General features: G+C 72.1%; 51 protein-coding genes and 3 pseudogenes (2 of these 54 only partly in view). 17 read left to right on the forward strand and 37 right to left on the reverse strand.

From position 1 onward, the window contains the following. Positions 1-277: the 5' portion of an ABC transporter permease gene (locus tag BN2279_RS00280; RefSeq protein ID WP_059005651.1), read on the reverse strand. The gene continues 368 nt to the left of window position 1, outside the view; 277 of the gene's 645 nt are visible here — the first part of the coding sequence; the start codon lies at positions 275-277; the stop codon falls past the left edge of the window. 329 nt (positions 278-606) lie between these two features. On the opposite strand from BN2279_RS00280, the gene BN2279_RS00285 reads away from it, so the two are divergent. The 4 genes from BN2279_RS00285 to BN2279_RS00300 all read left to right on the forward strand — a co-directional run bounded on the left by BN2279_RS00285 (position 607) and on the right by BN2279_RS00300 (position 5,674). Continuing rightward, positions 607-1,365 carry a hypothetical protein gene (locus BN2279_RS00285; protein ID WP_059005652.1) on the forward strand — a complete coding sequence of 253 codons (759 nt, stop codon included), beginning with the start codon at positions 607-609 and terminating at the stop codon, positions 1,363-1,365. Positions 1,366-1,495: 130 nt separating this feature from the next. Next, positions 1,496-3,058 (forward strand): alkaline phosphatase D family protein, encoded by a 1,563-nt coding sequence (locus BN2279_RS00290; protein ID WP_059005653.1) that lies wholly within the window; start codon positions 1,496-1,498, stop codon positions 3,056-3,058. Between the two features lie 65 nt (positions 3,059-3,123). Further along, positions 3,124-4,440 (forward strand): DUF2252 domain-containing protein, encoded by a 1,317-nt coding sequence (locus BN2279_RS00295; protein ID WP_059005654.1) that lies wholly within the window; start codon positions 3,124-3,126, stop codon positions 4,438-4,440. A 271-nt stretch (positions 4,441-4,711) separates the two neighbouring features. Then, a complete protein-coding gene (locus BN2279_RS00300; RefSeq protein WP_059005655.1) occupies positions 4,712-5,674 on the forward strand; it encodes a LysR family transcriptional regulator in 963 nt (320 codons plus the stop codon). Here the strand turns inward: BN2279_RS00300 and BN2279_RS00305 are convergent. The 15 genes from BN2279_RS00305 to BN2279_RS00365 all read right to left on the reverse strand — a co-directional run bounded on the left by BN2279_RS00305 (position 5,655) and on the right by BN2279_RS00365 (position 21,245). Then, positions 5,655-6,998: an ABC transporter permease gene (locus BN2279_RS00305; protein WP_059005656.1), complete on the reverse strand. Its 1,344-nt coding sequence runs from the start codon at positions 6,996-6,998 to the stop codon at positions 5,655-5,657. The two genes, BN2279_RS00300 and BN2279_RS00305, sit on opposite strands and share 20 nt — an antisense overlap. Further along, entirely contained in the window at positions 6,986-7,720 is a 735-nt protein-coding gene (locus BN2279_RS00310) for an ABC transporter ATP-binding protein (RefSeq protein ID WP_059005657.1), read from the reverse strand. Before BN2279_RS00310 ends, BN2279_RS00305 begins: the two co-directional genes overlap by 13 nt. After that, complete coding sequence (locus tag BN2279_RS00315) at positions 7,717-8,871, reverse strand: peptidoglycan-binding domain-containing protein (protein WP_059005658.1); 1,155 nt, start codon at positions 8,869-8,871, stop codon at positions 7,717-7,719. The genes BN2279_RS00310 and BN2279_RS00315 overlap by 4 nt, the downstream gene beginning before the upstream one ends. 5 nt (positions 8,872-8,876) lie before the next feature. Next, on the reverse strand, positions 8,877-9,833 hold the full coding sequence (locus tag BN2279_RS00320) for a hypothetical protein (protein ID WP_059005659.1): 957 nt from the start codon (positions 9,831-9,833) through the stop codon (positions 8,877-8,879). A 71-nt stretch (positions 9,834-9,904) separates the two neighbouring features. Continuing rightward, positions 9,905-10,396 (reverse strand): hypothetical protein, encoded by a 492-nt coding sequence (locus tag BN2279_RS00325; RefSeq protein WP_059005660.1) that lies wholly within the window; start codon positions 10,394-10,396, stop codon positions 9,905-9,907. Positions 10,397-10,444: 48 nt separating this feature from the next. Beyond that, entirely contained in the window at positions 10,445-10,864 is a 420-nt protein-coding gene (locus tag BN2279_RS00330; protein ID WP_059005661.1) for a hypothetical protein, read from the reverse strand. Positions 10,865-10,902: 38 nt separating this feature from the next. Further along, the gene (locus tag BN2279_RS00335; RefSeq protein ID WP_059005662.1) at positions 10,903-11,670 is read right to left on the reverse strand and encodes a helix-turn-helix transcriptional regulator; all 768 of its coding nucleotides are present in this window, start codon (positions 11,668-11,670) and stop codon (positions 10,903-10,905) included. 481 nt (positions 11,671-12,151) lie between these two features. Further along, positions 12,152-12,574, reverse strand: coding sequence for a hypothetical protein (locus BN2279_RS00340; protein WP_159037009.1), 423 nt, complete (start codon positions 12,572-12,574; stop codon positions 12,152-12,154). 404 nt (positions 12,575-12,978) lie between these two features. Further along, positions 12,979-13,107 (reverse strand): hypothetical protein, encoded by a 129-nt coding sequence (locus tag BN2279_RS30905; RefSeq protein WP_267887102.1) that lies wholly within the window; start codon positions 13,105-13,107, stop codon positions 12,979-12,981. Position 13,108: 1 nt separating this feature from the next. Next, positions 13,109-13,636, reverse strand: a complete 528-nt coding sequence (locus BN2279_RS00345; RefSeq protein ID WP_059005664.1) for an Imm50 family immunity protein — start codon at positions 13,634-13,636, stop codon at positions 13,109-13,111. 88 nt (positions 13,637-13,724) lie between these two features. Beyond that, positions 13,725-14,282: a hypothetical protein gene (locus tag BN2279_RS00350; RefSeq protein WP_059005665.1), complete on the reverse strand. Its 558-nt coding sequence runs from the start codon at positions 14,280-14,282 to the stop codon at positions 13,725-13,727. 17 nt (positions 14,283-14,299) lie between these two features. Next, the gene (locus BN2279_RS00355; RefSeq protein WP_159037010.1) at positions 14,300-18,811 is read right to left on the reverse strand and encodes an RHS repeat-associated core domain-containing protein; all 4,512 of its coding nucleotides are present in this window, start codon (positions 18,809-18,811) and stop codon (positions 14,300-14,302) included. 392 nt (positions 18,812-19,203) lie between these two features. Beyond that, on the reverse strand, positions 19,204-19,620 hold the full coding sequence (locus tag BN2279_RS31645; protein ID WP_456112187.1) for a DUF7848 domain-containing protein: 417 nt from the start codon (positions 19,618-19,620) through the stop codon (positions 19,204-19,206). Further along, positions 19,617-19,967 carry a hypothetical protein gene (locus BN2279_RS00360; RefSeq protein ID WP_234347221.1) on the reverse strand — a complete coding sequence of 117 codons (351 nt, stop codon included), beginning with the start codon at positions 19,965-19,967 and terminating at the stop codon, positions 19,617-19,619. Before BN2279_RS00360 ends, BN2279_RS31645 begins: the two co-directional genes overlap by 4 nt. A 63-nt stretch (positions 19,968-20,030) precedes the next feature. Then, positions 20,031-21,245, reverse strand: a complete 1,215-nt coding sequence (locus BN2279_RS00365; RefSeq protein ID WP_059005667.1) for a helix-turn-helix domain-containing protein — start codon at positions 21,243-21,245, stop codon at positions 20,031-20,033. Between the two features lie 206 nt (positions 21,246-21,451). Here BN2279_RS00365 and BN2279_RS00370 point away from each other — a divergent pair, with 206 nt between their 5' ends. The 3 genes from BN2279_RS00370 to BN2279_RS29660 all read left to right on the forward strand — a co-directional run bounded on the left by BN2279_RS00370 (position 21,452) and on the right by BN2279_RS29660 (position 22,960). Beyond that, on the forward strand, positions 21,452-22,210 hold the full coding sequence (locus BN2279_RS00370; RefSeq protein ID WP_059005668.1) for a helix-turn-helix domain-containing protein: 759 nt from the start codon (positions 21,452-21,454) through the stop codon (positions 22,208-22,210). A 181-nt stretch (positions 22,211-22,391) separates the two neighbouring features. Then, positions 22,392-22,715, forward strand: a complete 324-nt coding sequence (locus BN2279_RS29655; protein ID WP_199827580.1) for a hypothetical protein — start codon at positions 22,392-22,394, stop codon at positions 22,713-22,715. Beyond that, positions 22,712-22,960 (forward strand): type II toxin-antitoxin system RelE family toxin, encoded by a 249-nt coding sequence (locus BN2279_RS29660; RefSeq protein WP_059005670.1) that lies wholly within the window; start codon positions 22,712-22,714, stop codon positions 22,958-22,960. Before BN2279_RS29655 ends, BN2279_RS29660 begins: the two co-directional genes overlap by 4 nt. A gap of 243 nt (positions 22,961-23,203) precedes the next feature. Here the strand turns inward: BN2279_RS29660 and BN2279_RS28970 are convergent, their stop codons facing one another. The 3 genes and pseudogenes from BN2279_RS28970 to BN2279_RS00390 all read right to left on the reverse strand — a co-directional run. Beyond that, on the reverse strand, positions 23,204-23,371 hold the full coding sequence (locus tag BN2279_RS28970; protein ID WP_159037011.1) for a hypothetical protein: 168 nt from the start codon (positions 23,369-23,371) through the stop codon (positions 23,204-23,206). Next, positions 23,368-24,675: a hypothetical protein gene (locus tag BN2279_RS00385; RefSeq protein WP_059005671.1), complete on the reverse strand. Its 1,308-nt coding sequence runs from the start codon at positions 24,673-24,675 to the stop codon at positions 23,368-23,370. Before BN2279_RS00385 ends, BN2279_RS28970 begins: the two co-directional genes overlap by 4 nt. Positions 24,676-25,148: 473 nt before the next feature. After that, a pseudogene (locus BN2279_RS00390) lies at positions 25,149-25,613 on the reverse strand (DUF4240 domain-containing protein); the annotation flags it as partial. 116 nt (positions 25,614-25,729) lie between these two features. On the opposite strand from BN2279_RS00390, the gene BN2279_RS00395 reads away from it, so the two are divergent. Both BN2279_RS00395 and BN2279_RS00400 read left to right on the forward strand, forming a co-directional pair. Continuing rightward, entirely contained in the window at positions 25,730-26,389 is a 660-nt protein-coding gene (locus BN2279_RS00395; protein ID WP_059005672.1) for a HemK2/MTQ2 family protein methyltransferase, read from the forward strand. Continuing rightward, positions 26,364-26,576 (forward strand): CDGSH iron-sulfur domain-containing protein, encoded by a 213-nt coding sequence (locus BN2279_RS00400; protein ID WP_407702166.1) that lies wholly within the window; start codon positions 26,364-26,366, stop codon positions 26,574-26,576. Before BN2279_RS00395 ends, BN2279_RS00400 begins: the two co-directional genes overlap by 26 nt. 4 nt (positions 26,577-26,580) lie before the next feature. Here the strand turns inward: BN2279_RS00400 and BN2279_RS00405 are convergent, their stop codons facing one another. Further along, the gene (locus BN2279_RS00405) at positions 26,581-27,549 is read right to left on the reverse strand and encodes an iron-containing redox enzyme family protein (RefSeq protein ID WP_059005673.1); all 969 of its coding nucleotides are present in this window, start codon (positions 27,547-27,549) and stop codon (positions 26,581-26,583) included. Between the two features lie 136 nt (positions 27,550-27,685). After that, positions 27,686-29,515 (reverse strand): hypothetical protein, encoded by a 1,830-nt coding sequence (locus tag BN2279_RS00410; RefSeq protein WP_059005674.1) that lies wholly within the window; start codon positions 29,513-29,515, stop codon positions 27,686-27,688. Positions 29,516-29,772: 257 nt separating this feature from the next. Here BN2279_RS00410 and BN2279_RS00415 point away from each other — a divergent pair, with 257 nt between their 5' ends. Beyond that, a complete protein-coding gene (locus BN2279_RS00415) occupies positions 29,773-31,683 on the forward strand; it encodes a phosphatase PAP2 family protein (RefSeq protein ID WP_234347227.1) in 1,911 nt (636 codons plus the stop codon). 52 nt (positions 31,684-31,735) lie between these two features. Here BN2279_RS00415 and vanX read toward each other — a convergent pair whose 3' ends face one another. The 3 genes from vanX to vanH are packed head-to-tail and all read right to left on the reverse strand — an operon-like array spanning position 31,736 to position 34,423. Next, the gene (gene vanX, locus BN2279_RS00420; protein WP_059005738.1) at positions 31,736-32,341 is read right to left on the reverse strand and encodes a D-Ala-D-Ala dipeptidase VanX; all 606 of its coding nucleotides are present in this window, start codon (positions 32,339-32,341) and stop codon (positions 31,736-31,738) included. A gap of 8 nt (positions 32,342-32,349) precedes the next feature. Continuing rightward, positions 32,350-33,390, reverse strand: coding sequence for a D-alanine--(R)-lactate ligase VanA-Sc (vanA-Sc, locus tag BN2279_RS00425; protein ID WP_059005675.1), 1,041 nt, complete (start codon positions 33,388-33,390; stop codon positions 32,350-32,352). Further along, positions 33,383-34,423, reverse strand: coding sequence for a D-lactate dehydrogenase VanH (gene vanH, locus BN2279_RS00430; RefSeq protein WP_079031686.1), 1,041 nt, complete (start codon positions 34,421-34,423; stop codon positions 33,383-33,385). Before vanH ends, vanA-Sc begins: the two co-directional genes overlap by 8 nt. A 219-nt stretch (positions 34,424-34,642) precedes the next feature. Between vanH and BN2279_RS00435 the strand changes: the two genes are divergently transcribed. Then, the gene (locus BN2279_RS00435; protein WP_059005676.1) at positions 34,643-35,986 is read left to right on the forward strand and encodes a UDP-N-acetylmuramoyl-tripeptide--D-alanyl-D-alanine ligase; all 1,344 of its coding nucleotides are present in this window, start codon (positions 34,643-34,645) and stop codon (positions 35,984-35,986) included. A gap of 52 nt (positions 35,987-36,038) precedes the next feature. Here the strand turns inward: BN2279_RS00435 and BN2279_RS00440 are convergent, their stop codons facing one another. After that, positions 36,039-37,151: a lipid II:glycine glycyltransferase FemX gene (locus tag BN2279_RS00440; protein ID WP_079031687.1), complete on the reverse strand. Its 1,113-nt coding sequence runs from the start codon at positions 37,149-37,151 to the stop codon at positions 36,039-36,041. A 295-nt stretch (positions 37,152-37,446) separates the two neighbouring features. Further along, complete coding sequence (locus BN2279_RS00445; protein WP_407702167.1) at positions 37,447-38,499, reverse strand: endonuclease/exonuclease/phosphatase family protein; 1,053 nt, start codon at positions 38,497-38,499, stop codon at positions 37,447-37,449. Positions 38,500-38,670: 171 nt separating this feature from the next. On the opposite strand from BN2279_RS00445, the gene BN2279_RS00450 reads away from it, so the two are divergent. Continuing rightward, complete coding sequence (locus BN2279_RS00450; RefSeq protein ID WP_059005678.1) at positions 38,671-39,366, forward strand: response regulator transcription factor; 696 nt, start codon at positions 38,671-38,673, stop codon at positions 39,364-39,366. After that, positions 39,359-40,453, forward strand: coding sequence for a sensor histidine kinase (locus BN2279_RS00455; RefSeq protein ID WP_059005679.1), 1,095 nt, complete (start codon positions 39,359-39,361; stop codon positions 40,451-40,453). Before BN2279_RS00450 ends, BN2279_RS00455 begins: the two co-directional genes overlap by 8 nt. 32 nt (positions 40,454-40,485) lie before the next feature. Here the strand turns inward: BN2279_RS00455 and BN2279_RS00460 are convergent, their stop codons facing one another. From BN2279_RS00460 to BN2279_RS00510, 10 genes and pseudogenes are all read right to left on the reverse strand, one after another. Further along, a complete protein-coding gene (locus BN2279_RS00460; RefSeq protein WP_059005680.1) occupies positions 40,486-41,361 on the reverse strand; it encodes an HpcH/HpaI aldolase/citrate lyase family protein in 876 nt (291 codons plus the stop codon). Beyond that, positions 41,358-42,557 (reverse strand): CaiB/BaiF CoA transferase family protein, encoded by a 1,200-nt coding sequence (locus tag BN2279_RS00465; RefSeq protein WP_059005681.1) that lies wholly within the window; start codon positions 42,555-42,557, stop codon positions 41,358-41,360. Before BN2279_RS00465 ends, BN2279_RS00460 begins: the two co-directional genes overlap by 4 nt. A gap of 77 nt (positions 42,558-42,634) precedes the next feature. Then, a pseudogene (locus BN2279_RS31300) lies at positions 42,635-43,611 on the reverse strand (ribokinase); the annotation flags it as partial. Next, positions 43,608-44,858, reverse strand: a pseudogene (locus BN2279_RS00480) (ADP-ribosylglycohydrolase family protein); the annotation flags it as partial. The pseudogenes BN2279_RS31300 and BN2279_RS00480, both read right to left, overlap by 4 nt. Positions 44,859-45,316: 458 nt before the next feature. Next, complete coding sequence (locus BN2279_RS00485; RefSeq protein WP_079031692.1) at positions 45,317-46,543, reverse strand: ADP-ribosylglycohydrolase family protein; 1,227 nt, start codon at positions 46,541-46,543, stop codon at positions 45,317-45,319. Next, positions 46,540-47,721, reverse strand: coding sequence for an ADP-ribosylglycohydrolase family protein (locus BN2279_RS00490; RefSeq protein WP_059005682.1), 1,182 nt, complete (start codon positions 47,719-47,721; stop codon positions 46,540-46,542). Before BN2279_RS00490 ends, BN2279_RS00485 begins: the two co-directional genes overlap by 4 nt. Continuing rightward, positions 47,718-48,695, reverse strand: a complete 978-nt coding sequence (locus tag BN2279_RS00495) for an ADP-ribosylglycohydrolase family protein (protein ID WP_059005683.1) — start codon at positions 48,693-48,695, stop codon at positions 47,718-47,720. Before BN2279_RS00495 ends, BN2279_RS00490 begins: the two co-directional genes overlap by 4 nt. A 47-nt stretch (positions 48,696-48,742) precedes the next feature. Beyond that, positions 48,743-49,789, reverse strand: coding sequence for a LacI family DNA-binding transcriptional regulator (locus BN2279_RS00500; protein ID WP_059005684.1), 1,047 nt, complete (start codon positions 49,787-49,789; stop codon positions 48,743-48,745). A gap of 127 nt (positions 49,790-49,916) precedes the next feature. Beyond that, positions 49,917-50,420, reverse strand: coding sequence for a metallophosphoesterase family protein (locus BN2279_RS00505; RefSeq protein WP_059005685.1), 504 nt, complete (start codon positions 50,418-50,420; stop codon positions 49,917-49,919). A gap of 93 nt (positions 50,421-50,513) precedes the next feature. After that, entirely contained in the window at positions 50,514-51,587 is a 1,074-nt protein-coding gene (locus tag BN2279_RS00510) for a DUF6081 family protein (RefSeq protein WP_234347229.1), read from the reverse strand. A gap of 319 nt (positions 51,588-51,906) precedes the next feature. Between BN2279_RS00510 and BN2279_RS00515 the strand changes: the two genes are divergently transcribed. From BN2279_RS00515 to BN2279_RS00525, 3 genes are all read left to right on the forward strand, one after another. Continuing rightward, positions 51,907-52,728, forward strand: coding sequence for an SAM-dependent methyltransferase (locus BN2279_RS00515; RefSeq protein ID WP_059005687.1), 822 nt, complete (start codon positions 51,907-51,909; stop codon positions 52,726-52,728). 106 nt (positions 52,729-52,834) lie between these two features. After that, a complete protein-coding gene (locus BN2279_RS00520; protein ID WP_079031694.1) occupies positions 52,835-54,484 on the forward strand; it encodes a cytochrome P450 in 1,650 nt (549 codons plus the stop codon). A gap of 109 nt (positions 54,485-54,593) precedes the next feature. After that, positions 54,594-55,199 carry a hypothetical protein gene (locus BN2279_RS00525; RefSeq protein ID WP_079031695.1) on the forward strand — a complete coding sequence of 202 codons (606 nt, stop codon included), beginning with the start codon at positions 54,594-54,596 and terminating at the stop codon, positions 55,197-55,199. A 103-nt stretch (positions 55,200-55,302) separates the two neighbouring features. Here BN2279_RS00525 and BN2279_RS00530 read toward each other — a convergent pair whose 3' ends face one another. Beyond that, positions 55,303-55,998 (reverse strand): TetR/AcrR family transcriptional regulator, encoded by a 696-nt coding sequence (locus BN2279_RS00530; RefSeq protein WP_079031696.1) that lies wholly within the window; start codon positions 55,996-55,998, stop codon positions 55,303-55,305. Positions 55,999-56,063: 65 nt separating this feature from the next. On the opposite strand from BN2279_RS00530, the gene BN2279_RS00535 reads away from it, so the two are divergent. Continuing rightward, a protein-coding gene (locus BN2279_RS00535; RefSeq protein WP_059005689.1) for a flavin-containing monooxygenase crosses the window boundary here: on the forward strand, positions 56,064-56,556 show its 5' portion. 1,016 nt of this gene lie beyond the right edge of the window; the window shows 493 of its 1,509 coding nt (coding positions 1-493); it begins with the start codon at positions 56,064-56,066; its stop codon lies beyond the right edge, outside the window.

A 56,556-nucleotide genomic window follows, 5' to 3' on the forward strand; every position in this document is an offset into this window, starting at 1 on the left:
AGACCGCGTAGAGGACCAGGGCCGTGACGGTGGGTCCGGAGCCCAGGCCGAGCAGCGGGATCAGCAGGCCGAAGAGGGCGAAGGAGGGGATGGTGAGCATGGTCCCGGTCACGCCGAGGACCAGCGCCCCGGCCCGGGGGCGCCCGGCGACGGCGATGCCCGCCGCGACCCCGACCACCGACGCGATGGCGATCGCGGTGAGGACGACCTGGGCGTGTTCCGTGGTCAACACGACGATATCGGGCCACCGTTCGGAGATGTACTCGGCGAAACTCATCCGTCTCCCCCTGTTCGCGATCGCATCCCCCCATAGTCGGGTCGCCGTTTCCGATCTTCAATGGCCTGAGCGAACTCCTGTGCGGGAAAGGGGCGGCGGGGGCGGGCCGGCCGCCCGTTCCGCGTGGCACATGTCACAGTGTCAACCGCGCGCGGGCCGGTGAGCTGGTACGTCGCGCGGCGAGAGCGTACGCCGTATGCCTACGACGAAATCAGCCCCCGGAGAGCCTTCCCGGCCGCCTGCCCCGCTGGGACCATCGGAGTCCGTCGACATGACCTGACCTGCACCTGTGGGGGGCGAGACAGATGGACGCGCCGAGACCGACACGCATGCCCGACCGGCGAGAAACCGGCGCCGGGCCGACCTACCAGGCGCTGGACCCCGGGCTGGACGACACGGTCCGCTGGGGAACTTTGGGCGGCCAGTTCCTCAAGGCCCTGCTGGTGGCCCACCTGGTGACGATGTTCCCGCTGACGATCGTCCTGGCCCAGTGGTGGGCCGACACGGAGATCAGCGACTTCCTGGTGATCCTCGCGGTGGTGCTCGGGATGATCTCCTACACGGCCGTGCTGATGTTCGGCCGCGCCACCGAACCGGTCGCGGAATGGCGGGTGTTGCTGAGCGGCCGTCACCACCGCGCGGAGGACGTCCACCGGCGGATCGGCGACGCGCTGCGCGAGCGCGGCGGCCCGCTGTCCGCCGTGCCGCACCGCGTGCCCCTGCCGGCCGGCGCGGGCGCCAACCACCGGCTGCGGGTCGGTGACGGGCAGTACCAGGCGTACGTCTCGGTCTTCCCGCACGGCACCGGGCTGTACGTCGGCTGGACGATGTGGCGTTCGCGGCGCGGCTGGCAACTCGTCCTGCGTTTCCTCCTCGACGTCTGGAGCGGTTTCGCCGCCCAGGACGCCGACGAGCGGCGCACCATCCGCGCCGAACGCCCCCGCGCGATGCTGGAGTCGGTCCACCTCGCCTGCCGCGAAGCGGTCGCGGCCGAAGCGGTCGCGACCGAAGCCGGGACCGGGGCGGGGGAAACGGTCACCTCCCCCGCCGCCCTCGGCAACGGCGCCCGCCCGCCGGTCACCCGCTGAAACCGTGACGAACCCCCGGACGGGCGCAAGTTCACCGGGTCGCGTCGGGAGGTTCACCGGCGCGCCCGGCGCGCGCCCCCGGGTCTCCGTAGACAGTGGTCAACCCCAGCCAATCCCAGGGAGCTTGACCATGCCCATGCACAGACGCACCGTTCTCCGTTCCGGTCTCCTCGCCGGCGCGGTCGCCGCCACACCGGCCCTGCTGCCGTCGGGAACGGCCTTCGCCGCCCCCGCCTTCGTACGACGGGGGCGGCCCGCCGTTTCGCACGGAGTGCAGGCCGGAGACATGAGCGGGCGGAGCGGCGTCGTGTGGACCCGGGCCGACCGGGCGGCGCGGATGTCCGTCGAGATCAGCACCCGTCCCGACTTCCGGCGCTCGATCACCGTGCCGGGCGACCTCCTCACCGCCGACAGCGACTTCACCGGCCGGGTCAGGCTCTCCGGGCTGCCGACCGGGCAGGAACTGCACTACCGGGTCCGCCTCGCGGACCCCGACAACCCGTCCGTCACGGGCGAGCCGGTCGCCGGACGGCTGCGCACCGCGCCCGGCGCCCGCGACGACGTCCGCTTCCTGTGGTCGGCCGACCTCGCCGGGCAGGGCTGGGGCATCAACCCCGACATCGGCGGCTACCGCGTCTTCCGCGCCATGGCCGAACGCGACCCGGACTTCTTCCTGTGCAGCGGCGACCTGTGGTACTCGGACGGGCCGATCACCGAGCGGGTGCCCCTGCCGGACGGCCAGGTGTGGCGGAACCTCGTGACGCCCGAGAAGTCCAAGGTCGCCGAGACGCTCGCCGAGTTCCGCGGGCAGCACAAGTACAACCTCATGGACGACAACCTCCGCGCGTTCACGGCGGCCGTGCCGATGGTCAACCAGTGGGACGACCACGAGGTCCTCAACAACTGGTACCCCGGCGAGGTCCTCACCGACTCCCGCTACACCGAGAAGCGGGTCGACGTCCTCGCCGCGCGGGCCCGGCAGGCGCTGTTCGAGTACCTGCCCATCGACCGCCGCCCCCGCGACGAGGGACGCGTCCACCGCGTCATCCGCTACGGCCCGCACCTCGACGTCTTCGTCCTGGACATGCGCAGCTTCCGCGACCCCAACGGCCCCAACAACGCGCCCGCTCCCGACACCGGCATCCTCGGCGCCGAGCAGACGGCGTGGCTGAAGCGGGAGTTGGCCGCGTCCCGCGCCACCTGGAAGGTGATCGCCAACGACATCCCGCTCGGGCTCGTCGTCCCGGACGGCCAGACCGGCAACGAGGGCGTCGCGCAGGGCGACGGCGGCGCGCCGCTGGGCCGGGAGGCCGAGATCGCCGACGTGCTGTCGTTCATCCGCCACCGCGACATCGCCAACACGGTGTGGCTGACCGCCGACGTCCACTTCACCGCCGCCCACCACTACTCCCCCGACCGGGCGGTCTTCCAGGACTTCAAGCCGTTCTGGGAGTTCGTGTCCGGGCCGCTCAACGCCGTCGTGGCCGTGACGCCCAACCCGCTGGACCCGACGTTCGGGCCCGAGGTGCGCTTCGCGGGGACCGCGGAGAGCCTCGCCAAGAACAGCCCCCTGTACGGGAATCAGTTCTTCGGCGAGGTCGAGATCGACGCCGCCACCACCGTGATGACCGTCCGCCTGCGCGACACGGACGGCGCCGAACTGTGGTCCGTGGAGCTGAACCCCGAACGCTGAGCGGCCCGCCCGCCGCCGGTAGGCTCCGCTCAGCACAGTCCCGGTACTTCAGGAGGCGAGTCACGATGTCGGCCCACGCGGAACAGCGCGGCGAGGAGATACTCGGCGTCCTCGACACCGCCTTCGGGCAGTTGCTGGCGGCCGATCCGGCGGCGTTCCGGGTGAAGTTCCGGAAGATGGCGGGCTCGGCGTTCGCGTTCTACCGGGGCACGGCCTGCCTCTTCTACCACGACCTGGCGGCCGAGCAGAGCGGCGGGCCGTTCCTCGACGAGCGCACGTTGCGGGTGTGGATCCACGGCGACCTGCACGCCGAGAACTTCGGCACGTACATGGACTCCAACGGCCGTCTCGTCTTCAACGTGAACGACTTCGACGAGGCCTACGTCGGGCCGTACACCTGGGACTTGAAGCGCTTCGCCGCCTCGGTCGCCCTGATCGGCTACACCAAGGCGCTCAGCGACGGCATGATCAGCGATCTGGTCCGGACCTACGCCACCGCCTACCGCGAGCGCATCCACGCGCTCGCGGTGGGCGCGCGGGAGGAGGACGTGCCGCCGTTCACCCTCGACACGGCGACCGGCCCGCTGCTGACCGCGCTGCGCGACGCGCGTTCCCGCACCCGTTTCGCGCTGCTGGACGGGATGAGCGAGATCCGCGACTACGAGCGGCGGTTCACGCCCGGCGGCGGCGCCATCGCGCTGGACGCGTCGGTGAGGGACAAGGTGCTGGCCGCGTTCGACGCCTACCTGGAGACCCTGCCGCCGTCCAGCCTGGCCCGGCCTGACACCTACCGCGTCAAGGATGTCGTCGGCCGGCGCGGCATCGGGATCGGCAGCGCGGGCCTGCCGTCGTACAACCTGCTGCTGGAGGGCAACAGCGACGCCCTGGAGAACGACGTCGTCATCTACATCAAGCAGGCGCAGACCCCGGCCGCGTCCCGGCACATCGTGGAGGAGCGCGTCCGGTCGTACTTCCTGCACGAGGGCCACCGCACGGTGATCTCGCAGCGCGCGCTCCAGGCCCACGCCGACCAGTGGCTGGGCTGGACGGAGCTGGACGGCGCGGGCCAGCTCGTCGCCGAGGTGTCGCCGTACGCGGTGGACCTGGACTGGTCCGACATCGACGACCCGGCCGAGATCGCGCACGTCGTCGCGGACCTGGGCCGGGCCACGGCGACCATGCACGCGGCGGCGGACGACTCCAGCGGCCACTCGCTGGTGCCGTTCTCCACCGAGGAGGCGATCGACGCGGCGATCACGCCGGACGAGGCCGGCTTCGCCGACATGCTGGTCGACTTCGCCCACACCTACGGCGCCCGCGCCCGCGCCGACCACCAGACCTTCGTCGACCTGTTCCGCAACGGCCGCATCCCGGGCCTGTAGCCGGGACCCCGACCCGCGCGGTCAGAAGGCGCCGGGACCGGAGCACCACATCGTCCAGCGGCATTCCAAGGGGGGCACTCGTGCCTCTTGATCCGCTCCCGGCACGGCGACCTCGTGGGGACGGCGGTGCGTGCCGTCCTGGCCGGTCCTTCCCCCAGGCGGCCGTACCGGTGCTTCCAGACGGGTCCCAGGTGCCGTCTGTCATCATTGCGGAGCAGGTACGTGAACCGAACAGATCGACTCTGGCCCCTGGCGGGCAGGTGGAAGTGCGATGGGGGCAGCCGTGGGGGCGACGCAGGCTGGGCTCACTCTGCACCAGTTGCGCCTGTTCCTGGCACTCGCCGAGGAACGTCACTTCGGGCGGGCGGCGGTTCGCATGTGCCTGAGCCAATCGGCCCTGAGCCGGCAGATTCAGGCCATGGAGCGGCACCTGGGCGTCGCGCTGCTGGACCGCACCAGCCGCTCCGTCGAACTGGCTCCGGCCGGTGAGCTGTTGCTGCCCGAGGTACGGACGGTGGTGGACGCTGCCGACCGGCTGCTGCGCACGGCCCGGGAGCAGGGCCGGGCGACCGGCGGCCGGGTGATCCTCGGCACGATCGGCGCCGAGGCCGCCATGCCCTACACGCATGCCACGCTGCGCCGGCTCAGGGCGGCCAGCCCGGACCTCCAGGTCGAGATCCGTCTGCTGAGCCTGGCCGAGCACTTCGGCGCCCTGGAGAACGGCGAGGTCGATGTCGTGTTCTGCCGCCCCCCGGCCCCACCCGGAATCCAGCTCCAGCATCTGGCCTCCGAGCCGAGAGTGGTCTGTCTCGCGGCCGACGATCCGCTGGCCGACCGGACGCATCTGACGCTGGCGGACCTGGCGGACCGCCCCGTGGTCTCCTTGCCGCCGGAAACCCCCCGGGTCTGGCGCGAGTTCTGGACCGCCGTCCCCCGGTCCGAGGGTCGTCCGGTGAGACCTGGGCCGGTAGTCATGGATCTGGAGGCGCTGATGTTGGCCGTGGCCACCGGGCAGGCCATCGCCTTCCTCCCGGCGGCGGCCCGCCTCCACTTCCCCCGCCCCGGGGTCGCCTACGCGGAGGTGACCGATCTGTCGCCCTGCACCGCGGCGCTGGCCTGGGCCGAGCGGAACGGTTCCAGTCCGGCCGTGGTGGCGGTCCGCCGCGCGGCTCAGCAGGCGACCGGCCCGGGTGGCGTCGGAGGCCACGGGGCGCTCAACGCTGGAGAGCGCTGACCGGCTCGATGCGCACGGCCCGCACCGCCGGGAGCAGCCCGGCGAGCAGCCCGGCGAGCACCCCCCCGCCCGCGGCGGCCAGTGCCCCGGTCACATCCAGCACCGGCTGCCAGGTGTTGAGCAGCGACACCGTCACCGTGACCACGATGCCCGCCACCGCCCCGAGCAGCCCACCGGCCCCGCCCAGCAGGGTGGTCTCCGCCATGAGCTGGGCGAAGACATGCACCCGCCGGGCGCCCAACGCGCGGCGCAGGCCGATCTCGGACACCCGCGCCGTGATCCCGGCCGTGGCCGCGTTGCCGATCGACACGGCGCCGATGGCCAGTGACACCGCGGAGAGCACCACCGCCATCCGGGTCACGCTGTCCTCCACCTCTCGGCGCATGCTCCGGGGATCGGGCGGCGCGACCGCCCGCAGCGCCTCCGGCTCCCCCGGTGACAGCGCCAGCGGCGCCTGACCGCCGATCAATTGTGCGGCGCCGGGGGCCGTGCGGATGACCACGTCCCGGGTGGCGGGCGGTCCCTGGGCAGCCGCTGCCAACGGCTCGGCAGCGCTGAAGGGCACCACCGCGGCCGGCAGGGTCTCCGGTCTCCGAGCCACATCGTCGAAGATCCCGATCACCGTGAATGCCCGGTCGTTGATGAACACCGAGCCGCCGGGCCGGACGACGCCCAAGGTGTGCGCCATGCCGGCGGGCAGCAGCACCACCGGCGCGCCCGCCCGGTCGTGGTAGGTGTCGAACGTCCGGCCCACCGTGACCCGCGGCTCCACCGCGGCGAACGCCGCCGAATCCATGCCGATCACGGTGCCCTCCAGGGCGGGCGCACCCCGCCCGGTTCCAGCGGCCAGGGTCTGCTGCTCCAGCAGCACCCGGCGGCCGGCCGCCTCCACACCGGCCAGTGGCAGCAGCCGGTCCAGCGCGGCATCGCTCTGCCACTCCGGCGAGCCGCCGGCCGCCGACTGCCCGGCCGGGGACTCCTCCGGCCCGTCGTCCTCGCCCGGCAGCACGGTGACCTCGGTGGCGCGCTTGATGTCGAAGGTGGCGGTGACCTGCTGGGAGAGGGTCGAGGACAGGCCCAACGTGGCCACGAAGGCGGCGGCCCCCAGCACCGTGCCCAGCGCGGTGAGCAGCGACCGCACCGGGTGCCCGCCGACCGAGCGCCCCGCCTCGGTGCACAGATCCCGCAGCCGGAACCGTCCCGGGCGCAGGCCGAGGTGTGCCGGCAGCGGACTGCGGCGTGACGGGCGTCGCCGTCCCCCTTCCGGGGCCGCTGGGGGCCGGGGCGTGGCGGGTGACTCGGCGGGCGTGCTCAGCTCCCCCATGTCGCCTCCTTCGCCGGTACCGGACCGGCGGCACGGGCCGGGCGTTCGGTGACGGTGCCGTCGCGGACCTCGATCCGGCGGTCACCACGGGCGGCGACCTCGGCGTCGTGGGTCACCACCACCAGGGTGATCCCCTCCCGGTGCAGTTCGCCGATCAGCTCCAGCACCCGGACGGAGTTCTCGGTGTCCAGATTGCCGGTCGGCTCGTCGCAGAACAGCACCCGCGGCCGGCCGGCCACCGCGCGGGCGATGGCGACCCGTTGCCGCTCCCCGCCCGAGAGGGTCCGCGGATCCGCTCCGGACCGGGCGGACATCCCCACCCTGTCCAGCGCCTCGGCCGCCAGCCGGCGGCGCTCCCGCACCGGGCGCGGACCGTACACCATGCCCAGCTCCACGTTCTCCAGCGCGGAGCGGCCGGGCAGCAGGTGGAACGCCTGGAACACGAAGCCGAAAAGCTGGCCGCGCAGGGTCACGCGCCGCCGCTCGTCGGCCTTTGAGGTCTCGTCGCCCGCCACCCGGTAGCTGCCGGCGGTGGGGCGGTCCAGCAGGCCCAGAACGTTCAGCAGTGTGGACTTCCCGGCGCCGGAGGGGCCGGTGACGGTCAGGTAGTCGCCGGTCCCGACCAGCAGATCCACCGGGCGCAGCGCGTGCACCGGCACGCCGTCGTCGTAGGTGCGGGCCACACCGGTCAGTTCGAGCACCGGACGGCCGCCGCCGGTCATGGTGTGCTCCCCGTCGGCCCGGACCCGCCGACCAGACCCACCACCACCTCGGTGCCGGGCCGCAATGTGCCCTCGACCGGAGTGACGGCCACCCAGCCGTCGCCGGTCGCCCCGGTGCGGACCGCCGTCTCCGACATGGTGACCGGCCCGCCGTCCGGGTCCGAGCGCCGCGCCACGGTGACATAGGTCTCGCCATCCGGCCGGGCACGGAGACCGGTCACCGGGACCGCGAGCACCGGTTCGGGCGAGGCGGGGCCGCCCCCCGAGATCCGCACCGAGTGGGGCGGGGGGACGGCCAGCGGCTCGCCGTCGAACTCCAGCAGTACCGTGCGGCCGTCCGTGCTCTCGTCCTCCGCGGGCTCCTCCGCCACCGACGCCACCGTGGCCCGGGCGGTCGTGCCCGACACCTCGTCGGTGATCTCGGCCTCGGCGCCCACCGGAATCGCGGGAAGCTGGTCCGGCGCGGCCGTGGCGCTGACCCGGTTCTGCCCGGCGTCCAGCGTCAGCAGGACCGCCCCCGGCCCCTCCAGGATGTCCCCGACGCGCAACGGGGCGCTGGACAGGGTGCGGCCGGAACGGTCGATCCGGGCCAGATGGTGGCGGGGCAGCACCCCGCCCTCCGGCACCCGGTAGCCGCGGTCCTGGTAGAAGCGCTCTACCGCCACCGCCATGGCCGGGGAGAACTCCCCGTCCGTGCCCGCCGGGTAGCCCAGGCGGACCAGCAGATCCTGCACCTGCCGCACGTCGGGGCCGGACAGGCCGGGGGCCAGGTCCCGGTAGAGCGGGAAGTCGATGACGGCGGCGAAGACGGGCTCGCCCGCGATCTCCAGCGCCACGGCTCCTTCGGCGAGTTCGTCGCCGGGCTCCAGTGGAGTCGCCGTGACCACGGGGGGGTCGCCCGGCAGCACGGCCGGGGCCGTCACCGGCACCGAAGGGCCAGGCTCGACCCGGCCGCGCAGCAGCACCGAGGTGTGGATCACCCGTTCCTCGGCCGCCGCCAGCACCGGCGACGCCTCCGGCGGCCGGGCGTCGGCCACCGCCTGCTGCGGGGACTTCAGACCGGAGCCGAGCAGCGTTCCGGCTCCCGTCGCCAGCGCGGCCACCGCGACCGCGGACAGCGCCGCCGCCCGGACCCGGCGGCGCACAGCCATGCCGCTCACCTGTCCAGCACCTCCGCCGCCCGCATCGCCGCCTGCTCGATCTGCGGGTTCAGCTCGGCGAACTCCACCGCGTGATCCTCCACGATGTCCTGTTGCGCGGTCAGATTGACCTCGTCGATCTCCGCGAAGAAACCTGTCTCGGTCCGGCACTGGACCATGGCCACCGCCAGCCGGGATTCCTCCTCGGTGGGCTGATAGGTGCGGTCCGGGTCCGGCGGCCCGACGGCGACCGTGCCGGGCGTGCGGTCCGGCTCCCACTCCGGCGCGGTCGGGTGGTAGTCGCCGAGCGGAATCCCGAAGCGCTCGTGCGGATCCGGGTCCTCCCGGTACGCCTCCCGGCTGTCCGGCTCGAAGCCGTGCCCTGCCAGACAGTCCAGTACCTCGTCGGCGTACTCGGCTTCCACCGCTTCCAGTTCGTTCCACAGTTCCCGATTGATGGTGTTGCCGAGTTGCTCCACATAGCCGGCGATCAAGCCGGGTGACGCGCCGACCGCCTCCTCGGCCTCGGCGAAGCAGGCGTCGTACGCCTGGTCGAAGCCGGCGTCGAAGCTGAGTACCGAGGCGGGCGCGCCGGGCACCGGGCCGTGGAAACCGTTGGCCCTCGCCTCCTCCTCGGTCCGCGGCGGATAGCGCGGTTCTGACATGTCGCCGAACATGTTCTCGCCCAGCCGGTCCCCGGTGTCCAGCAGTTGCGTGAAGCCCGCATCAGCCATGCAACGGGCCCGTACCTGCCGCTGTGCGTAGAGGATGTAGGTGACGTCCTGGCCCAGGTAGAGGTCGAACGGCATGGTGGCGCCCTCTGGTAGGTCGAGCCCGGTGGTGTCGGCGCCGTCCCCGCCGCCGGAGTCGTCCGCCATGCAGCCGGTGAGGCCGGCGGTGAGGGCGACGGCGAGCAGTACCGCGCCCGTGAGAGCCGGCCGTGATCGTGGCCGGCGCGTGAGATGGGACCACATGGTTTCGTTCCCCCGGAGGAAGCTGAGGCGGCCAGCGGACGCACGCCCGCTGGCCGCGGCGGAGCGGTCGGTCAGCAGCGGATGTGCGAGGAGTTCTGTTCCCAGACGCCCTCGATCAGCTTGCGCACCCCGTAAGTGTTGGGGTCGTTGGCGACGTTGTCGTAGTTGCCGCGGTAGCCGACATCGGCGTAGACCCGCACGTAGCACTGGGTGTCACGGTTGGCGATCGCCTCCGCGCAGTCCCAGAACCCGGTGGTGCGGCTGAGCTCGCGGCAGGTGCCGATGTGCCCGCTGCCGCCGCCCCACTGGTCGTCGTGGTGGTTGCTGTCGTTGTAGTAGAAGTGCCGCTGGTACCCGCAGGCGTTGGTCCAGACGTTCTCGTGGTCGCCGCTGCCCCAGCACCAGGTGCTCCACGTCGAGGAGTAACAGATCTCCCCCGGCACACAGTTGAGCCAACCGTTTCCGCTGTCGGCCTGCGCGGGTGCCGCGCCGCCGGCCATGACGCCACCGATGGCGAACAGCATCGCCAGGGTCGCGCCCAGTCTCTTGATCAGTCTTGCCATGGAGAGATCTCCCCTCGGATGTGGGTGGTGACCGGTGTCCTGACCATGTCAGCAACGCAGATGCGAGGAGTTCTCCTCGTACAGCGCGGGGCTGAAGCCCGCGTAGTTCTGCCAGTAGTCCTCGGAGGCGGGCTGGTTGACGAAGGTCTGGTAGGTGCCCAAGTAGCCGACGTCCTTGTAGACCCGCACCGGGCACGCACTGTCCCGGTTGAGGATGTGCGTGGCGTCGTCCGCGAACGCGCCCCCGTGGTGCCAGACGGTGGTGTGGTGATTGTCGCTGTTGTAGTAGAAATGACGCCGTCCGGGATTACCGCTGTCGTGTTTCCATTCCTTGAAACAGATCTCACCTCTGCTGCATTGGAGGAGGCCGTTTCCGTTGTCCGCATGGGCGGCCGGTGCGGCGACCACAGCCGCCGAGAGGACGACACCCAGGACGGCGGCGGCGGTCGCAGCCCTTTTTGTGCCCATCAGTACCTGCGGTCGGACTGCCATCTTTGCGTTTCGCGTCATGCGTTCTCTCCAGCGAACGAAGAATCCGGAAGCACCGGTCTTTTCATTCGCCTATTCTTGCCGTGCGGCGGCGGGCTGTCCCGGGTCGATCGGCCAGTATGCGCCTGGTCGATCGGCCAGTCCGGGCCCGTGGCGCCATGCCCGTCAGCGGCCGGGCAGCCGGCCAGCGTCACCAGATGCGCGCGATTACGTCCTCCGAATTTGGCCAGCAGATTTCCCACGTGATACTTGACTGTGCTTTCGCTCACACGCAGCCGGCCGGCGATCTCGACATCGGTGTGCCCCAGCGCGATCAGCGGGAGCACCGCACGCTCCCGCTCGGTCAGGGTGCCGAACCGGGGAGCCTGCCAGGCGGCCGGCCCGGCACAGGCACAGGTGGCGCCGACCGCGGCCCGCTGCCGGACCAGCGCGGCACCGATCCGGGGGCTGACCCAGCCGTCGCCGGATCGCAGTGCTCGGGCGACCAGGCAACTGTCCTGCCGCAGATCGGCGCCGCAGACGAAGGACCGGATCCCGAGCCGGGCCGCGAACTCGATCACCGCCACGGCCGGGACCTCCTCGCTGAACAAAGCCAGCTCGGCGCCGGCGGACCGGGCGGCGCGGCCCAGTTCGCGCAGCCAGTCGGTGAGATTCCCCGAGAGCAGTGCGATATCGGCCACCGCCACGTCCGTGGCGCGGCTGTGAAGCAACCCGGTGAGCCGACGGTAATCACCGGACAGACCGGCGATGAATGTGCCCCTGTCCGTGGCCAGGTTGGCCGCCAATTCCTCCAGTACTGAACAGTCCCGAATAGCGAAAGCTATTCGGGACCGGGTGTGGCTTCTAAAAGGCGGCCCACTCATATTTGCATCCCCCCGAATCACTGATACGTCTGCCCCCGCATGTGCAGTCGCACCCTACGACCATTGCATCGTTCGCCGGTAGGGGGTATCTATGACAATCCGGTGTTCGGCGATGCCATGAGAGCATCGCCCTGCGCGCACCACGCGCAGCTCCCCGCGTGGTACGCCGGCCGGGACTCAGGACAGTGGCGGTGCGGGCGGCGAGGTCATCGCGGACTTCGCCGATGTCCTGGTACGGGTGAGGAGACAGGGTGTCCCGGAAACGGAATATCCCATTCTCCCCGGCTTTGCAATCGGCGTCCACCCGCACGGCGCCCAGGATCACCGGGTCCGGCCCGCGCGGCCGTCCCGCTTCGCCGGGCCGGAAAGGCGGCGGACGGAACGGCGAGATCCCCCCACGTGATCACCGCGAGCGAGTCACCGCCGACGTGACTCCGAACGAGTCCCGCGGGCCGCCGCCCGCCCTGGGCTCAGTCCTCGATGAAGACCTGCTCAAGGCAGGGGCGACCGTCCCGGTCGAGAACTCCCCAGCGGGTGGCGGGGACCGCAGACTCAGACCGTAGAACTCCTCGCTCTCCGGCCATGTGAGGACGACCGCTTCCGCCCGCTCCTCCTCGGTGAGGCTTCCCAAGAGGCCGTCCGGGGCCTGGGGGAACGTGCCGTAGTGCCCCGCCGCACTCACCGGTTCAGCCTGCTCAGCGCGTTGAGCATGACGCCGGGCGTCGGGTCCTCGATCGATCTCCACGTGGAGGTGCGGTCCCTTGCTCGGGTCGTGGTCGATGCGGAACCGTTTCCACGTGCCGTCGACGACATTCTCGAAGCCCACCACCTGACCGTGCGGGCTCACCGACTCCAGACGTCCCGGGTGCGCGGGTCGCTGTCATCGAGCAGGTCCAGGGCGCGATCGCGGGCTTGATTGATGTCCGCGTCGGTGCCCCGGCGGGCAGGTCGGCGAGAAGACAACGCCGTCCGGGTGCCGACGGCGAAGGCCAGGCCCGGGCCGGCCTGTAGCCGGGCTCGGGCGGTGGGTCAGAAGCTGCCGGTCAGCAGTCCTCGGCGGTGGTGGGTGACGTCGGCGTCGGCGTGGAAGCGGATCGACGTGCCGGGTCCGGTGAGCACGACGGCCTGCCGGGAGTCCGGCAGGTCCGCCGACTCCCAGCGTTCGACGGGCAGATGGGTCCAGCCCTCGACGCTCAGCGCGTCGACCGAGGTGTAAACGGTGTGCTCCTCCTAGGAGTTGAAGCCCCGCTCCCGCCACTCGGCGGGCGCGTCGGCCGGCAGACCCTGATGCCGGGTGCTGACGGTCACCGAGCGGTCGCGTTCGTCGAAGTGGACGGAGATGATGCCCGTGTCCGTCATCTCAGAGCCTTTCGTAGTACACCGTGTCGGTCGGTTCCGGGAGCCGCGTGCCGAGCCGGATCCGGTCCACGCGTCCGGCGTGCAGGTACGGGCCACCGTCGCCGTCCGCCGCCCGGTAGGCGGCGAAGTGGCCCACCGCGAGGGACGCGTTGCAGACGAACCGCACCACCTCCGCCCCGCCGGACCGGGCGCGGGCGGTGACGGCGACCCGCCGGTGCTCGACGGGCTCCACCGCCTCGATCACCACGTCCACACCCACCGGGAACGGCCAGCCCATCACCCGCACGTCCTCGGCGGCGAGGAAACGGATCTGGCACTGCAACCGGTCGCATCCCGCCGCCACCCACTCCCGCTCCGGCCGGTCGGGAAACTCCGGCAGATCCAGCCGCAACACCACCGTGGGCCCGGCACGATCGAGCCGGACCGACCGGAGCACCACGCCGTCCAGCGGCGGCACATCGCTGTAGTACCGATCGATCCGCTCGCGCTCGGCGAGCAGGTCGGCCCAGGGTGAGGCGGGGGCGATCATCGGATGACCGCTTTCCTCTCGTTCTCGATGAGGCTCCCCAGCAGGCCGTCCGGAGCCTGGGGAAACGTGCCGTAGTACTCCGCCGCGTTCAGTCGAACGTGGGTTGCGCGGCCCATTCCGTGGCGTCCGCGAGGTGCGGGGGCGTGATGGCCGCCGCGCCACAGGTGTACGCGAGCCACAGCAGGTCGAGGTGGGCGAAAAAAGACTCGGTCCCGCAATCGACCCAGATGCGGAGATGAGCCGGAGCCGGCCTGGTGAGGTCCCACCAGGCCCAACCCCTCATCCCGAATTCAGGCTCAAATCTCGAGAGCCAGTCCGACAACATCCAGATGCCGCTGGTGCCCGGATGAGTCAGATAACGCTCGCGGCCAGAGACAGCGAAATCAGGCGCGTTCTCTGCTTTCCAGGTCGAGGCGCACGCGAACCATTCGGGGATTCCGGCAGTTGGCAGCGGCTCGTCGAAGGACGCGGTCATGGCGACATCCAGCGCGGCGTTCAGCACCTCGCGCATGCGCCGCGCATATTCCTCTTCGCCGACGGTGACCTGCACATCGAAGAAAGCCAGCTCCGGCACACCCGCATGATCTGCCGGACGGTGCGCGATCCTGCTTTTCTCCTGCGCGAGTTCTTCTTCATATTCCAGCATCGTGATCGCCCCTGCTCTCAACCTGAGATGATCCTACCAGAGCCGGGAACGATAGCATTTTGGAAATCACCTAGCATGCTGCCCGGCAGGCCATACAGGTCCGTCCCCCGCGTCGGGTCGGAGATTTCCGGGCACACTCTCTTGAGTTCCCGCCACTCACTGTCCGTGAACATTTTCTGCCCATTTTCCAGAACAGGATTTTCTTGGGGAATCGCGGTCCGGCGTATCTGGTCGATAAATGAATCCTGGACATCAAAGGCAACGATCTCCCCTGCTCCATTACGGAAGTTGAGGGTGTGGGTGATATCGCCACTGAGGTTGACGTAGAGGTGCTGCCGACCACTGATGGTCACGTTGCCGTTGGCGTCCACGTGCATCCGCCGGCTCAGCCGGTGGTCGGTCTGCCTCCGGAACCCCGGGGTGGTGCCGGGGTGGGCCGCCAGGCCGAGCGGATCCGCCCACGTGAGCGGGTTGTGGACGTAGCCGTAGGGGTTCGGCGCGGGAGCCAGCCCCAGAGGGTCCGGGGTGACATAGCGACCGGTGTCCGGATCGTAGTGCCGGTGATAGTTGTAATGCCAACCGGTCTCCTCGTCGGCATACTGGCCCGGGAACCTCAGCGGCATTCCTGCAGAGTTTCCCGAGCCGGGAAGTTCGGCCCCCCAGACAGTGGCCCGGGAATGCCACACCACTCCGCCGTCGGCATCCACAAGCTGGGAAGGAGTGCCGATGAGATCGGTGACGATGGCGTAGAACCGGGTGTCGAACTCTTCTTGTTCGCTGCTCTCGGCCTGTATGACCGGGTGGGTGCCGTCGTATTCCCAGGTGATGCTGACCGGTCGGCTGCCTTCGGGGCCGGTGGTCGTCTGCTCGATGAGCGCGGCGTCATGCCAGGTGAAATCGACGCGCTGGAGAACGGTCACACCGTCATCGGCAAGCCGCAGTTTCGCCGAACGGCGACCGAACGCGTCGTACAGATAAATCCAGCGCGTTCCGTCGGGAGTGGTGACCGCGGACAAACGGTCCTCCGCGTCCCATTCGTATCGCCATGTGCCCGGCTTCTTGGACAGCCTGGTCTTCTGCCGGAGCACGGTCCGCCCGGCCGTGTCGTACGCGTAACGCACGGTTCCGGCCCCGGTCAGTCGCGTGCCGGTGTAGGTGCGTTCGCCGGTGGCCTCCGGGTTCTCCGGCCAGTGGGCCGTCACTTGATCGCCGGAGGACGCGTAGGCGTACTCTTCGCCGCTTCGCGGCCCCGTCACCGCCGTCACCCGTCCGCTCGCCGTGAGAGCGAAGTCGGTCGTGACTCCCGATTCCGTCATCGAGCGCACATAGTGGTCCGCCCGGTAGGCATAGGAACGCTCGGTCGTGACCCTGCCCTGGGAGTTGGTCCCCAGGATGCCGGTGAGACGCCCTGCGGGGTCCCACTGCATGGTCATGGCAAGACTGTCCTGGACACGCCGGGAGATCTGCCGGCCCGCCGCGTCGTATCCGAAGACGACGTTCCAGCCGTCCATCGTCAACGCCGACGCCCGGCCCGTCTCGTCATAAGTCCAGGCGCTGGTCCGGCCCGAGGGCGTCGTGCGGGTGAGGACCCGCCCGTTCTCGTCGTACGTCAGTCGCATCGCACGGCCGTTGACGGATTCCATCGTCATGAGGCCACTGCGGTCGTACTCACGCACAAGGTCGGTACCCGGACTGGTCGCGCGCACGACACGACCCAGGAGGTCCCGGGTGAAGGTGACCACTTCGTCGCCGACGGTCTTCTCCGCGACGCGGCCCAGGACATCATGCCGGTAGGAGACCGTTTGTCCGGCCGCATTGGTGCGGGTGACGATCTGGCCGGCCGCATCGTGGACATACGTGGTCACGCGGCCGTCGAAGTCGCTCTGGGAGACCAGACGTCCCGCGGCATCGTAGGTGTAGTCCCAGGTCAGGCCGTCCGGGCGAACGACCTGGGTGAGCCGGAGTTCGGTGTCGCGCAGGAAGGCGTAGCGCACGCCATCAGGTCCGACTCGCCGCGTGGGGAGGTCGAACGCCCCGTAGTCGGTCGTGGAGACGGCACCGTTCTCATCGGTGCTCGTCAGGCAGTTCCCTTCGCCGTCCCAGGACCAGACGCGGACTCCGCCGAGCGGATCGACCATGCGCCGGGGCTTGCCCTCGACAGTCCACTCCATGCGGGTGACCGCACCCAGCGGGTCGGTGATCTCCCTGACGCGGCCGAAGGCATCGCGCGCATAGCGAGTCACCTCGCCTTGGGGATCGATGACGGCCGTGGGCAGACCGGTGGCATCGCAGCGGACCCGCGTGGTCCTCCCCTGCGGGTCAGCGATGGTCGTCAGGCCACCATGGCGATCGTACGTGTAACGGGTCCGGTTCCCCGCGGGGTCGAGGAGAACTGTGCAGTTGCCGGCCGCATCGTACGCCTGCCGCCACGTCGCCCCGTCCGGCTGGGTCACCTCGGTGGTCAGCCCGAGCTCGTTGTAGGCGATCCGCGTCGTCTGCCCGTCGGGCCTGACGACGGCGACCACGTCCCCATGGTCGTCGTGCTGGTACCGGGCCGTGCGGCCGAGGGGGTCGGTGATGGTGAGGGCGCGGTCGTAGCGGTCGAATTGCCGGTGGGTGGTGTTGCCGAGGGGGTCGGTTTGGGCGATGAGCTGGTAGCTGTCGTTGAACTGGTAGACCGTGGCGTGGCCGAGGGAGTTGATCGCTGTGGTGCGGTTGTTGTCGGTGTCGTAGGTGTAGCGGTATTCCAGGACGCGGTCGGTGCCGGTGGTGTATACGCAGCGGCCTTCCGTGTCGTACTCGTAGGAGTACCAGTAGCCGTTGCGGTCCTCCCACTTGGCCAGGCGGTGGTGGTCGTCGTAGGAGAACTTCAGTGGCAGGCCGGAGGAGTTGTAGACCTCGCAGAGCAGGCCGGCGTTGTCGTAGCCGTAGCGCAGGAGGACCGGCTGGTCGGGGTCGTTGAGCAGGCGCAGTTCGGTGACGCGGCCGTCCGTCGTGGTGATGCCGAGGTGGTAGCCGCCGTCGTGGATGACGTCGGTGGGTGCGCCGGTTTCGTCGTATGCGACGCGGATGCGGTTGGTGTTGCGGTCGGTGATCGCGGTCAGCGGCAGTTCGCTGCCGGGGCGGCCGGGGACGGCGGCGAAGTGCAGGGTGCGGCCGGTGTGGCGCTGGTGGATGGCCAGCGGGGTGCGGGGCTGCCCGTCCGAGGACAGGCGGGAGCGGGGGGGTTCGACCGGCATGGCCTGGTCGCCGGGGATGGGGCGCGGGTAGAGCAGGGTCAGGGCGTCGGCGGTGAACAGCCGGGCGCCGTACTCGTCCAGCACCAGGCGCTGGTCCAGCGTCGAGGCCCAGGAGGTGCCGAACCAGCGGCCCGAGCGGTAGCTGGAGATGTGGTGGCGTTCCAGGATCAGCGGCAGGACACCGGGCAGTTCGACATCCGTCGCGGACATCACCAGCTCGCCGGTGGCCATGTCCACCGGGTCACCGCACAGGTTGCGCCCGTCCATCTCGGTGGCTTGCCGGCGGGTCTGCCGCCCCAGCCGCAACGCCCCTTGCCGCATGCCGCGCAGGCCGGTGGTGGCCAGGGAGCGTGCGCCTCGGGCGAGGCCGCCGAGGGTGGTCAGGCCCTTCATGCCGGGGATGCAGTCCAGGGCGGCGAACGCCACGTCCAGCAGGGTGGCCTGGCCTTTTGCGTATTTGACGAGGGTGTCGGCCAGCACGATCAGCGCGGCGGCCAGTACGACCCAGGCCAGCGGCCCGCCGATGATCATCACCACAACGCCGAGGACGGCGACGATGATCTTGCATACCTCGACGATGGTGTCCCAGTTGTCCTGGACCCACTTGAACGCCTTCTCCCACCACTTCCGGTTCTGGATACCAGCGTCCGACGCCTCATCGATCGCCGAAGCACACACCCGCGCGCCATCCTCACGCAACCCGCGCGCCTGTTCGGCCAGTTCGCGGGCGGCGGCCAGATTGTCCTCGGCCGTCGCGACCCGGTCCCGCGCCGCCCCGGCAGCGGCGTCCGCCGCCTGCCGGTCCCGCACCGCGTTACGGACGTCCTCCTCCGACGGCGGCTCGGGCGCGTCCCCCTCCTCCTCCAGGCGTTCGGCCTCCTCCCCGGCCCGGGAGACCCAGTCCTCCGCGTCCGTCAACTGCGCCTGCGCGGCGGAAAGATCGGCCTGCGCGGCGATCGCGCGCTCCAGCGCGCGGTCCGCCATGCCCTGCGCGGTCTGCAACTCCGGCCAGTACCGCGCCAGCGCGTCCGCCGCCATGTCGTACGACGTCTGCAACTTGGTCAGGTTCTCCGGCACCCCGTCGAACTCGCTGCGGAACGCGGTCGCCGACAACCCCGACCAGTCCGCCACCGCACGGTCCGACGCCATCCCCCGGATCCTGCCGAGAGCTTCACCGACATCGTCCGCGAACGTCTGCAGCTCCTCCGCCAGTTCACGGACCTCGTCCGGATTCCCCGGCGTCGGATCCGAGTCCATGTCCAGCGGACTCCAGTCAGAAGGACGCGCCATGTGCATTTCCCCCAGCCACCGCGTGCGTTGATCAGGGCAACGTTAAGCGAACGATCTTCCCCGTTCGACAGCGGTCCTGTCACAGATCCTGGACAGACCGGAACCCGCACACAGTCGCAACGCGAAGCAAACCGGCCCATGCACGGCAAGCCACCCAGCGGAAAGCCCCGCCCGCCCGGGAACGAAGGAAAGACGGACGGGCGGAGCCATGGTGATGCCCTCACCGCATAACGCGGCACCCAGCCAAGGGCGGACCAGGCCCGGAGCATCGAGCCCGTCGGCTCAGGAACGTGGCACGTCTGCCACTGCTCGGGCACACCCGGTCGGAACACCACCGGCCCACACGCGGGACTGTCAGCTACCCCGGTCGTGTGGGAGTCGGCAGAACGGGACTACGTGCGGTCCCCGCCGCGAGCCGCGGTCAGGATGGGCAGCCAGCGCGCCGCTATCGCCACCAGCCGGCGGCCCAGTGATCGCATCGCTCTCCGGCCCGACCGCCGGAGCCCCCCACGCGGCCGGGCGTGGGCGCGGGGTGAACGAGCCTGGTCGGGGCGTTTCACCCGGGCGACCGGGAGTGCCGGATCGACGCGCCAATGCCGCTGTGACGTCACGACGAACTGACTGTGTTCCAACCCGAGCCACCGCGTATGGTCAAGTGCCCACATGCCCACCGGCTTCGGGTCGTTGTCCGACAGCGGTGATCCCGCACCGCACCGCAGGCACCGTGCCCCGTAGAGGCCGTCCGGCGCACATTCGGCACGTTCCGCGCTCACCACCCACTCGGCGCCCCTGATCACCGCATGGCTCATGGCAGATCACCCCGTGTCAGCCGGGCACCTCTGCTTTCCGCGACCCGTAACACTCGGCACAGACACTGCGCGAGCTGCTTGGCCGCGAAGCGCAGGTGTTCGGCCGACATGGCGGGGTCGTCGAGTATCGACCGAAGGTGCCGCAACGCCTCGGCACCGGTGGCCAGTTGAATGGTCTCCGTCTGATCGGCCAACGACGCCAGTTCCCCGCCCTCGCCCTCCGGGGAGAGGAAGCAAGGACCACCGTCCTCGCCCGGCCACGGCAACAGCCGCGCGCCTTCGGGAGCCTGGCCCTGGCTGATCAACTCCATGAGCGGGGAAGCTTGAGCCTGCTCGCTGTTCCCCATGTCCACCAGGGTCCTGGACCATGGCGGCGCCGCCCAGGGACGTAACGTCCCAGTTACGCCACGTTACTGCGCGACTCCCAGAAACTGTGCCAGCTTTCGCAGGCCCGGGGGGCGTGCGGGGCCGGCCCACAGGTCCGTCACGATGGCGACGGCCAGCGCGTGGTGTCGCATCCAGACGGGTGCGACCCGGCGCAAAGCTTCCAGGACCTTCACCGCCCCGGCCGCGTCTCCCATGTCCGTGTGGGCCCGCGCCACGTCCAGCAGCAGCCAGGTACGCCATGACGGCGGCGTGTCCTGGCTGAGCCGCATCCCACGGGCGAGGCTCAGCGCTTCCTCCGGTCGGGCGTGCTGAACGGCCAGTCTCACGCGCTCGATCCGTACCGACGATCGGCTGAAGACGGACACCATCTTCCCGTTCACCGGGGGCGGAAGGGTGCTGAGCCGCCCGGCCGCACGCTCGGCGGTGGTCATCATGTCGCTGGCCTGGTCGTAGTCCCCGCTCCGGGCGGCGCTGGTGGCCGCCGACATGAGGAGACCGCCCCACACCCGGAGTCCCTCGGCCGTGTCACCGTGCGCGTTCTCGACCTGATCGGCAGCGGACACGGCCAGGCGTTCCGCGTCGTCCAGGCGATTCTGACGCTGATATGCCCAGGCCACCGAGTTGCAGATCATCGGAGCGAGGAGGGGGTCGGAAGACGCCTGCGCGGCGTTCATGGCCCGCTCCAGGCTGATCAGGGCCAGGTCGGTCTTCCCCATGCGAATGGCCAGATGGCCGGCGAGTTGCAGGGTCTTGGCCAAGGCCGCCTGCCCCTTGGCCCGTTCTTCGGCGCTGCCGACAGCGGCGGCGAGCTGGGCATCGGCGATGATGCCCGGCAACACCTGCATGAGCCTGTCGAACTCGGCGGCGTGGTAGAGGGTCCAGCCGTCGGTGATCTCCGCGCGCAGCAGCCCGAGCGACAGCGTCTCCGCCCCGGTGGGCTCCGGCGGAGGAGCGAACAGGGGCGGCATGATGGCGCGGCGTACCGCTATCAAGGCCGGAGGTTCGGCGTCACCGTTCGACGGCACACCGGGCGGGTCGCCCAGCAGCGCGGTGACCTCCACTCCGAGCCCCCTGGCCAGGGCGTGCAAGGTGGGCAGCCGGGCGGAGTGCTTGCGTTTCTGTTCCAGCTTCCGGACCACATCCGCCGACACCCCGGACTTCGCGGCCAGCGCCTCTGGCGTGAGATCCGCCAGCCGACGCAACCGCGTCAGGCGGTCCCCCAGATGCTCAACTGCCATGACACCGAGGCTACGCCCACCATGCCCGCCCCTGCCGCCGTCTGCTTTCCCGAGCCTGGCCCCGCGATTCCCCACCGCAGATCGATTGTTGCGAGGAATCAGAGACAACACGGTGACCGGCCCTGGACGCGGGACGGTGTCTTCACGGTGCCGTCCAGGGCGTCATTCCGGTGACATTTCTCCGGATTGCTTCTACCGTGCCGTGCATGAGCGCGACACCCAACTCCGCACTGAAGGCCGTCCGCATGGGCCTGTTGATGAGTCAGGACGACTTCGCCAAGGCACTGCGCGCGGCAGGTATCCCCGGAGCGTCGAAGCGGCTGGTGCAGCGCTGGGAGGCGGGGACGACCGGCACTCCGCGCCCGACCCACGCCCGCGCGCTGGAGCAGGTGACCGGAGTCCCGATCGAAGTGCTCGGCTTCGCGACTCCCGTGCCCCTGGCCCGGGTGACCGGCGACGGACGGGGCGGGCACGACGTCGAGACCTCCCCGGAGGGCATCCCGGCCGCGGCGTCACCGGTCCCCCGGGCCCAGCCGTCCGCCGCGCCCCGCGCCCGCGCTAACTACTCCGGCATCTGGCTGTCGCGCTACGAGTACTTCAGCTCGGGACGCGGCGAGAAGCACACCGGCCTGCACCACGTGGTCGTGCTCCAGCACGGCGGCAAGCTCACTGTCCGCAGCCTTCCCGGCTCGTCCGATTCCTCCCTGACGATCGACCTGGAGGTCGACGGCAAGGTGGCGACCGGTACGTGGTCGGAGCAGACCGCCCCCGACAGCTACTACCGGGGCGCCCGCTACCACGGCGCCATACAGCTCGTGATCGAGCTGACCGACCGGAGGATGTCCGGCAAGTGGGTCGGCTTCGGCAAGGAGTTCGACATCAACACCGGACCGTGGGAACTGGTCTTCCAGGACCCCTCGACCTCCAAGGCCACCATGCAGCAATACAACCGGCCCCCCACCTGACGGACAACGGACCGCACACAGCGGGCGAGTCCCGGGCTCCGCCCGCCAGGTGCGCGGATGTGTCGTGCCGCGCCCTGACGCATGCCTCCGCGCGCCCCTCCCGGAGAAGACCGGACACATCAACCGGGCCGCCGGCCGTGGGACGCTGAGCATCCCCACCGCAGACCACATGGAGCGCCCGGTGAACGACGCCATCGCCGCCCTGTTGCAAGGGATCAGAGACAACACGGTGACCGCCCCGGACGGCAGCATGCCGGTCGGGGAGGCGGCCGGCCGCTTGGACGACCTCGTCGCCGAGGTCGCCGGGAAGCGGTATCGGATGGAGCTGAAATCCTTCGCCTCGCCGGACAACCCGTCGGCGCTGCTGGTCAGCGCCCAGGACTGGGAAGACCTGCGCGACGCGCTGGCCCTCGCCCTGAACGAGATCTGCCGCCTCAACGGGGTCGAACCCACCTCGCACGAGGACTTCCTCGCCGAACTGCGCGGAGAGGGAACGGGCCCGTGAGCGCGGTCGAGTGGTTACCGCAGGCCAAGACCGCCATGAAGCGGTACCGCCAAGACGACCCCAAAGGCATCGACATGGTGCTGGACTCCGTGAACCTCCTGGCGAAGAACCCGCGCCCGGCCGGGGCCCATCCCTACGGGCCCGATCATTTGCGCATCCACGTGGGCCATTACCGGATCTTCTACAGGATCAAGCAGAACAGGCCGGTCATCCTGGAGATTCAGACCGTGGGGCGCAGAAACTGATCCGGCGAACAGTCCTCGAACTCAGTCGAGGAACAGGGTGGCCAGGTTCGGGAGGTGGTGGCGGGTTCGGGTTTCGTCGTGGGGGGGCCAGTTCTCGCCGAAGGCTGCCTCTTATACACATTTCCGAGCCCACGAGACAGGCAGAAATATCGTATGCCGGCTTCTGCTTGAAAAAAAAAAAACACACATATGCTACAACCTGTGGGGGTGCTATAAAATAACTGGTAAAACTCAAGTTCTAAGCTAAAGTCTGCAACGGAAGCGTGAGAGGTGGATAAGAGACAGGATCCAGCCGAGGACGCCGATGACCAGGAGCGGTCCGGCGACGGCGGCGGTGATCTCGTCCCAGCCGCCCTGGTGGGCGAGGGTGATGAGCTGCTCCCTCGCGAGGTCCGCGCGACGACCGTTCATACGCCGGCCAGCAGGGCGATTCCGGCGGTGGTGTAGCCGATCATGGCGGCGAGCAGGGGGAACTGCCCGACTCCCGCGTGCCGGCGCGGCATCAGCCGTACCGCGCGGTCGTGCGCGGAGGCCACGCCCGCCACGTGGCCCAGCACGATGGCGGCGATCTGCGTCCAGGCGATGGCGGTGGTGGACACCAGGAGGTAGTCGACCCGCTCGCCTTGCGTGCCGAGGAGGTTCCAGCCGCGCCCGAACGGGTCGTTGGCGAGGAGGACGCCTTGCTGGCCCTGGAAGAGGGCGAACGAGAAGTAGTGCGCGACGGTGTAGCCGATCGCGATGGGGATCAGCGAGTGGCTGAACTCGGTGTACGGGTGCGGCGACCGCCGCAGGTAGGGCAGGCTGACGCGGACCGCGAGGACGTAGACCCCGGTGACGGCGGCGACGCAGCCGAGCAGTCCGGCGGTGCCCAGCAGCAGGTAGGGGGCGCGGGCGGTGCCCCGGATTAGGTCGCTCCAGACGGGGGTGCGGGTGAGGCCGTCGAACGCGGTGGAGCCGAGCAGCACCAGCACGTTGGCGGTCAGGGCGCGGGAGCGCGGCAGGGCCGCCAGCCCGTCGAAGGGGTCGCGCAGGACGAGCGTGCCGTCGGCCCGGCGGCCGAACGGCGCTGCGGCGGCCACCAGCGAGGAGTACGCCTCGAAGCCGTCGGCGCGCCCGAACCAGCGGGGGCCGAACACCGCTCCGGCGACGGTGTGCAGCAGCGCGTATCCGGGGACGAACGCGGCGACGGCGCGCGGCGATTCGGAGTGGTCGTAAACCAGTTCCAGCCAGAGGAACGCGAGCAGGCCCGTCACCGCGGCGGCGGGTCCGAGCCAGTCGGGCGCCGGGCGCGGCGGGCGTCCGCGCCGTACGAGGGCGAGTCCGGCGGCGAGGGTCCGCAGGGGGTTGAGGAGCCGCCAGACCGGGCCGAACAGCAGGGACGCGGGGACGAGCCCGACCCAGAACCACACGTAGAACCAGGTGGGCGCGGGGTTGACGTCGGCCGCGTCGGGTCCGGCCCAGGCGACGGTCAGGAAGACGGCGAAGAGCGCGAGGCCGAGCCCGCGCAGCGCCCGCCGGGTGGCGGGGGCGTCGGCCGCCCGCCGCACGCGCGGCGGCAGCGGACGGCCGGCCCGCGCCCCCCGGAGCCGTGGCCGTTTCCAGAAGACGGCGAGGGCGAGGAAGGACACCAGGAGGGCGACGACTCCGCCGCCCAGCGCCAGCCAGAGCGGGAGGGCGAGATCGGAGCGGCCTCCCAGGCCGTGCGCGAGGTCCATCACCCGACCTCGATGCGGACGACCAGGAGGTGCGCGCCGTGCAGTTCCACCTCGAAGACGCCGGGGATGTCGGCGGTGAACGTGAGGGTCGCGGGGGTGCCGGGCGCGACGTCGGCGCTCAGGTCGTAGCCGTGGACGTGGAGTTCGTCGGCGGTGTCGGTGGTGACCCGCAGGGTGACCTCCTCGCCCCGTTCGACGGAGACCGTGTCGTCGCCGCCGCGCACCTCGGAGCCCTCGACGTCGCGGCTGATGACCGTGGCCTCGGGTGACGGCGACGGCTCGGTGGGCGTTCCGGCGGGCGTCTCGGCGGGCGCGGAGCCGGACGTGGGACCGGGCGCGGCGTCGGGGGTGTCGCTGTCGCCGCAGGCGCTCGCGGTGACCAGCCCGGCTCTTTTACACCTCTCCCAGCCCCCGGGGCAGGCAGAAATATCGTATGCCGGCTTCTGTGTGCAAAAAAAAAACCAAGCAGGGATAAGGGTTGCTTCCAGGGTGGACCGCAGGGTGTGGGTTTCGCCGGTGACGCGGAGGTATGCCTCGCGGATCGGGGCGCTCAGTGACTGGTAGCCGATCCAGCCGCCCTCGCCGCGGGCCATCCTGCCGACGATGGGGAGGGCGGCCAGGGAGTCCGGGTCCCGTACGGCCGCGCCGAACGTGTCGCCGCCCAGCAGGATCAGCCCGTCCCTGAAGTCCATGAAGCCGTCGTCGCCGCAGCCGCCTTCGATGAGCCGGGCCGCGTTCCACAGGGGGTAGCGGTAGGCGCAGTCCTGCCGGTCGATGGCCCACAGCGCGAACGCGGCGATCTCGCGCGGCTCCAGCGCGGCGAGTTGGTCGGTGAGCGCGCCGGGCAGGGGGTCGTCGGGCCGGTCCCGGTCGTCGGCGCGGTCGCCGACCGCGGACCGGGCCGCTTCGATGAGCGCCCACCAGACCTCGCCCTCCATGGCCGGGATCCTACGCCGGGCGCCGGACATCGCGGCCGGAACGCCTCATTCCGCCGGGATCGGTTCCTCACACTCTGCCATGCTTTGGGGTGTGATTACCGGGTATCCGGAGGTTCATGGTTCTCCTCAAGCCCCCCGGGGTGTACGCGCCGCAGCACGACACGTTTCTGCTCAAGAGAGCGCTGGTGCGCGAGCGTCTGGGCACGGGGGCCCGCGTGCTCGACGTGGGCACCGGGACGGGGGCGCTGGCCCTGGCGGCGGCCCGGCACGGAACAGGCGCCCGTGTCACGGCCGTTGACACCTCGCGTCGCGCCGTCCTCACGGCGAGGGTCAACGCCGCGCTGTCCCGGCTGCCGGTGCGGGTCGAGCACGGTGACCTCCTGGCCCCGGTGGCCGGGCGGACGTTCGACCTCGTGCTCGCCAACCCGCCGTACGTGCCCGCGCCGGACGGCGACGCGCCCCGGCGCGGGCTGAGCCGCGCCTGGGACGCGGGGACGGACGGGCGTGAGCTGCTGGACCGCCTCTGCGCCGGTGTGCCGTCGCTGCTGCGGCCGGGCGGTGTGGTGCTGATCGTCCACTCCGGGCTCTGCGATCCGGAGCTCACGGTGAAGATGCTGGAGAAGGAACGGCTGCGGGCGGAGGTCACCGATCGCCTCGCCGTTCCGTTCGGGCCGGTGATGCGGGCCCGCGCCGCGTGGCTGCGCGACCGGGGCCTGCTCGGACCGGAACAGAACGAGGAGGAGCTGGCCGTTGTCCGCGCCGAACGCGTCGTCTGACGAGACGCCGACCCGGGTCTGGCAGGAGCCGGGCGGCCCGATGCTGGTGGAGGGGCCGGTGGAGTTCGTCCGCGAGGACGGCACCACCGTCCGCTCCGACCGCCCGGTGGTCGCGCTGTGCACGTGCCGCCGCAGCCGCATCGCGCCGTTCTGCGACACGAGCCACCGCCGCCGCGTGCGGGAGTGACCCCTCACAGGGGCACCCGCAGCGCGGAGTCGCCCGCGCGCCAGGCGGCGAGGAGCCGTTCGCCGAGCCGGTCCTCCAGCCAGCCGGTGGCGTCGAGGCCGAACACCACGTCCGGCTCCAGTTCGGGCTCCTCGGCGAGCAGCCCGCCGATGACCTCGCGGCGCACGATCTGCTCGTGCACGGCGTCGGCCTCCACGTGCTCGGCGTAGAAGTGGACGGCGGCCGGCCCGGCCCCGGCCCGTTCCATCGCCTGGGCGAGCCGCCGCGAGCCGGGTGAGGAGGTGATCTCCACGGCCGCGAAGTGCCCCACGAGCGCGCCGCGCAGGGAGCGGCGCAGGCCGAGCAGGGACATGAGGTTGACGGTGGCCAGCAGTTCGGCCGTCGCGGGCTCCAGGTAGCGGCCGTAGGCGGGGTCGAGACCGAGGTCGGTCATCAGGTCGGCGAACAGCTTGGCGTGGACCCGTTCGGCGCGCCCGGAGCCGAACTCGTCGTACTCGACGGCGACCAGTCCGGCCTTGGCCCGGCCGGTCAGCCGGGGGATGGCCCAGGCGTGCGGATCGGCCTCCTTGAGGTGGTAGAGCGACCGCAGCGCCACGTACTCCCGCAGGTGCCACTTCTCGCCCTCCTCCCGCAGGTAGTGGGAGACGCCGGTCCCGTGGACGGGCTCGACCAGCAGCTCCTCCAGCGCGGACGCCACATCGTCGTGCACGGGCACGTCCCGCCGCAGGGCGTCGAGGAACCGGCGTTCGAGCCCGCCGCGCAGCCGCAGCAGGTCGGGGTCCCACTCCCAGCCGTCGTCCACGCCGTCGATGCCCCGGTAGTGCAGCTCGTAGCAGAGGTACAGGGCGAGGTGCAGGTCCTCCCCGTACGGGTCGGTGTCCTCGGGGACTTCCCCGGGGAGCGCGAGGCCGCCGCCTCCCAGTGTCTCGATCACGGCGGCGGACAGCTCTCCCCGCGCGGCTGGCAGCTTCATCCCGTTCTCCTCCCGGTCCGGATTCCCCGGACCGGCTACCCCGGACGACCTGCGCGAACCGGGCGGACCCCGCCCACTATACCCCCTATACCACAGCCCCCCCACAGCTCACGCCCCTCCTCTCTCTAGCCCTCCCTCAGCCCACCACACATAGAGGGGCCGGGCCGGCCGGGGGACGCGGGCGCCGGGTGCGGGAGGCACGGACGAGGAGGCCGACGGTGAGGCCGAGCATGAGGAGGAAGACGGCGGCGACGGAGAGGTAGCCGAGGGTCCACATCCAGCTCGGCACGTCGCTCCGGGTCTCGCGGCGCAGCAGGTCCTGCTCGGCGACGAAGTCCAGCGTCTGGCCGTCGGAGGCGGTGAGCGCGGGGGCCGGGATGCCGGGGTCGGCGGGCAGGTAGACGGGCAGGGCGACGAGGTCGCGCGGCCCCTGGGGGAGGCGGACGACGGTCTTCCAGCCGGTGCCGCCGGCCGGCACGGGCGCGGTGGTGCGGTACCGGCCGTCCCCGGTCTTCTCCAGGTCCTCGCGGACGATGCCGCCGCCCTGCCAGGAGAAGACGGTGAACCAGGCGGCGCCGTCCGCCAGGTCCGCCGGGTGGAGCTGGAGGGTGACGTCGACGACCCGGTCGTCGCCGGAGCCGGACTCCTCCAGGAAGACGGTGGCGCTGCCCTCGGTGGTGTCGGTCGGCGGGATGACCCAGCCGCAGGCGGCGAACACCGCGGCCAGGCCGAGTCCGGCGACGAGTCCGGAGGGCGCGGAGCGGGGGCGTGCCACGGGGGCGGTGCCCGCGCGGCCGGCGGTCGCGACGGCCTCCAGTCTCGCGCCGAGCCAGGCGCCGGCCAGTGCCCCGGCGAGGCCGACCCCGGCGCACAGCAGCAGGGCGACGGTGAGCAGGTCGGCGGGCCAGGCGATCGGCATGGCGAGGCGGGACCAGCCGAACTCCACGAGCACGCCGAGCGTTCCGACGAGCAGGCCGCTGGTGGCGGCGAACGCGGCGCGGCGGCGGTCCGGCGGGAGGACCAGCGCGACGGCCTCGATGATCAGCGCCGCGCCGAGGACGAGCGGGATGTGCGGGACGCTGCGGCCCACGGAGGCGTCGAAGGCGGCGACGACGAGCCGCAGTCCCATGTAGACGGCGAAGATGATCAGCAGGGAGCCGCGTGGCAGCCTGACGCGGGCGGCGACGAGGGCGAGGGCGGCGAAGGCGGTGAGCAGCACCGGGTTGGCCAGCAGCGGGAACTGGGGGCCGCCGAGGTCGAACTCCATCAGGTAGGCGTTGAGACACAGGACCACCCAGCCGGCGGTGCCGATCTCGTAGACCGTCAGGTAGCGGTTGTCGCCGACGACCTGCCGGGCCTCGGCGCACAGCAGCCAGGAGCCGAGCAGCGCGAACAGCGCTCCGCCCAGGAGCAGCACGTGCGTGGGTCCCCACAGGGTGACGTCCTGGCCGAACATGCGGTGCCACACGTCGTCCATGGGGAAGGCGATGAAGCCGAGGCAGGCGCCGGTGAGGATGACGACGGCGCCGTAGGGCACGCGCCAGGTGGGGCCGAGTTTGAACGCCCGCCGGGGCAGCGGTTTGCGGGCGAGGGCTATCGCGATGCCGCCGGTGGCGACCATGCCGAGGAGGCCGAGGAAGATGAAGTAGTGGGAGGGGTTGGCCAGCGGTCCCTCGTCGCGTCCCATGTCGTAGTGGTAGGGGACGTCCCAGTAGACGCCGATGCCGGCGAGGACGATCGACAGCAGGTGGAGCGGGCCGGTGAGCGCGGCCCAGCGGGGGGCGCCGGTGACCGCCGCCAGCCGGTCGGCGGCGCGTCCGACGAACGTGCCCCCGCCGGTGGCCTCGCGCCAGATGACGAAGGCGACGGCGGCGAACATGGCCATCGTCGCGACGAAGACGATGACGATCTGGGAAAGGGCCGCGCCGCCCGCGGAAGCGGCGAGCCCCTCCAGGGAACGAGACATGACCTTCCTCCCTCTCGGGTCGCGGCGGCGCCCCGGGCGCCGTCGCCGGGTGGAAACATAGCCACGCACCGCTGCTGACAGAAGGTCTAACAAGGAATGTGACGCACATCTCGCGTCCCGCCCGCGTCCCGCCCCGGCGGAGCCCGGCCCGGCACGCGGGGAACACGACGCGGTAGGTTCTGCGGGGGTGGCCGTTCATCCGGCCGACACCGGAGGGCGATCGGGTGGCGCGGGAACGACGACGGGAAGACGGCACGGTGAACGTCCGGACGCGCTGGGCGGCGGGGGTGCTGTGGCTGCTGGCCGGGTTCCTCGCGGTCCGGGAGGCCGTGACGCCGCTGCGGCGGCCGGCCGGTGAACGGCTCACCGCGCTCCACGCCTGGCTCGGCGCGGACGGCCCCCGCTACGACGACGGCGGCGGCGTCCCGTTCCCCGAACCGCCGTTCGTGGCGCTGCTGCTGAAACCGCTCCCCCACGCCCCCGGCGCCGCGCTGGACGCCGCCTGGCTCGTGGGCACCCTGCTGCTCGTCGCCGCCCTCGCGGTGGTCGCCGCGCGCGGTCTGCCCGCCCCGGTGGCGGCGCGCACCGCGTGGCTCGCCGCGCCCGGCGCGCTCTGCCTGCTGCTGGTGGCGCGACCGGTGCGCGAGACCCTCGCGGCGGGGCACCCGGGGCTGCTGCCGGTCCTGTTGGTGCTGGCGGGCTGGCTCCTGGTGCCCGGGGAACGGCGCGGGGGCGTGGTGATCGGTATCGGCGCCGCCGCGCAGCCCGTGCTGCTGCTCTTCGTGCCGCTGCTGGCGCTGACCGGCCGGCGGCGCGGGGCGGCCGGGGCGGCCGGGGCGTTCGCCGCCTGCACGGCGGTGGCCTGGGCCGCGCTGCCCGGCGCGTCGGGCACGTACTGGTGGGACCACACGGCGGGCGCCGGGCTCGGGGCCGTGCCGGACGCCGTGACGAACCAGTCGCTGCACGGCGCCCTGCTGCGGCTCGGGCTGAGCGGGCCCGGGGAACGGGTCCTGTTCCTCGCCCTGGCCGCCGCCGTCTGCGCCTGGGCGCTGCGCCGCGCGGTCCGTTACGCGCGGGACGACCAGGCGCTGCTGGCCGCCGCCGTCATCGGCTGCGCGGCGCTGGTGGCGACACCGGTGGCCGGGGAGCACCAGCAGGTGTGGATTCTGCTCGCCGCCGCCGGACGGGCCGGGCGGCGCACCGCCGACCGCCCGGTGTGGCCGGTGTTCGCGGCGCTCGTGGTGGTGCTGGACGGCACGGTGCTGGTGCCCAAGATGGACTCGCTCGCGCCGATCGGGGACAACTTCCCGCTGATCGCCGCCCTGCTGGCGGCGTGCGCGGTGCGGTTCCTGCCGCGCGGCTCGCAGGTGTGGGCGCGCCCGGTGGCGGCGGGCCCGGCCGGTCGGCCCAACCTGCTGCTGGAGCTGCTGCTGATCCGCGTCGGGTACTTCGTGTACTCGTGGACCCGGGGCCGCGCGGCGGGCGACCGGGCCACGGCGGAGGCGCACGGCCATCAGGTGCTGGACGTCCAGCGGTTCCTGCGGATCGACATCGAGTACGACCTCAACCACGCGGTGGCGGGCTCCCGTTGGCTGGCCGACGCGATGGACTTCTACTACCACACGTTCCACTTCGCGGTGCCGCTGACGATCCTCGGCTGGCTGCTGGTCAGCCGCCCGGCGGTCTACCGGGACGCGCGGCGGGCGCTGGCGTTCACCACCCTGTTCGGACTTGTCGGCTTCTGGCTCTACCCGCTGGCGCCGCCGCGCCTGATGCCCGGCCTGGGGTTCATCGACACGGCCAACGGCCCGCAGGACTTCGACGATCCCCGGTACGGGGTGCTGACCGGGATCTCCAACCCCTACGCGGCGATGCCGTCGCTGCACGTCGGCTGGTCGCTGTGGTGCGCGCTGGTGCTGTGGCGGCTGGCGCCGCCGCGTTGGCGCCCGGTGGCCGCGGCGGGTTTCGCCTATCCGCTGCTGACGACGGTGGTGGTGATGGGCACGGCCAACCACTACCTGCTCGACGCGGTCGGCGGAGTGGTGGTCGTCGCCGGTGGTTTCGCCGCCTCCCGGGCGGTCGGCCGCGCGCTGACGCTGCGGACGGCGGTGCCCCCGCCCGCGACGAGCCCCGAGCGGGCCGGGGAGCGGATGCCCGAACGGGTCTGATCCGGCTCCCGCCGCTCCGCCCGATCTCCCCCGGCCCGGCCCGGCTTCCCGGTCATGTGAGGGGGAAGTCGAAATAGGTGTCCGGATACGGTTCGCCCCGCAGGGTGTAGTGCCACCACTCGCACTCGTAGGAGGCGAATCCGCAGGATTCCATCAGGGTGCGGAGGGTCTGCCGGTTCTCCGCCTCGGCCCGCGTGATCCCTTGTGCCCCGTGGTGCGAGAGCACGTCCATCAGGTCATGACCCCCGCCCATGGGGGCCAGTTCGCCGGTGGCCAGACTGTAGAGCGTCAGGTCGACGGTGCTGCCGCGGCTGTGGCCGGACTTGGCGGCCACATATCCCTGGTCGAACATCGCGGCCCTGTCGATGTTCGGGTAATGCCGTGACTTCGTCCGGCCGTCCTCCGGCTGTTCCGACCAGCGCAGAAAGCAGTCCACGGCGCGCTGCGGGCGGTAACCGTCCCACAGGAGCACGCCGAGGCCGAGGGACCGGGCCTTGTCCCGCACTTTTTCCAGGGCGGCGCACAAGGCCGTCGTACCGACGATCCGATTGGCCAGGTATCCGTCCACCGGCTTGCCGGTGAAATTGTCCCAGGTGGCGTACTTGGCGTCCCAGCGTATGCCGGGCACGCGTTCGTCCACATAGACGAAATCGTCCATGAAGCCCTTCACCGCTTCTTCTCCGCCAGCGCCGACGTCACCATCCGGTCGATCACTTCGCCGAGCGGCAGCCCCGCGGCCGTCATCATCCGCGGATAACGGCTGTACGAGGTCATGCCCGGCAGGGTGTTCACCTCGTTGAGGACCACTTGTCCATTCTCCTTGAGGAACATGTCCACCCGGGACAGCCCCCCGCATCCCAGGGCGCGGTACACGGCCTTCGCCGTCTCCTGGACGAGCGCCCGCGACTCCGCCGGAATGTCGGCGGGAACGATCGCCGTCGAGTTCTCCGAGCCGCTTTCCGGCGCGTCCTCCTGATGGATCTTGAAGAAGCCATGGGACAGGGCGATGCGGTCCACCTCGCCGGTGATCAGGTCAGGATCGTTCCCGAGAATGGCGCATCCGACCTCGCTGCCGACGACGGCCTCTTCGATGAGCACCTTCGAGTCGTACTGCCTCGCGGTTTCCACCGCACGCGACAGCTCCTCTTTCCGCTTCACCTTGCTGACGCCGAAGGACGACCCCGAACGGGCCGGCTTCACAAAGACGGGATAGGTCAGCCGGTCGGGATCGATGTCCTCGTCCGCCGTGACGGTCCAGAAGTCCGGTGTGGCGATTCCCGCGCTTCTGGCGACGACGTAGGCGAGGGATTTGTCCATGCACAGAGCGGAGCTCTGGATGTCGCAGCCCGCGTAAGGGATGCCGGAGAGTTCCAGCAGGCCCTGCGTGGCACCGTCCTCGCCGAGCTTGCCGTGCAGAACGGGCAGCACGACGTCCAGACGGATCACCGTGTACTTCCCCCGCTCCAGCACCAGCAGTCCGTGGACGTCTCGGTCCGGTGACAGCACGGCCGGACGGCAGTCGCCGTTCTCCCACTCCGCGCCCGGGCCGTCACAGAGTTTCCAGGCACCGCTCCGGGTGATGCCGATGTAGAACGGTTCGTACTTCCCGGTGTCGAGGTTCTTCGCGACCTCTTGCGCGGATTTCACGGATATGGGGTGCTCCTCGGAGCAGCCCCCGAAGATGATGCCGACTTTCAGCCTATCCATGATGATTCCTGCTTTCGAATTCCAGGCAGTTGGCGAGGGAGTTCTCGACGGTGTCGCTCAGGGCGTGGTCCGTGTAATAGGCGCTGTGCGGGCTGATCAGCACGTTCGGCATCGCCTGGAGCCGTAGCAACGACTTGCTTCCGATGGGCTTGTTCCTGTGATCGGCGTAGAAGATCCCCTCTTCTCCTTCGAGGACATCCAGCGCCGCGCCGCCCAGCCTGCCGTTCTCCAGGGCCGTGACGAGGGCCTCGGTGTCGAGGAGGGCACCGCGTCCGGTGTTGATGACGAACGCGCCGTGCTTCATCCGCTCGATACGCCGGCCGTCGAGGAGATGGCGCGTCTCCGGGGTCAGCGGCACATGGAGCGAGACGATGTCGCTGCGCCGCAGCAGTTCGTCGAGAGGGACGTAATCGGCGGCGACATGGGGATGATGGTCGTGGGCCAGCATCCGGCAGCCGAATCCCCGCAGCCTGGCCATGACCGCCGCGCCGATGCGTCCCGTTCCCACCACTCCGACGGTCAGATCGCGCAGCTCTTTCCCGCGCACGTCACTCAGCCGGTAGTCGTGGACATCGGCACGCCGGATGACGGATTTCGCGTGGCGCACCGCCATCAGCATCAGCATCAGCGTGTAGTCGGCCACGCTGTCGGGCGAATAGGCGACATTCCCGACGCGGATGCCGACGCTCTCGGCGTACTCCACATCGATGTGGTTGTACCCGACGCTCCTGGTGGAGATATACGTGACGCCGGCCTGGGCGAGCGCGCGGAGGGTGGAATTGGTGACGGGAGTCTTGTGACCGATGCTGACGCAGCGGTTTCCGTGGGCCAGGTCGACAGTGGCTTCGGATACCGGCGCCTCGGTGATGGTCGGTATGACGCCGAAGCGAGGCGCCATCTCCCGGAACAAGGCGGCCTCGTCCTTCCCGCAACCATAAATCGTGATTCCCCTGGCGGGGACGAGCGAGGAGGACGAGGACACCAGCGATCGGGTGCGGCGGGCCGCTGTTCGGACTGGTTCGCTGGAGGTCATGGGTCCACTCAAGGCGGATCGATGTTGTCGGCACGTATGCGGCTTTCGATATACCGACAATATGTTACTTGCAGGTAATATATCGTGGGCTTATCGAAAACCGCATACACGTCGGCAACGCCCCGCCGCCTTCACTGGGGGCATGACCTCCCGCGTATCACCCTTCGTCACGCACCCCGCCGGCCCGCTCCCGCACGCCGGCCTCCGCGCCGCCCGCGCGTGATTCCGCTCAGCGTCGGCGAGATCGCCGAGGTCGTCGGCGGGACGGTCGAGGGCGACAGCGGCGTGAAGGTGACCGCGCCGGCCGTGCTCGACGGCCGCCAGGCCGAGCCGGGCGGCCTCTTCGTCGCCTTCGCCGGCGAACACGCCGACGGCCACGCGTACGCCGGCCAGGCCGGCCGGGCCGGCGCGGTGGCCGTCCTCGGCTCCCGGCCCACGCCGCTGCCCACCGTCGTCGTCGAGGACGCGCGGGCCGCGCTCCAGGCGCTCGCCGCCCACGTCGTGGCCCGGTTGCGCGACGGGCTGACCGTGGTCGGCGTGACCGGCTCCCAGGGCAAGACCAGCACCAAGGACCTGCTGGCGGCCGTGCTGTCGGGCACCGCGCCGACGATCGCCACCATCGGCACGCTCAACAACGAACTCGGCGTGCCGCTCACCATGCTGCGCGCCGACGCGGCCACCCGGTTCCTGGGGCTGGAGATGGGAGCCCGCCATATCGGGGACATCGCCGCGCTCACCGCCCTGGTCGCGCCCGACATCGCCGTCGTCCTCAGCGTCGGCCAGGCCCACCTCGGCGAGTTCGGGTCCCGCGAGGCCATCGCCACGACCAAGGGCGAGCTGGTGCGGGGGCTGGCCCCCGGCGGCACCGCCGTCCTCAACGCCGACGATCCCCGGGTGATCGCGATGCGCTCGCTCACCGGCGGCCCGGTGCTGACCTTCGGCCGGGCGGCGCACGCCGACGTACAGGCGCGCGATCTCGCGACGGACCGGCTGGGCAGGCCGTCGTTCACGCTGCGGACCGCCGACGCCTCGGCTGCCCTCACCCTGCCGCTCGTCGGCGCCCACCAGGCGCTCAACGCGTCGGCCGCCGCCGCGGCGGGACTCGCGGCCGGCGTACCGCTCGACGTGGCCGCGACGGCGCTGGCCACCGCCTCGCTGTCGAAGTGGCGCATGGAACCGCGCGACCTCGCCGGGGGCGCGACGCTGCTCAACGACTCCTACAACGCCAACCCCGACTCGACCCGCGCCGCCCTGGACGCGCTGGCGGCCGTCGAGGGCGGGCGCCGTATCGCCGTCCTGGGCGAGATGCGCGAACTGGGCGACGCCGGCGAGGCCGAGCACCGCGCGGTCGGGAAGTACGCCGCCTCCCGGGCCGACGTGGTGGCCGCCGTCGGCGAGGCCGCCCGGCCGATCGCCGAGGGCGCGGGAGAACGGGCGGTGACGCTGCCCGACAACGCGGCGGCCGTCGACTGGCTGCGCCGCCACCTCGCCCCCGGCGATGTCGTACTGGTCAAAGCCTCCCGAGGGGCACGCCTCGACGAGGTCGCCGCCGCGCTCGCATAGGCGTACGGCGCCACGCCCTCCGGCCGGGCGTGGCGCCGCGTGCGAGCCGGGCTCAGCGCCCGCGTCGCCTCATGTAGAGGTCGAAAGCCCGGTAGACCATCGGCCGCAGCGGCAGGTCCCACTCGCCGACGTATCTGACCGCCCGACCGCCCGTGCCGACCTTGAACTGGATCAGCCCGACGTGCGGGTCACCGGTGTCGAGGGTGGGCGTGATGCCGCGCAGGTCGTAGACGTCGCAGCCGGCCGCCAGCGAGTCGCGGATCATCGCCCACTGGCAGGCGTTGGAACCGCGCACCTCGCGCTTCTCGGTGGAGGAGGCGCCGTAGGCGTACCAGGCGTGGGCGCCGACGCGGACCAGGATGGTGGCGGCGACCAGGTCGCCCTGGTGGTGGGCCAGGTACAGCTTGATCCGCTCGGGGTCCTCGGCCCTCAGCGCCGCGAACATGGTCTCGAAGTAGCGCAGCGGCCGGGGCGTGAAACGGTCGCGCTGGGCCGTGTGGACGTAGAGGTCGTGGAACGCCTTCAGGTCCGTACCGACCGTGACCTCGACGCCCTCCTTGGCCGCCTTCCTGATGTTGCGGCGCCAGAGCTGGTTCATGCCCCTGAACAGGTCGTCCTCGGTTCTGCCGGCCAGCAGGATCTCGTACTTGAACTGCGGATGCCCGACCCCGAAGCCGTCCTCCGGGCTCTGCGGCAGCCAGCCGGCGTCCCTGAGCCGGCCGGTCACGTGGACGCCGACCGGGTCGGTGTACCGGGCGGGCATCTCGGTGAGCCGCCTGACGCCCGGATCGGCGATGCCCTCCTTGACCTGGTCGGCGCTCCAGACGTCCGTGCACACCGGCGGCCCGAGGCGGATCGCGAACGCGCCGCGCTCCTTGAGACGGGCCGCCAGCGGGTCGAGCCACGCGGCGATCTCGCCGGTCCAGTCGATGGCCGGGCCCTCGGGCAGGTAGGCCAGCGTGGCGCGTTCGAGGCGCGGCACCGGGCGGTGCAGGACGAGTCCGGCACCGACCAGCCGAGGGCCGTCGAACCAGCCGAGGGACTCGCTGCGCCACTCGGTCTTCACCAGGCCCCACGCCGGGGTCTGGAGGAAGCTGACCGACCGCTGCGCCCGCACGAACGCCAGGTGTTCGGCGGCGCTGATCGGTTCCACGGTCAGACGCACGCCCCCGGCTCCGTTCGCCCCTCGGTGGTGCGCTGTCCGGCTCACCGGTCCGTCCCCCTCACGCCGGCGTCCCCGGACAGGGCACCGGCGCACCCGGGCTGCCACCGGATCACGGTCCTGTTCATTCGGCACCACCCCGGCCGACACCCGAGGCCGCCGGGGACCGGGCTGCTGTTCGTGCTGGTTCGCGGTAGGACATGCCGTCAGTCAAACCGGCGGGGTGTTGCCGGCACGTATGCGGTTTTCGATATGCCGACGATATGCGCCGGGCCGGTGCCGCACGGGGCCGAGGTGTTCACCACGTGATCCCCGCCGCCACCGGGCGGTGGTCGCTGCCGGTGGCCGGCAGCACCCACGCGCTCGCCGGCTCCACGCCGCGGACCAGGATCTGGTCGATCCGCGCCACCGGGAACGCCGCCGGCCAGGTGAAGCCGAACCCGTCCCCGGCCACGTCCTGGGCCGAGCGCATCCGCGCGGTGAGGCCGTCGAACGCGCGGTCCTCCATGGTGCCGTTCAGGTCGCCGAGCAGCCCCCCCCGCTCGTTCGGCTCGGCGGCGATGGCCGCGCCGAGCATCCGCGCGCCGGCGTCCCCCGGGCCCGACGCGAGGCCCCCGCCGAGATCCACGCGCACGGACCCCAGGTGGGCCACATACACCGCCAGCGGCCCGTGGTCCGTGGCCACCGTGGTGCGCAGCGCCCTCGGCCCGGACACCGCGACCTCCACCGGCCGGGTGTCCGACAGGGGCAGCGTGCTCCACAGCCCGACCGTGCCCTGCACCGTGTGGTACGGGTACGCCTTCGCCAGCTCCGTCACGTAGGTGCCCCTGGCCTCCTCGGTCAGCTCCTCCAGGGCCAGCACGTCCGCGCCGGAGGCGGCCAGGGCGCGGGCGGTGCCGACCGGGTCGGGGTTGGCGGCGCCGACGTTGTGGCTGACCAGGGTGAGGTCGCCGTCCGCGTGGGACGTGCCGGTGAACAGCCCGCCGAAGAGGTTCAGCCACACCGTGACGGGCAGCAGCAGCGCGGCCACCGCGGAGGCGGAACGGCGCCACAGTGCCCCGGCCAGCAGCACCGGGACGAACAGGCCGAACCACGGCAGGAACGTCTCCACCAGGCTGCCGAGGTTCCGGGTCCCGTTCGGGATGTGCGCGTGCAGCATCATCAACAGGCCGAGCAGCAGCGCCAGCGCCGCGAGCACCAGGCCGCGTTTCCAGGGCCCCGGCCGGGAGGCGGCGCGGATCGCCCGGCGCCAACCCCCGCGCCAGGCGGCGGCGCCGGTGGTGTCCCGGCGATCGGCGCCGCCCCGTCCGGTCCCCGCCGTGTCGTTCTCGCCGAGGGCGGGGGTGATCACCGCAGTCTCGGCTGTCGGTCCGACGGCAGGGGGCCGAGGCGTCCGGCGGGTCGTCGTGCGTGCTGACAGGGGGGTACGAGCCATACCGGCAGTCAAGGCGGGGCGGTGTTGCCGACGGGTATGCGGTTCTCGATATGCCGACGATATGTCCCGGCTCGTAGCATCAAGGGCATGCGTGTGCTGATCGTCGAGGACGAACCGTATCTTGCGGAGGCCATTCGCGATGGGCTGCGCCTGGAGGCGATCGCGGCCGACATCGCCGGTGACGGCGACACCGCTCTGGAACTGCTCGGCGTCAACACCTACGACATCGCCGTCCTCGACCGCGACATCCCCGGGCCGTCCGGTGACGAGATCGCCAAACGCATCGTCGCGTCCGGCAGCGGCATGCCGATCCTGATGCTCACCGCCGCGGACCGTCTCGACGACAAGGCGTCCGGGTTCGAACTCGGCGCCGACGACTACCTCACCAAGCCGTTCGAGCTGCGTGAACTCGCGCTCAGGCTCAGGGCACTCGACCGCAGGCGCCCGCACAACAGGCCGCCCGTGCGGGAGATCGCGGGCCTGCGGCTGGATCCGTTCCGCCGCGAGGTCTACCGCGACGACCGCTATGTCGCGCTGACGAGGAAGCAGTTCGCCGTGCTGGAGGTCCTCATCGCCGCCGAGGGCGGTGTCGTCAGCGCCGAGGAGCTGCTGGAGCGGGCGTGGGACGAGAACGCCGACCCGTTCACCAACGCCGTGCGCATCACCGTCTCGGCGTTGCGCAAACGCCTCGGCGAGCCCGGGATCATCACCACCGTGCCGGGCGTCGGCTACCGCGTCGAGACGGCACCCGGCGACGGACGTGAGAGCGGCGCGCGTGGATAGAGCGCCCGGGCTGAGCGTCCGCCTCAAGCTCACCCTCAGCTACGCCGGCTTCCTGGTGCTCGCGGGCGCCCTGCTGCTCGCCGCCGTGGGCGTGTTCCTCCTGCGGCAGGGGTGGTTGCAGACCAACGAGTGGGGGTCGGTGCGGGAGAGCCCGGGCACCGCCTTCGTGCTCGGTTTCGCCCCGACGGCAGCAGCGGTCATGGTGTTCCTGCTGGTGTTCGGTCTCCTGGGCGGATGGATCCTCGCCGGGCGCATGCTCGCCCCCCTGGACCGCATCACCGAGGCCGCCCGCACGACCGCGGCCGGATCGCTGTCCCACCGGATCCGGCTGCCGGGCCGCAAGGACGAGTTCCGCGAACTCGCCGCCGCCTTCGACATGATGCTCGCGCAGCTCGAAGCGCACGTCACCGAGCAGCGGAGATTCGCGGCCAACGCCTCCCACGAACTGCGCACCCCGCTGGCGATCTCGAAGGCGCTTCTCGACGTGGCGCGCACCGACGAGAACCGCGATGTCGGCGAGCTGGTCGACCGCCTCCACGTGGTCAACACCCGGGCGATCGACCTCACCGAGGCGCTGCTCCTGCTCAGCCGCGCCAACCAGCGGTCCTTCACCCGGAACGATGTCGACTTGTCCCTCATCGCGGAGGAGGCCACCGAAACGCTCCTGCCGCTCGCGGAGAAGCACGGCGTCACCCTCGAAACCCGAGGCGACATCGCCCGCACGAGCGGATCGCAGACGCTTCTGCTCCAGTTGGTCATGAACCTCGTGCACAACGCGATCGTCCACAATCTGCCCGAGCGGGGCACCGTCCGGGTGGAGACCACCGTCCGCCCCGCGTCCGTGGTGCTCGCCGTGGAGAACACCGGCGAGAAGCTCCCCCCGGGGATGCTCTCGACCCTCACCGAACCGTTCCAGCGCGGCACCGAGCGCGTCCACACCGATCACGCGGGGGTCGGCCTGGGGCTGGCGATCGTCAAGAGCATCACCCAGGCGCACGACGGCACCCTGGTCCTCGCCCCGCGCGCCGGCGGCGGGATCCGCGTCACGGTGGAACTGCCCGCGGCATCCCCGCACGCCGGGAGTTGACCTCCCCGGCCCCTCGCCCGGTGCTCCGGTCGTCAGCCGGTGGCCGTCGCGCGTCGGCGGGCCAGGGACAGGGTGCGGCGGGCGGCGGCGCCCACGGCCGGGTCCACGAGGCGGCCGTCGGGCAGGGCCAGCGCCCCGGTGTCGGTCGCGGCGGCCTCGACGATCTGCTCCGCCGCCTCGATCTCCGCCGCGGTGGGCGAGAGCGCCTCCTCGATCACCGGCAGTTGCCGGGGATGGATCGCCGCGCGACCGAGGAACCCCAGCGCTCTGCCCGCCGCGCAGGAGCGGGCCAGGCCCGCCGTGTCGCGGACGTCGGGGTGGACGGACTGGGGCGGCGGCGGCAGCCCGGCGGCCCGCGCGGCGACGACGGTCCGGCCGCGCGGCCACGCCAGCCCGGCCGCGTCGGTGACGCCGAGGTCGGCCCGCAGATCGGCCTCGCCGAGCGCGATGCCCGCCACGGCCGGGTGCGCGGCGGCGATGGTGTGGGCGTGCTCCACGCCCAGCGCGCTCTCCAGCAGCGGGTACAGCGGGGGAACGCCCGCCGCGCTCCCCGGGGCGGCCCCTGTCGCGGCCCAGGCGGCGACGCGGGGGACGTCGCCGGGCCGGTGCACCTTCGGCAGCCGCAGCCCGCCGAGCCCCGGGAGCGGCACCAGGCGGCGCACCTCCCGTTCGGCGAGCGGCCCGTCGAGGGCGTTGACGCGGACGTGGACGGGCACCGGGTGCCGGTGGCCGAGGAGTTCGGCGGTGGCGTCGAGCGCGTACCGTTTGCGGTCGGGGGCGACCGCGTCCTCCAGGTCGATCACGACCACGTCGGCGCCGGAGGCGAGGGCCTTGAGCACCACGTCGGGGCGGTCGCCCGGGGCGTAGAGCCAGGTGAGCCGGACGGGCGGGGCCGGGTCGCCGTTCATAGCGCGCCCTCCGCCCGCAGGGCGGCGATCTCCCCCGCGTCCAGGCCGAGTTGGGTGAGGACGGTGTCGGTGTCGGCGCCGTGCGGGCGGCCGGCCCACTTGATGGCGCCGGGGGTTCCGGAGAGCCGGAACAGGACGTTCTGCATGCGGACCGTGCCGAGTTCGTCGTCCGGCAGTTCGGTGATGGAGCCCAGCGCCCGGTACTGCTCGTCCGCCATGACGTCGCGGATGTCGTAGACGGGGGCGATCGCGGCCTCGGCCTGTTCGAACGCGGCGAGGACCGTGGCGCGGTCGTGGCGCGCGATCCAGGAGCCGACGGCCTCGTCCAGTTCGTCCGCGTGCCGGGCGCGGCCCGCCCCGGTGGTGAACCAGTCGGCGTCGATCAGCTCGGGGCGGCCGACCAGCCGCATCACGCGCTCCGCGATCGACTGGGCGGAGGTGGAGACGGCGACCCAGCGGTCGTCGGCGGTGCGGTAGGTGTTGCGCGGGGCGTTGTTGGCGGAGCGGTTGCCGGTGCGGGGCTGGACGTAGCCGAGCTGGTCGTACCAGATGGGCTGCGGGCCGAGGACGGTGAGCATCGGCTCGATGATCGCCATGTCCACGATCTGGCCGCGGCCGGTGCGGTCGCGGCCGGCGAGGGCGGCCATCACCGCGTAGGCGGTGGTGAGGGCGGCGATCGAGTCGGCCAGGCCGAACGGCGGCAGGGTGGGCGGCCCTTCGGGCTCGCCGGTCAGGGCGGCGAATCCGCTCATCGCCTCGGCCAGGGTGCCGAAGCCGGGGCGCCGGGCGTAGGGGCCGATCTGCCCGAAGCCGGTGACGCGGGCCAGGACCAGGCGGGGGGTGGCGGCGGACAGCTCCGGCCAGCCCAGGCGCCACTTCTCCAGGGTGCCGGGCCGGAAGTTCTCGATGATCACGTCGGCTCCGGCGGCCATCCGGAGCAGGACGTCCCGGCCGCCGGGGGTGGACAGGTCGAGGGTGACGGTCTTCTTGTTGCGGCCCAGGAGCTTCCACCACAGGCCGACGCCGTCCTTGCCGGGGCCGTGGCCGCGTGACGGGTCGGGCCGGCGGGGGTGCTCCACCTTGATCACCTCGGCGCCGAAGTCGCCGAGCATGGTGGCCGCGAGCGGTCCGGCGAAGAGCGTCGCCAGGTCGAGAACGCGCAGCCCCTCCAGGGCTGTCGGGGTGGGATCGTTCACCGTGCCTCCTGTCACCGGGTGTGCTGTCACCGGATCTGCTGTCACCGGATCTGCTGGACGTGGTCGCTGTGCAGGGCGTCGATCTCGTCGCGGAAGGGCATCGAGGACGAGGCGCCGGGGCGGCGCACCGCGAGGGCCGCCGCCGCGGCGGCCCAGGCCATCGCCTCGGGCATCGGGCGGCCCTCGCCGCGGGCCACCGCCAGCGCGCCGGCGAACGTGTCGCCCGCGGCCGTGGTGTCCACCGCCCGGACCGGGACGGCGGGAACGGTGACCGGGTCGGCGCCGCGCGCGGCGTAGAGGCTGCCGGCGGCGCCGAGGGTGATGACGACCTCGGGGACGGCCGTCAGGAGCTCGCGGGCCGCGCGGTACGGGTCCACCTCGCCGGTGAGGGCGGCGGCTTCGTGCTCGTTGGGGATCAACAGGTCCTGTTTTACACACCTATCTCACGCTGCCGACGAAGCGGTGACTGTTGCTCTTCTCCGTACTCCCCTCGTCCTACAACAACTGACCCTCCGATCCTCCCGTTCTCCCTCTTGTTGTTTGATGTGACGCTATTGTGGTAGCCTAGGTACACACTATACTCGTCGTCGGTATCGTCAGATGTGTGTGAGAGACAGGACATGGGGAGTTCGAGCTGCGTCATCAGGGTGTCGGCGGCGGCGACGCGTTTCTCGTCGCCGGGCGCGAGACCGGTGACGGTGGCGTTGGCGCCGGGGACGACGACGATGGAGTTGGCGCCGTCGTCGTCGACGACGATGTGCGCGGTGCCACTGGACGCGCGGGCGGTGCGCAGGGCGGCGGTGTCGACGCCGGCGCCGGTGAGCGCGTCGCGCAGGCGGGGGCCGAAGGCGTCGTCGCCGACCGCGCCGATCATGGTGACCAGGCCGCCGGCGCGGGCGGCGGCGATGGCCTGGTTGGTGCCCTTGCCGCCCGGCACGGTGCGGAACTCGCGGCCCGTCACGGTCTCGCCCCGGCGGGGCGCGACCGGCGTGTAGGCGACGAGGTCCATGTTGGTGGAGCCGAGGACCGTGATGGCCGTGGCGCTGCGGGTCATGCGGATGCCTCCAGGGTGAGTGCGGCCAGGGCGTCGAACCCGATGCCGTCGAAGTCCGCGACGGTGCTCGACAGCCGGTTGGCGAGGGGGGCGGTCCAGCGGGTGGGCAGCGCCTCGGGCGATCCGGCGAGCAGCCCGGCCACCGAGCCGGCCGTGGCGCCGTTGGAGTCGGTGTCCCAACCGCCCGAGACCGCGCGGCAGATGCTCGCGGTGAAGTCGCCGTCGGCGTGGGTGAGGGCGGCGGCGAGCAGCGCGGCGTTGGGCAGGACGTGCACCCAGTGGTGGTCGCGGAAGCGGGCGTGCAGCCGGTCCGCGACGGTGTCGAAGCCGAAGGCGGTCGGCTCGGCGGCGCGGGCGGTGGCGATGCCGAAGCGGACCGCGCGGGCGAAGCGGGAGGCGGCGGGGACGACGGCGAGCCCGGCGCGCAGGCAGCCGTGCACGTCGGAACGGCCGCCCGCCGCCTCGGCGATGACGGCGGCGGCGAACATCGCGCCGTACACGCCGTTGGCGGTGTGGGTCAGCACGGCGTCACGGTGGGCGAGTTCGGCGGCGGCGGCCGGGTCGCCCGGGTGGGTCCAGCCGTAGACGTCGGCGCGGATCTGGGCGCCGATCCACTCGCGGAACGGGTTGCGGTGGGTGGCGGTGTCCGGTGGTTCGATCCCGGCCAGCAGGTTGCGGTAGGCGACGCGTTCGGCGGTGAACGTGCGGCCGGCGGGGAGTTCGTCCAGCCACAGGGCGGCGACGTCGGCGGTGGTGAAGGTGTGGCCGTGGCGCCGGAGCAGCAGCAGGCCCAGGAGCGGGAAGTTGAGGTCGTCGTCCTCGGGGGTGCCGGCGATGTTCTCGGCGAGGGAGTTCGTCGCGGAGCGGCGGTTCCATGGGTGGAGGGCGGCCAGGTCGCGGGGCAGGCCGACGGCGGTGAACCAGGTGCGCAGCGGCCAGTTGCCGGTGGCGCGGGCCAGGGCGCGGATGCCGGTCAGGGGCAGTTTCTCGACCGGCTTGCCCAGCACGCAGCCGGCGGCCCGGCCCAGCCAGCCGGCGTGCAGCCGCGCCGGGGAGGCGGGGGCGCGGCGCGGCGCGGGCCAGTGCGGGCAGGCCGCCCGGACCGCGGCCAGGGCGGTGGGCTCGCGTTCCGCCAACGGTGCGGGCAGTGCGGCCAGTTCGTCCAGGAGGCGCTCGGCGAGCGCGCGCCGTCCCGGATCGGCGGGGCCGGGGGAGGCGCCGGCCCGTTCGGGGGCGGGGGGGGCGCCCCCCCCCCCCCCGCGCCCCCCCCCCCCCGGGGCCGCCCCCCGGCCCCCGGCCCCCCGCGCCGCCGGGCGCGAACCCGGTGCCCCGAGCGCCCCCCGCCGGCCCCCCGGCCAGCCCCAGCCCGCGGGGGGGGCGGGGGGGCGCGGAGGCGGCCCCCCGCGGGGGCGTTTTTACAAGAAGAAACGGGCAAACGAGATTTCTGCCTGTCTCGTGGGCTCGGAGATGTGTAAAAGAGCCGGGCGCCTCACCCGGCCCCGCCGTCCCGGATCGGCGGGGCCGGGTGAGGCGCCGGCCCGTTCGGGGGCGGGACGGCCGCCCGCCGCCAGCCAGCGCCGCGCGACCGAGGCGACGGCGGCCGGGTCGCGGCCGTCCTGCGCGGCCTGGCGCAACTCGTGTCCGACGAGGTCCTCCGGCTGCACCCAGGTCAGCCGCAGTCCGGCGGTGGCGGCGGGGGCCGTCATCAGGCGCCCGCGATGGTGCCGAACAGCGCCTCGTGGGCGCGGCGGCGCGCGACGTCGCGGGTGAACACCTCGCGGGCGACCGCGGCCAGCGCCACCGCCGGGGCGTGGAGGTCCAGCCTGCTGGCCCGCGCGATCTCGCCGCTCCACTCCTTCGGCACGGCGCCCTCACCGCCCAGCGCGCCCGCCAGCGCGCCGCTCATGGTGGCGATCGAGTCGCAGTCCCGGCCGTAGTTGACCGAGCCGAGGACGGTGCGGCGGAAGTCGCCGCGGCCGACGACCAGCATGCCCCGCGCGATCGGCAGCTCCTCGATGGCGTGCAGGCGGGACGGGCGGCGGGCGCCCAGCGACGGCCCGCGGTAGTCGGGCCCGACCGTGTCGGACGGGGGGACGGCCTCCCGCAGCGGGGTCAGCGCCTCCTCGAAGTCGTCGGAGCGGGCCGCCGTTTCGCAGACGGCCTCGATCGCGGCGCGGGGGCCGTCCTTGGCCAGGGCGAGGGCGTCGGCGACCACCGACTCCGGGGTGGCGTCGGGCGCGAACGCCGAGGCGACGGCCGCGGCGAACACTCCGGCCGCCTCGCGCCCGTAACTCGACTGGTGGGCACCGGCGATGTCCAGGGCCTCGGCGTAGGCGGCGCGCGGGTTCCCGGCGTTGACCGCGCCGACCGGCGCCATGTACATCGCCGCGCCGCAGTTGACGATGTTGCCCACGCCCGCCTCGCGCGGATCGACGTGGCCGTAGTGGATCCGCGCCACGAGCCACTTCTCGGCCAGGAAGATCCGCTGCAACAGCAGCGCCTCCGCCTCCAGTTCGGGAATCCAGCGCGGGGTGCCGATCAGGTCGGGCACCAGGTGGTCGGCGACCGCGTAGGCGTCGAGATGGTCGCGGACCTTCTCGTAGACCCGGACCAGGGCATGCGTCATCAGGGTGTCGTCGGTGACGTGCCCGTCGCCCTTGTGGTAGGGCGCGATGGGCCGCGCGGTGCGCCAGTCGTCCCGGTGGAACGGCTCGACGATGCCCCGCACGCGCCCGCCGTGCCGCTCCGCGATGGCCGCGGGCGCCCAGCCCTCGACGGCGCCGCCGAGGGCGTCACCGACGGCGGCCCCGACCAGGGCACCGGCGGTGCGGTCCTCCAGCGACGGCGACGCCGGCGCCGGTACGGCGGCCGGGGACGGGACGGGGAACGGGGTGGCGGGCCGGTCGGCCGGCTGCGCGCTGAAGAGAGTCATGCGACGGTTCCTTCCGGGGAGGTGCTGAGGGTTTTCCGGGCGAGCCGCTCCGCGATCGCGACGAGGTCGGTGCCGACCAGCCGGGGCAGGGCGCAGCCCGCCAGGGTGCGGCAGGCGTCGCGCCAGGTGCCGGGCAGCGCGCCGGCGCCGCCCAGCACCCCGGTCAGTGCACCGGCCAGGGCGGGCGCGGAGTCCGCTACCCGGGAGAGGCAGGCCGCGGCGGGCACCGCCTCGCTGACGTCGCCCGCGGCGGCCGTGGCGACGGCGAGCGCGACGGGAACGGTCTCGGCCGCGGCGATGCCGTAGCTGTAGACGTGATCGACGATCTCGTGTTCGAGCACCGGGACCAGCGCGAACGCGTTGCCCGGCAGGCCCGGCCGGGCGGCCAACGCCGCCCGGCCCAGCTCGACGGCGCGCAGCGCGTTGCGCCGGATCTCGGTGTGTTCGGGGAGCTGGCGCAGCGCCACGTCCACGCAGGCGTCGACGGGCGCGCCGCCGAGCGCGGCGGCGACCGCCGCCGCCATCGCCCGGGCGCCGTGCACGCCGTCGCCGTCCTGGGTGTAGCGGGCGTCGAACTCCGCGAGGGCGGCGGCCCGTTCGGGGTCGCCGGGGTGAACGACGGCGAGCACGGCCGCCCGCACGCAGGCCGCGTCGTCGAAGTAGTGCGGGTTGTCGTGGCCGGTCGCCGGGGGCAGCAGCCCGGCGGCGAGGTTGCCGAGCCCGGCCCGCACCGAGATGCGGGCGCGCAGCGGCATGGTCGCGGACTCGATCTCGGGGGCGCGGTGCGCCGCCGTGCCGATCTCGTCGGCGAGCGCGGTCCACGCCAGGGCCAGCGCGGCGCGCACCGGGCCGGCGCCGGGACCTGTGGCGGCGAGCACGGACAGGGCGGTGAACGCGGCCCACTCCGCGTCGTCGGAGGGGCCCAGCCGCAGCGGCTCGGGCGGCTGGTTGAGCGCTATCGGCACCGGCAGGGTGGTGGTGGCGTTCAGCTCGGCGAACGTGTCGAGTTCGCGGGTCAGCCGCCGGGTCCAGCCCGGCATGCGGGCGGCGCGGTGCCGCCCGGCGGGCCAGCCCGCGGCGTCCCCGGCGGCGATGCCGGGCAGCAGGCCCCCGATCCGGCGCGGGTCGTCCCCGGCCGGCGGCCCGCCGACGGCGGCCTCGGCCGGACGGGCGGTCACGCGACGCCCCGTTCGCGACCGCCGGGCGGCGGGGTGAGCAGGTCGGCGATGTCCAGGACGTGGCGCCCGGCCATGGACGGCAGGCAGCTCCCCCGGACCGGGCCGATCGCCTTGGCCCACTCGGCGGGTATGGCGCCCTCGCCGCGCAGCGCGCCGGCCAGGGCACCGGCCACGGCGCCGGTGGTGTCCGCGTCGCGGCCCATGTTGACGGCCAGCGCCACCGATTCGGCGAAGTCGCCCCGGGCGGCGGCGAACGCGCCGAAGGCGAGCCCGACCGCCTCGGGCGCCAGGTCCGTCCAGGGGTAACCGCCGATCACCGTCGCGGACCTGACGGCCCGTTCGGTGGCGAGCGGTGTCGCGTCCGGGTCGCGGCGGGCCCGGCGGGCGGCGGCCACGGCGCGGTGCAGCGAACGGGCGGTCCAGGAGTCCTCGGGGACCACGGACAGCGCGGCGAGCACCACGTCGTCCGGGTCGCACCCGGTCATGGCCGCCGCGACCCCGGCGGCCACGGCCCGCCCGCCGTGGATGCCCTCGCCGTCGTGCGAGACGGTGCCGTCGATGGACACCAGCCGCGCCGCCTCGGCGGGACGCCCGGCGGCGTAGACGCCGAACGGCGCCGCCCGCATGGCCAGTCCGTCGCTCCAGGCGTGCCGATGCTGCGCGGTGATGGGCGCGGCCAGCCCCCGGCGCAGGTTCTCCAGGGTGCCGCGCTCACTGAACCCGGCGCCCCGGAACGGCCCTTCGTCCAGGTCGGCGATCCACTCGTGCCACGCGGACTCGACGTGGGCGACAGTGAGCGCCGAGCCGTGCGCGGCGAGCAGCAGGCCGGAGAAGATGGCGTACTCGGTGTCGTCCGTACCGGCCGGGTCGTCCGTGACGAAGCCCTCGATGCGGCCCCAACGCTCCCTGATCTGGGACGGCTTGAGGTTCTCGGCGGGTGCGCCGAGGGCGTCGCCCACGGCGAGGCCGAGCATGGCGCCGCGGGCGCGGTCCCGTAATCCGGAGCGGGACGCGGTGGCGCTCACGCGGCCACCGCCCGGGTGGAGGCGCGGACGACGAGGCGGGGCGGCACGGTGGTGGTGCGCGGCGGCGGCGGGGGCCCGGCGGCGCGGTCCTGGTGCGGTCCTTCCTCGGGGTCGCGGAGCCGGTCGAGGAGCAACTCGGCGGCGAGCCGCCCGCGTTCGGAGGAGCCGAGATCGACGCTGGTCAGCGGCGGCCAGGCGGCGCGGGCCAGGGCGCTGTCGTCCATGCCGACGACGGCGATGTCCTCCGGCACGCGCACGCCGCGCGCCAGGAGGGCGTGCGCGGCGCCCAGCGCGAGCTGGTCGTTGGCGCAGAACAGCGCGTCGGGGCGGGCGGGCAGCAGCCGTTCGACGGCCGCCGCGCCGGATTCGACGTCGAAGGCGGTGTGGACGACGAGCGTCTCGTCGTAGGGCAGGCCGCGGTCGGCGAGCGCGGCGCGGTAGCCCTGGTCGCGGTTGCCGCCGGGGACGGTGTCGGAGGGGCCGTTGACGAAGCCGATGCGGCGCCGCCCGGTGTCGGTCAGGTGCCGCACGGCGATGGCGGCGCCCGCGACCGAGTCGGCGCGGACGCTGTCCACGGGCACGTCGTCGGGGAGGGAGCCGATGACCACGACGGGTCCGGCGGCCGTGGTCAGGGCGTCGATGTGGGCGTCGGTGATGCGGATGGGGCAGATGATCAGCCCGTCGCTGGTGCGGTCGCCGAGGCTGTGCAGCACGGCGAGTTCGTCCTCGGCGACGGCGTCGGTGGAGTGCAGCAGCAGCCGGTATCCGGCGGCCTTGGTGACGGACTGGATGGCGCGGACCATCGACACGTAGACGGGGTTGCCGATGTCCGGCATGGCGAAGGTGAGTTGCCGGGTGCGGCCGTCCTTGAGGGAACGGGCCACGGCGTTGGGCACGTAGCCCAGCTCGGCGGCGGCGCGCCGGACGCGCTCGACCGTGTCGTGGCGCCCGCCCTGGCCGTTGAGAACGCGGGACACCGAGGCGATGGAGACCCCCGCGTGCTCGGCGATCGAAACAATGGTGGGTTGTACACCATTCGGCATGCCCGTTGCCCCCTCGACACCGTCGGACCCGAGCGCTGTAAACGTTTCCAGCCACCGGGACGTCCCCAGATGTTGCGCCCGTGTTTCCCTCCCGTCAAGAGGGTGCGGCGTGATCCGACCGAACGGATTACAGCGGGCCGAGGTGGTGCAACTCGACGTCCAGGGAACGGTCTTGAGCGATCCGCACGGTCATGCACGTGTGGTGCGGCTGCCGTCGCCGGTCGGTCGGCGAGCCGGGGTTGAGCAGCCGGAGCCGGCCGTCGGGCGTCGTGGTGTCCCACGGGATGTGGCTGTGACCGAAGACCAGCACGTCGAGGTCGGGGAACCGCTGCGCGCACCGGCGTTCCCGGCCCGCCGCCGGGCCGGTCTCGTGCACGACGCCGAACCGCAGCCCGCCCAGTTCCGCGCGGGCCACCTCCGGGAGCCTGGCGCGCAGTTCGGGCCCGTCGTTGTTGCCGTACACGCCGATCAGCCGGCGCGAGCGGTCCTGGAGCAGGTCGAGGGTGGCGGTGTCCACCCAGTCCCCGGCGTGGAGTACGGCGTCTGCGTCCGCCACCAGTTCCAGCAGCCGGTCCGGCAGCCGCCTGGCGCGGCGGGGCAGGTGGGTGTCGGAGGTGAGGAGCAGGCGCACACGGCGACCGTACCGCCGCGCGGGCGCCCCCGGCGGCAGGGCCGCCCGGCCGGTGTGCCGGACGGGCGGCGCCGGGGGCGGCGCGCGGCGGGGTCAGTGCCGCACGACCACCTGGGTCCAGTCGACGTTCAGTTCGGCGCCCTGGCCCCAGAGCCGGTTCCCGGGCAGGCTCGCCGGGTCCTCGAACTCCTGCGGGACGGGGGCTCCTTGCCGGGGGTCGAAGTAGAAGTCGGGGGTGTTCTCCAGCGCCACCAGGCCGTCGCCGTCGCGGGCGCCGGGCCGGGCGCCGTCGAGGATGGTGGCCAGCGCCAGACCGCAGGTGACCTGGTTCAGCGTCAGCCGCTCCTCGGTGCCGCCGTGGTCGATCATCAGGTGGCGGCGGTCGAAGGCGCGGGTCCCGATGCGGTCGGTCTGGAGCTTCTGGCGGCCGTCCACGATCCAGGTGACGCGCCGCCCGCCCTGGTCGTAGCGGATCTCCAGGTCGTGCGCGCGGTCCGGGGTGCGGGAGGCGACCGGAACGGCGTAGGTGTAGGAGGCGTACGTGGCGCCGGGGGTCGGCAGCCGCTCGTACATGGCGTAGATGGTCGAGTCGGTGATCCAGAAGTCCGCGATGGCGTTGCTCTGCACGTCGCCGCTGACCATGCCGACGGAGGCGAGCCGCAGGTCGGACGCGGGGTCGGTGACGGCGTCCCCGAACGGGTGGTCCTCGGTGCCGAACGTCTGGCCGGACAGGCGGTGGCGGCAACTGATGGAGCCGGTGTCGGGTATGTCGAAGCCGAGTTGGCCGGTGCTGGTGAACCGCTGCGGGAACGCCAGCCACTTCATGTGGTCCAGCGAACTGCCGTCGGCCTGCTGTCCGTACGTCCGGGCGAACGCCGGGTCCCCGGTGGCGGGGTTGGTGCCGGCGGGCGCCACGGTCAGGACGCCGCCGGACGTGGTCGGCACGGCGTCGCCGGCCGGCCACTGCTCGTCGCCCGTCACCAGCCAGTTGCCGCCCTGGCCGGTGAGGAAGCCGTTGTCGTAGTCGTCCTGGAAGAGGACCTGTCTCCCGCCCGCCGTCTCCTCCCCGGCGGCCGGTCCGGCCGGGCCCGCGGTGGCGGGCGGCGCGAGCGCGGTGGCGACGAGGCCCAGGGCCGCCGCGCCCAGGGCGAGTGGGAATCGCTTCATCCCGAGGGACATGTGTGGTCTCCGTTGTCCTGCCGTGTTTCCCCGTGCCCCTGTCGGCCAGGGGTTCCGCGACGGGGACACAGCTCGGACAGCGCCGCCGGGACACGTCCCGGCGGCGCTCACATCCCCGTCGTCCACGGAGCGTACACGCGGAGCGGAGCGCTCGGATCGGAAAGGCGTACCGCGTTCCTCCGCACCGCCGCGACGGTCCCGACACGCTTTCCTCACGGGTGACTTGCCGGGAAACCCGCCCGGCGGGCCCGGCCCCGGGACTAGCCTGGCCGCGCGAACGCCGGGGAGGCGGGACGGAGGGCCGTACGTGGCGGGTCAGGGTGGGTACCGGCCGGCGGACGAGCCGGCGGTGGCCGTCGATGTGACGGTGCCGAGCATCGCGCGGGCCTACGACGCCGTACTGGGCGGCAAGGACAACTACGCGGCCGACCGGGCCGTGGCCGACCAGTTGCGCCGGACGATGCCCGCCATCGGCGAGCTGGCCTGGTCCAACCGCGCGATCCTCGGCCGGACCGTCCGCCACCTGGCCGCCGAGGCCGGCATCCGCCAGTTCCTCGATCTGGGGGCCGGGCTGCCGACGATGGAGAACACCCACCAGGTCGCCCAGCGCCACGCGCCCGCCGCCCGCGTCGTCTACATCGACAACGACCCCATCGTCCTGGCCCACGGCCGGGCCCTGCTGGAGGAGAACGACCGCACCGCCGTGGTCACCGCCGATCTGCGCGCGCCGGAGGCAGTCCTCGCCGACCCCGGCGTGCGGCGGCTGATCGACCTGTCCGAGCCGGTGGCCGTGCTGCTGGTCGGGATGCTGCACCACCTCCACGACGACGAGGACCCGGCGGGGCTGGTGGACGCCTACATGTCCGCCGTGCCGCCGGGCAGCCATCTGGTCGTGACCCACTTCTGCGACACGGGCCCCGACGCGCGGGAGCTCCAGGAGACGTTCCTCCGGTTCCTGGGCACCGGCCGGTTCCGGACGACGGCCGAGATCGCCGCCTACTTCGACGGCCTCGACATGCTCCCCCCGGGCCTGGTCCCCCTTCCCCTGTGGCGCCCGGACACCCCCGTCGAGGAGCCCCTGTCCACGGCCCGGCGCCTGATGGCGGGCGGCGTCGGCCGCAAGCCCTGAGCCCGCTTCCCCGGCCGCTGTGACGCCCGTTACTTGACACGGGTTCAACAAGGCGCGCACAGTTTTACTGAACCGAGTTCAATAACGCCCGCAACGGAGCACCGCCATGGCGACGACGACCATCCGCACCCCGGCCGAACGCTGGCCGGAACTGGACCGCATACCGCACCCCCCGCGCCGCCTGCCGGTGCTCGGTGACGTGGTCGGGGCGTCGCTCGCCACCCCGGTGCAGGACACGATGCGGATGGCCCGCGAGCTGGGCCCGATCTTCCGCCGCAAGATCTTCGGGCTGGAGGTCGTCTTCGTCACCGGCGCCGAGCTGGCGGCCGAGATGGCCGACGAGAAGCGGTTCGTCAAGTACGTCACCAACGCCGTGCAGAGCCTGCGCGCGGTCGCCGGGGACGGCCTGTTCACCGCGTACGGCAACGAGCCCAACTGGCAGCGCGCCCACGACATCCTGGCCCCCGCGTTCACCCGCGAGTCGATGGTCCGCTACCACCCGACGATGCTCGCCATGGCGCACCGGCTGATGAACGTCTGGGACCGCCGCGCCGAGACCGGCACGCCGGTGGACATCAGCGGGGACACCACCAAGCTCACGCTGGAGACGATCGCCAGCACCGGATTCGGCTACGACTTCGGGTCGTTCGAGCGCGACGAGCCGCATCCGTTCGTCACCGCCATGGTCGACGGGCTCAGCGCGGTGCTGCGGCTGCGCATCGCGACCCTGCCGCTGCTCGGCCCGGTGCTGGCCCGCCCCATCCGGCAGCGTTTCCTCGCCCACCGCGACTACCTCAACGCCACCGTGGACGACGTGATCCGCGAACGCACCGCACGCGGCGCCACGCACACCGACGACCTGCTGGGCCTGATGCTCAACACCACCCAGCCCGGCACCGGCGAGCGGCTCGACCCGCTGAACATCCGGTACCAGGTCATCACGTTCCTCGTCGCCGGGCACGAGACCACGTCGGGCGCCCTGTCGTTCGCGCTGTACTACCTGGCCAAGCACCCCGAGGTGATGGCCCGCGCGCAGGAGGAGGTGGACCGGGTCTGGGGCCCCGACGGCGACCCGGCCTACGAGCAGGTCAGCAAACTGCGGTACGTGCGCCGGGTGCTGGACGAGTCGCTGCGGCTGTGGCCGACCGCGCCCGCGTTCACCCGCGCCGCCCGGCAGGACACGGTGCTCGGCGGGCGGTACCCGATGCGGAAGGGCGCCTCGGCGCTCGTCCTGGTCCCCGCCCTGCACCGCGACCGGTCCGTATGGGGCGACGACGCGGAGGAGTTCGACCCGGACCGCTTCCTGCCGGAGCGGGTCAAGGCCCGGCCCGCCCACGTCTTCAAGCCCTTCGGCACCGGCGAACGGGCGTGTATCGGCCGCCAGTTCGCCCTCCACGAGGCGACCCTGGTCCTCGGCCTGCTGCTGCGCCGCTACAACCTGCACGACCACGCCGACTACCGCCTGAAGGTGTCGGAGCGCCTCACGCTGATGCCCGAGGACTTCACCCTGATCCCCTCCCGCCGCAAGCCCACCGCCGACGCGGACCCCGGAACGCCCGCCGCGCGGGAGGGGATCAGGGTGAAGTCCTCGGGCATCAGCGTGAGGCGCCTGACCGGGCCGGCGCGCCGGACGGCGCCCGCCCGGCCCGAGCACCGGCGACAGCCCCCGAGGTCCTGCCGTCCGCCCCCGGCGGCGGGACCTCGGGGGCTGTCAGCTTTCGCGCATCACGAGGACGCCGGGCACTCACCCCGATGACATTCCGCCGGGAACCGGCCGGATGACGCTTGACCCCGCTCATTCAGAAACTCTACGGTACCCGAAGTGGTACCAGTTAGTTTCTGAATCTCTGGAACGGAGTCGCCTCATGCGCGTTCAGATATCGCGGTCATTCACCGCCGGCGCCGCCGCCGTCACCGCCTGCGGCGCGCTTCTCATCGCCGGGACCCCCGCCGGCGCCGCCCCCCTCGAACTCACCTACACCGCCACGGGCTCCACCCACCTCGCCGGCCTGGAGGCCGATCTGCCGCTGGGTCCCGGCCCCACCGACGCCGATCTCGACCTGGGAACGGGAGAGCTGACCGCGGAAATCACCCTCCCCGAGTCCAGGACCGAGTTCAACCTGCTCGGCTTCCTGCCCACGCACGCCAAGGTCAAGATCGAACAATTGGGAGGGCCGCTCACCGGCACTTACCAGGAGGGCATTGTCACGGTCTCCGGTGAATTCAGCGTCGCGATCACGGAGGTCGGGCACTTCGGTATCGGCATTCCGATGCCGGACTGCCAGACCTCGGCCCCGGTGGAGATCGAGCTGGCGTCGGACGACAGCTTCCTCCCGGCCGAGGGCGGCACGCTGACCGGCACCTACCAGCTCCCCCGGTTCGAGAACTGCAGCTTCGACACGGAGATCATCAACGCTCTCGTCGTCGGGCCGGAGCACTCCATCACCATCGATCTCGCCGGAACGGCGTAGGCGTCCGCCGGTGCCGGACGCGGGGCGGGCGGGCCTGCATGGACGTCGGACGACGCGGACAGCTCCGACGTCCACCGCCGCCCCGGGGCGGCGGTCCGCCGGCTCAGCCGGCGGACCGCCCGTCCGGCTCCTTCCCGAACAGCAGGACCACCGTGTCGACCAGGAGGTCCTCCAGCTCGGGGAGCGCGCCGGCGCCGCGGGTGTGGAGGCAGTCGCGGATGCGTTCCGCCGTGCCGCCGATGTAGAGGTCGAACACCGCCGGAGGCAGGTCCCTCAGATCGGGGTCCTGGCGGCGGGCCCGGCGGTGCAGCTCGCGGAACATCTGCGCGAATCCCGCGTTGACGGCAGTGGTGCGCTGGATGAGCGAGGGACCTGCGGAGAACGTCTCGATGTACAGGGACCGGGCGGCCGAGGGATTCGCGGCCAGATCCTCCAGGAAAACGCGCCAGGACCGCCGGATGCGTTCGCGCCAGTCGTCCTTGGCCACGGACGCGAGGGCCTCGATCATCCGCTCGCTCACATGCGCCACCGCGTCGTCGAACGCGGTGAGAAAGCAGACCTCTTTGTTGGGGAAGTGCTCGTAGAAGGTGCGGCGGGAGATCCCGGCCCGTTCCACCAGATCCCCGATCGTGGTCGAGGGATAACCCTTTTCGGCCACGGCGTCGAAAAGCGCCAGGACAATACGGGCGCGCTGCGAGGAAGCGACATGCTCCCGGCTCAGGCCGTGCCGTCCGCTGGGCAGCCGACCACCGGCCTGACGGCCGTCACTGCCATTCGCCGGTCTTTCCGAGATGCCCACTGCCGCATTTTAACACCCCTTTATCACATCCCTGTACAATCCCCGTACCCGTCCACGGAGTTGGTATGCAGCAGTACCGGAACACCGCGACCGCGACCCCCCGGTACGACGCCGTCATCGTCGGCGCCGGCTTCGGCGGCATGGGGGCGGCCATCCAGCTCAAGCGCCTCGGCCTGGACGACTTCGTGATCCTGGAGCGCGAGGGCGACCTCGGCGGCACCTGGCACGTCAACCGCTATCCCGGCCTCGCGGTCGACATAGCCTCCTTCACCTACTCCTACTCGTTCGAGCCGAACCCGTACTGGTCGCGGGTGTTCGCGCCCGGCGCCGAGCTGAAGCGCTACGCCGGGCACGTGGCGCACAAGTACGGCCTGCGGCGGCACATGCGGTTCAGCACCGTGGTCGAGGGCGCGCGGTGGGATGAGGCGGGACAGTACTGGACCGTCCACGTCCGGGGCGGTGAGACGATCACCGCGCGGTATCTGCTGACCGCGACGGGCTTCCTGTCGCAGCCGCGCACCCCGGACATCGACGGCATCGAGACGTTCCGCGGCATGA

The organism is Streptomyces specialis (assembly GCF_001493375.1).
GTDB classification, from domain to species: Bacteria; Actinomycetota; Actinomycetes; order Streptomycetales; family Streptomycetaceae; genus Streptomyces; species Streptomyces specialis.

Excerpts from the sequence above, each read along its gene's own strand:
- BN2279_RS00285 (WP_059005652.1), top strand. The coding sequence starts at position 607 with ATGCCCGACCGGCGAGAAACCGGCGCCGGGCCGACCTACCAGGCGCTG.
- BN2279_RS00290 (WP_059005653.1), top strand. The coding sequence starts at position 1,496 with ATGCCCATGCACAGACGCACCGTTCTCCGTTCCGGTCTCCTCGCCGGC.
- BN2279_RS00295 (WP_059005654.1), top strand. The coding sequence starts at position 3,124 with ATGTCGGCCCACGCGGAACAGCGCGGCGAGGAGATACTCGGCGTCCTC.
- BN2279_RS00300 (WP_059005655.1), top strand. The coding sequence starts at position 4,712 with ATGGGGGCAGCCGTGGGGGCGACGCAGGCTGGGCTCACTCTGCACCAG.
- BN2279_RS00305 (WP_059005656.1), bottom strand. The coding sequence starts at position 6,998 with ATGGGGGAGCTGAGCACGCCCGCCGAGTCACCCGCCACGCCCCGGCCC.
- BN2279_RS00310 (WP_059005657.1), bottom strand. The coding sequence starts at position 7,720 with ATGACCGGCGGCGGCCGTCCGGTGCTCGAACTGACCGGTGTGGCCCGC.
- BN2279_RS00315 (WP_059005658.1), bottom strand. The coding sequence starts at position 8,871 with ATGGCTGTGCGCCGCCGGGTCCGGGCGGCGGCGCTGTCCGCGGTCGCG.
- BN2279_RS00320 (WP_059005659.1), bottom strand. The coding sequence starts at position 9,833 with ATGTGGTCCCATCTCACGCGCCGGCCACGATCACGGCCGGCTCTCACG.
- BN2279_RS00325 (WP_059005660.1), bottom strand. The coding sequence starts at position 10,396 with ATGGCAAGACTGATCAAGAGACTGGGCGCGACCCTGGCGATGCTGTTC.
- BN2279_RS00330 (WP_059005661.1), bottom strand. The coding sequence starts at position 10,864 with ATGGGCACAAAAAGGGCTGCGACCGCCGCCGCCGTCCTGGGTGTCGTC.
- BN2279_RS30905 (WP_267887102.1), bottom strand. The coding sequence starts at position 13,107 with ATGACGGACACGGGCATCATCTCCGTCCACTTCGACGAACGCGACCGC.
- BN2279_RS00345 (WP_059005664.1), bottom strand. The coding sequence starts at position 13,636 with ATGATCGCCCCCGCCTCACCCTGGGCCGACCTGCTCGCCGAGCGCGAG.
- BN2279_RS00350 (WP_059005665.1), bottom strand. The coding sequence starts at position 14,282 with ATGCTGGAATATGAAGAAGAACTCGCGCAGGAGAAAAGCAGGATCGCG.
- BN2279_RS00355 (WP_159037010.1), bottom strand. The coding sequence starts at position 18,811 with ATGGCGCGTCCTTCTGACTGGAGTCCGCTGGACATGGACTCGGATCCG.
- BN2279_RS31645 (WP_456112187.1), bottom strand. The coding sequence starts at position 19,620 with ATGAGCCATGCGGTGATCAGGGGCGCCGAGTGGGTGGTGAGCGCGGAA.
- BN2279_RS00360 (WP_234347221.1), bottom strand. The coding sequence starts at position 19,967 with ATGGGGAACAGCGAGCAGGCTCAAGCTTCCCCGCTCATGGAGTTGATC.
- BN2279_RS00365 (WP_059005667.1), bottom strand. The coding sequence starts at position 21,245 with ATGGCAGTTGAGCATCTGGGGGACCGCCTGACGCGGTTGCGTCGGCTG.
- BN2279_RS00370 (WP_059005668.1), top strand. The coding sequence starts at position 21,452 with ATGAGCGCGACACCCAACTCCGCACTGAAGGCCGTCCGCATGGGCCTG.
- BN2279_RS28970 (WP_159037011.1), bottom strand. The coding sequence starts at position 23,371 with ATGAACGGTCGTCGCGCGGACCTCGCGAGGGAGCAGCTCATCACCCTC.
- BN2279_RS00385 (WP_059005671.1), bottom strand. The coding sequence starts at position 24,675 with ATGGACCTCGCGCACGGCCTGGGAGGCCGCTCCGATCTCGCCCTCCCG.
- BN2279_RS00395 (WP_059005672.1), top strand. The coding sequence starts at position 25,730 with ATGGTTCTCCTCAAGCCCCCCGGGGTGTACGCGCCGCAGCACGACACG.
- BN2279_RS00405 (WP_059005673.1), bottom strand. The coding sequence starts at position 27,549 with ATGAAGCTGCCAGCCGCGCGGGGAGAGCTGTCCGCCGCCGTGATCGAG.
- BN2279_RS00410 (WP_059005674.1), bottom strand. The coding sequence starts at position 29,515 with ATGTCTCGTTCCCTGGAGGGGCTCGCCGCTTCCGCGGGCGGCGCGGCC.
- vanX (WP_059005738.1), bottom strand. The coding sequence starts at position 32,341 with ATGGACGATTTCGTCTATGTGGACGAACGCGTGCCCGGCATACGCTGG.
- vanA-Sc (WP_059005675.1), bottom strand. The coding sequence starts at position 33,390 with ATGGATAGGCTGAAAGTCGGCATCATCTTCGGGGGCTGCTCCGAGGAG.
- vanH (WP_079031686.1), bottom strand. The coding sequence starts at position 34,423 with ATGACCTCCAGCGAACCAGTCCGAACAGCGGCCCGCCGCACCCGATCG.
- BN2279_RS00450 (WP_059005678.1), top strand. The coding sequence starts at position 38,671 with ATGCGTGTGCTGATCGTCGAGGACGAACCGTATCTTGCGGAGGCCATT.
- BN2279_RS00460 (WP_059005680.1), bottom strand. The coding sequence starts at position 41,361 with ATGAACGGCGACCCGGCCCCGCCCGTCCGGCTCACCTGGCTCTACGCC.
- BN2279_RS00485 (WP_079031692.1), bottom strand. The coding sequence starts at position 46,543 with ATGACTCTCTTCAGCGCGCAGCCGGCCGACCGGCCCGCCACCCCGTTC.
- BN2279_RS00495 (WP_059005683.1), bottom strand. The coding sequence starts at position 48,695 with ATGCTCGGCCTCGCCGTGGGCGACGCCCTCGGCGCACCCGCCGAGAAC.
- BN2279_RS00500 (WP_059005684.1), bottom strand. The coding sequence starts at position 49,789 with ATGCCGAATGGTGTACAACCCACCATTGTTTCGATCGCCGAGCACGCG.
- BN2279_RS00510 (WP_234347229.1), bottom strand. The coding sequence starts at position 51,587 with ATGAAGCGATTCCCACTCGCCCTGGGCGCGGCGGCCCTGGGCCTCGTC.
- BN2279_RS00520 (WP_079031694.1), top strand. The coding sequence starts at position 52,835 with ATGGCGACGACGACCATCCGCACCCCGGCCGAACGCTGGCCGGAACTG.
- BN2279_RS00525 (WP_079031695.1), top strand. The coding sequence starts at position 54,594 with ATGCGCGTTCAGATATCGCGGTCATTCACCGCCGGCGCCGCCGCCGTC.